Source organism: Paraburkholderia fungorum, from assembly GCF_046026025.1.
Classification (GTDB): domain Bacteria; phylum Pseudomonadota; class Gammaproteobacteria; order Burkholderiales; family Burkholderiaceae; genus Paraburkholderia; species Paraburkholderia fungorum_E.
In genome coordinates this window covers 1-57,281 of sequence record NZ_JAQQFL010000032.1, presented here as the reverse complement: position 1 = coordinate 57,281, position 57,281 = coordinate 1, and the positions used below count along the sequence as shown (strand labels likewise).

Sequence of the window (57,281 nt, the reverse complement as noted above, 5' to 3'; positions counted from 1 at the left end):
TCAAGATCGACCAGAACCTCACTCAGGTACAAACCGTCAATGTTGCAGCCCTCAACAACATCGGCGTGATCGGCGCCGGTTTCGTGCCGTTGAATCTGAACGTCAGCCCGTCGCTGTGGGGCGCTAACTACGCCAACGTTTGACGGCGCGCAGTAGCGAAGAACCGGGGACTTCCCTACTGCCGCCTGTTCGTATCCGACAGGCGGGCTGCAAACAGATTTCCTATACTGATAGTGCGACGAGACCTGCGCACACCTGAAGACAAAGACACACCTGGCCAGCGGCTGGAAGATCGCATCAGCCGCCGGTTCAATCGTTTCACCGGAGCCTCCATGGCAAAGCTCGTTATCAAGGACCTCACCGAGAGCGTCGAACTCGACCGCCAGGCGATGACGGCCATTGTCGGCGGCGCACGGATCGGTGCGCGCGCGAGCATCGGCCTGCAGGTGGTACCAGCGTCCGCGCGCGTCGTCGACTATCCGCCCGGGTTTCCGGCGGCACGTCAGACGATTGCCGATGCTTCCGGCGCCGCCGTGCCGCTCGCCTCGCCGCGCAGGTAGCCGCCGGCCCGGACATTCCCGGCAACGGCACGCGCCTGACGCGCGTGCCGTTTGCGTTTGATGCACCTGAGTCGGTTCCGCTTGCCATCCGCATGCGTGCCGGTCGTACCGGCGCACTGCATGACGCGCTTCGAACCAGATCGATACCGACATCGCCGACAGCCGTATTAGAAGGTCCCTCTTGTAGGACGCACGAGTGGCCTGCAATTGGAAATTAACGCGACCGCATGCAAAAACGTCGCGCAACGCGAGTGGCGATAACGGCGCACCACGAGCCGGCATCGCCAAACCATAGTGGAGACATGCAATGAAATTTATCGTGCAATGGAATGGTTTGCCGACGGCGGAAAACGCCGTCATCGAGCGCTTCATGAAAACCGGCGGCCAGGCGCCTGAAGGCGTCAAAATGCTGGGACGCTGGCATGCGATTGGTGGATTGCATGGCTTTGCGATTGTCGAGGCGGACGATACCCGCGGACTCTCGGCACTGGCGCTCGAATGGAGCGACCTGCTGACGATGAGTATCGTCCCCGCAATGACTGACGAGGACCTCGGCGCGGCACTGAGCGCGCATCAGGCCGCGCGCAAATAAGTATGCAAATAAGCACGCAAATAAGACGGTCATGACGCCCAGCCTCGATACGCCGCTACCCGGCGGACAGCTACTGCCGTTTCGCGAATCGCTGCTGGCGATGCTGGGTATCGCCTTTGTCTCGATGCTGGTGGCGCTCGATCAGACCATTGTCGGCACCGCACTGCCACGTATCGTCGCCGATCTTAAGGGTTTCGATCTGTACGCATGGGTCGCGACGGCTTATATGCTGGCTTCGGTAATCACCATTCCGATCTTCGGGCGGCTCGGTGATCTGTTCGGCCGCAAGCCATTCCTGATCGCCGCGATTCTGTTGTTTACCGGCGCGTCGGTATTGTGCGGGTTCGCTACGAGCATGCTGTTGCTGGTGATTTCTCGCGGTTTGCAGGGGATAGGCGGCGGCATTCTGATCGGCACGGTGTTCGCCACCGTCGCCGATCTGTTTCCCAATCCGAAGCTGCGGCTGCGCTGGCTCGTGTTCGTCACGTCCGCATTCGGGTTCGCCAATATGGTCGGGCCGACACTCGGGGGCGTGCTTACACAATACGGCGGCTGGAGGCTGGTGTTCTTTGTCAACGTTCCGGTTGGCGTCGTGTCCCTGTTGTTTGTGCAGCGCTTTTTGCCACCCCTGCGTCATCTGCGGCGCAAGGGTCCCGTGCGCCTCGATTGGCTTGGCGCGTGCGTGATCGCGGTCACGTTCGGCGCGTTGCAATTGCTGATTGAGTTGTTTCCGAAGTACGGCGTCAACACGATAACGATCGTGCTAGCCATCGTTGCCGCGAGCTTTGCTCTAACGCTATGGCTGTGGGAGCGGAGGATTGCGTATCCCATCATTCCCGTGGATATGCTGTTGGACCGCAAGCTCTCCGCGCTCTTCGCGATGTCGGTGCTTGGCGGTTTCGCGCTATTTTCGCTGGTGTTTTATGTGCCGCTGCTGTTTCAGGGCGGCTATGCGATGTCCGCGCATGACTCCGGCATGCTGATCACACCGCTGCTGCTCGGCACGACGGTGGGCAGCGTGGTGAACAATCGTATCGTCACCCGGATTCGCCGCGCGAACGGCATCATGTACGTCGGTTTCGCGCTGTCCGCGCTCGCGTGTCTGAGCGTGATCGTGCTTAGAGGTACCGAGCCGCATCTGGTGTGGATGTCGTGTATGGGGATCAGTGGACTCGGACTCGGTCTGGTGGCGACGAGCCTGACAGTCTGTTCGCAACAGATCGTCGCGCGTGACCAGCTCGGTGCGGCCACTGCGCTGCTGCAATCGCTGCGTACTTTCGGCGGAATGCTGGGCACCGTGATGACGGGTGCGTTGCTTGGGCATCTCTACACGCAGGGCGTGCATCGCTCGCTCTCGTCGTATCAGGCTACGCAGTGGTTCAAATCGTTTGCGAGCCCCGAGTTGCTGGTGGACCGCGCGGAGCAGGCGGCGTTGATCAATCGCCTGGTAAGCGCCGGGCATGCGGGCGACGCGATGATGAATTCGGCTCGGGATGCGCTTGTGCAGTCGATCCATATCGGCATTCTGGTGGCGGGCGCGGCCGCGTTGGTTGGGTTGTGCCTTGCGTGGTTTGTGCCGCCGGTGCGGATCGGCTATCCGGAGGCGGAATGGGTGGCGGGCGGAGGAACGGCGCAGGCCGAGGCGCCTCCGCAGCGGGGGCATGTGCTTTAGGCCTGGCTCACTTTCGCCACCGCAAGAATGGTGTGCGCAACAAATGACTTAACGCTGTCAAGCCACTTAGTTATATCCATCCTCCGTTTTCCGCCTGCGTTTTCGGGTTGGGAGGCACTCACTTGCGCCGTTTGACACGTCCCACACCGAAGCACTTTCGTGAGTGAAAGCGTCCTCGTTGCCGGGTCGACCAGCTAGCGTCCAAAGCCCTCTGTGATAGAAATAGACCTGAAATCAAAGCGAAATTTGCTGCGCCGCCCAGGTGAAATTCGGTCAGAAACCTTGACCTGGCGATTCTGTTTTCTTACTATGAGCCTCGACGTTTGCGCAGCGACTACGAACTCGTTCTCACAAAAAGCGCGCACATAAAAAAACCAAAGCTAAATACCGAGGTCTTTCGGGGCTCTTGCATGACAATGGATGAAGACATCGCGCACGTTGCGCGTGTGATGGCGCCGTCGTTGCGCGCCTTTCGTGGTGAACCTGTACTGCCGCCAGCCTATTGGCGAAAACGACTACAACGCATACAGGATGAATTTCCTCTGACTCAATTGCAGACCTTCCAGATCAAGCATTTGCTTGGGGAGTTAGATCGGTTTGAGGCGGAAGCGCAAAGCCGCTCATGTTGACGCGACTCTCGATCGCCTCGTCCATCAAGCGCAAACGTTTTCGCTGAAAGGCGATTCGAAAAGAACGGGTAGGGAATCATTCGATACCTCTGCATTGTGATCGCCTTCGCGAAGCTCCCCTGACCGCGCAAGAAAAGAAACCACTTGCCTCTTCCATGCTCTTCGCGGACTCCGTGTTACGTGCAACGGCACGTAACACGGCCCACGTGTTACGAGTTACGCCGCTGAAATACCACTCAAAAAATGCGAAGTCGCTACCCACAGGCTCACGTCGGGCCTGTCGGTAGCAGGCTAATCACATGGCATAAATCTCGCTTGATCGCAGCGCGTCGTCACGCAAGAGCGTGAGTCATAGCCGCGTCGAGAGAAAACAGATGCTGCCAGGTATACCGGCAGCCACACACGCTACGGGACCGTATGAAAATCGGGTTGAATCTCATCCCCAAACTTTGTGTTTTGGGCGTCTTTTTCTATCTATATGTAAGCGTGAACACCGCCGCATGGGCAACACGGCGCCACGAAGGGAAGCTGCTGTTCCTGGAATGGCAACCCACGCGCGCGCGCGGGTCGCAGGAACTGAAGCGGCTGAACCTGCTTAGGCGGTTGCGTTTTCTTGCTTTCCTGACTGCGATCGTTGCAATCGCTGTGCAAGCATTTATCTTTTTCCGCTAACAAAAGAACGGCACATGAAAATCGGATATACGAAAGGTAACTACCCAGAACAGCGCTGCGTGCTGGGAAAAGTGCCTGACAGCACGTATCAAAAGATCGGCAATCCGATTTTCATCCGACTCCTCGCGAAGATCGAGCGAAAGCTCAGCAGGAAGCAATTGTCGTTCTTCGATTTTTTCCACGTCGAGAAGAGAGCGCCTGATATTGACTGCTTCCATTTCTTCAATGACGTCTCGAACACCCGTAAGCCTTGGGTGTCGACTTTCGAATCGATGATCCCCCGCGAGAATTTCTATCTTGACGCCAAACACTCACGCAACAAAGATGGCTCGCTTAGACACAGCCGGCTGGTCCGGTACAAACTTGGCCTGATCGCCCGGGACAATTGCAAGAAAATCATCGCACTGTCCCAATGCAATATGCGGATGCAACTTCGCATGCTGGAGTCCTATCCCGAACTTCGGGAAGCCATCGTGCGAAAGATGGAGGTTATTCCCCCGCCACAATCGTTGATAAGTGGTTGCGCCGAAAAACCGGATGATGGCATCGTCCGTTTCACGTTCGTCGGGCGGCAGTTTTTCCAGAAGGGCGGCTACGAAATCCTCGAAGCGTTTGCGCGCCTTGAATCGGAGGGGATCACGGGTTTTGAGCTAACACTGATAGGCGATCTTTGCGAAACGTGGAACCACGCGCACCGCGGGGTTCAGGACAGAAAGGAAACGGCGCTACGAGCACAGGCGTTGATTTCCAATAGTCATCGCATCACGCACAAGACGAAACTGCCCAACGCCGAAGTCATTGAACTGCTGAGACGCACCCACGTTGGTCTGCTGCCGACATGGGCGGACACTTACGGCTACTCCGTGCTGGAGTTTCAGGCTGCGGGTTGCCCGGTTATCACAACAAATGTCCGCGCGTTACCGGAGATCAACAATGGTTCGGTAGGATGGGTTGTGGATCTACCACTCAACGAATCAAACGAACTCGACGTGAATAGTGAAACCGTCAAAAAGAAGCTTCGCGACGGGATTATCGACGGAATTTACAGAGCGGCCCGTGACGCGATCGAGCACCCGGAAGCACTACGTGAGCGAGGGCAGCGATGTATTGAACGGGTAGCCTCCGAACACAGCCCTGCTGTCTATGCCGATCAACTGAGCCGGCTTTATGCCTCGTGATTTGCGGTGTCGGTGAGAGTGATCACCTCCAACTGAACCGACATCACCGTCTTTGAGCTTGAGCGCGACGATCCATGCGTTCGCGGCATCAAGTGCAGCCGTTACTCCACCTGTAGTCTCTCCCCCGCTTTGCGAATAGGTACGCGGAGATCCGTGTCCTGCGCCCGCCAGTTGAATCCCATCACCCATTGAGATCAGACGGATCACATCTGTATGGTGAATGCCATTTGGCCTTCGCGCCATGTCGATGGCTGGCGGTGCTCGCGAAGGACCGCTTGCCCGGAAACAAGGTCAGTGATCGTCAGCGAACATACGCCCGATTCGTCAGTCTGTACACTCCGGAAACGTCAGTGAAGCCTGTCTGGTGAAACGGCAAGCATTTCAAAATAAATGGAGTTCGCATGCCCGTACGCTGGATTATTAATATCGTGCTAATGCCATTTCTACTGATTGTAGTGGTGTGCGCTGCTTTAACTGCAATATCCATAGCCAGCTATGACGATCTGCTCGAACGCGCGCGCCGTATCAGGCAATCGTAGTATTCTCGACTCGCAAAGACAGGCATCCAGGGGCTGGGCAGAGTGGATCAGTCAAGACTCGATAACGCAAAGTATCGGACAACACTTCGCCAGGTCTACCGCTATCACCAGCCATTTTTGCCTCCGAAGAAATAAAGCTTATCGGCCCAGAACAGAAAGACCCTGACTGCTCGCTACGCCACTCCCCGGTGTACTTCCGCCGAGATCAGATTGTAGTAATTCATCCGAAGCGTCAGTATTGTCCGCGCTATCCATACTGCCAGACATTTTGTTCTGCATAACCCTCTGCGCGCCTCCACTTCCCATTCCCACGCCAGCAACTGCCGCCACACTTGTTCCTCTGACCATACCCAGACCGCCGGTCGCCCCAAGACCAATACGCGCGCCGGCACCCCTGCCCATGCTCGTGCTCATCCCCCCAGTCACGCCCATACCTGCACTCATACCGGCTATTAAACTGGATGAGTTCAATCCGTGCCCCACCCCTTGCTTCTGCCCGACGCCGCCCGCCAACATGCCTAAAACTTGCTGAGTCTTCACGCTCGAAACTGCGGAAGGGTCAAGCGTATTCTCTGCGAATGCGTCTGGCGTACTATAAGATTGCGCCTGATATTCGGACTCTTCCTTTTCGGCTGCAATCCGGTTTTTTCGTCCCGCGTATCTAATTCGATAATGCCCCTTCAAGGCGTCGGCCTCCGCTTTGCGTGCCGAAAAATTCGATACCGTAAAAGTGCCTTCTCTGTAGCTGGATTGATTCGAAGGCACCATGGAAAGCACATCGCCTTCAACCTGAGCGTACGCGCAGTTAGCCAACAATAAGTAAGCTATCAAAGAAGCAATTTTTATTTTCATAAACCAACCCCGGAAATCAAATAGCTTCAGAATCCTACACAGTCTGGCCGCAGCCGTCCCTGGTCGATCACATCTCATCGCCTTCAGGCATAGCTCCTTCTGCTCCACCTGGCTGCACGACGTATTTCGGATAACGCCGGGCGTATTTCTCCAACAACCTCTCATACTCGGTAAGTATCTTGTTCCACTGAAATTCTTCTTCAAACCGCTTTAAACTCGCGGAACTTAAACGATAGACGAGCTCGTCATCGTCCAACAGCTCAGAGATACAAGCATCGCATTCTTCGGTCGTCGAAAAAAACCTGGCACTATCGCCAGCGACCCAGCGGTTGAACCGATTGCTATGCGCTATCACCGCGCACCCGGCACCCAAGGCTTCCACAAGAGAAGGATTCGTGCCGCCTACCTGATGCCCGTGAAGATAGAAGCGCGCATTGGCGCGAAGCGCACCAACCGCCGCCTGGTCATAGATCGCGCCTGGGAAAATTACCTCTTCACTCGCGGCGTCCAGAACTTTCTGGTGATACACATTCTGCTTCCCGTTATAACTTCCCAATACGATCAGTTTGGCCTGCCGCCGGCGTCGCGAGAACGCGGTAACAATCTCAAGGATGGAGTTTTCAGCCTCCGGTCTCGCTATGAGGATGCCGTACGGTGTGCCCGCAAGATCGTATTTGGTCAACACGGAATGCTGGCCGTCGCGTATTGCCCGATCAGCACCGTAGACAATCGTTGTGATTTTTTTTCTGGACACTCGCGTCGCCAGATGGTCAGCAATCGACGGATGGTCGGCTATCAGATGGTTGCCAACGAGACAGCCGATCCGCTCATTCATCCATAGCCAGATCTTCGCCGGCGTACTCCACTTGATCCGCTGCCACTCAAGTCCGTCCATGTTAAAAATATTGTTTATCCCCGCCAGACGAAGCCAGCTCGAAAAGACCGCCGTGTTGTAGCCCAGCGTCAGCACTACGTCAGGTCTCGCCTCGATTACATGACGTACAGCCTTAAAATCGAAGGCCATCGTGCCCCACGCGCCGGGCGCATTGGTGGAAATCGTAACGCGCCGCACTCCTTCCCATTCGTCTATCTCGCAAAGGTTTTCGGCAGTGTCCGCCTGGCAGTAAACGGTCACTCGCCACCCTTGCTTCACCAGATAAAGTGCCAGGCGCTCAGCAAAAGTCTCGAAGCCACCATGTCGCGCAGGAATCCCGCGCGTCCCCAGAATAGCAAGGTCTTTTTTCATTATTTGATTAAACTATTTAATTTTAAATAATCTTAACGGAATTAATTTTCCTGAGACCACCCCAAAGGCCTGCCAAATCAATTCTGCTCAATATCTAGATGTCCCGAAAAATCCTCCTGTATCCATTCAACACACCACACATGGACAAAAATATTGAACGAAACAGGGAAAACCGTTCTATCAAATATTTAAAATTATCTGAGACGGGTTTATTTCGACTCTTAAAATCCTGGTTCATCAGTAAAATTCTTTCGGCTTCAATGCTGCTTCCAGCGTACTGCGCCGGGTGTGAGAGCACATCGCAGAAAAGTACTTCGCCTTTCGAGTATCTCAAGAGGGCGGCCCAATCGTCCGCCTTGTGCAACATCACGGATTGTTTGGCAAGCAAATCCGCAGCCATGCCTCTGGACAATACATAACAGGCAGTTCGCCACATTTGCCGATAGGAATGTCCGTTGACCGTGAAAACCCCAGCCTCACTCGAATTCCGCTGTTTGCCGAAAAGCCATTTGCGTGAGCGCAATCCATCCTGAGCGCCGCAACAAAGCAAAAAGTCGTTATCCAGTTGCCCCGCAACACGCAGGATCCGTCCGATGTCCTCGTCGCACCCCTCGACGTCATCTTCAAGGATTAAAGCCATTTTTTCGCCGGTATTTAAAAACTGCCGATATGCATCAAGATGGCTCAACGCACAACCCACTTCCGCCGGGCTTAGCAACTCCCGCTTCGCACGATAAAGCGGAGCAGCAAACTGAAAATACTCCCGTGCACTCATCGAACGCCCGTCAATCGTGTTCACAATTTCAAATGCTTCCGAAGCCTGCGGGAATCTACTTTTTAGCAGATCCCTCCGGGCTTCATCCTGCGGCAGTGAAATCAAAAAAATTTTCATCGTAAATACCATTTACACTCAATTGGTACAGCGCACAGGACTTTATTTATTTTTTAAGGCATCAATAATTGTGTTCATTCTGACGGTTCCTCCATTCGAGGCCATGCGCAAAGTAGCTTGCTGGGGGTTCCAGACTGGATTCTCTTTAAACGCGTGGAAAGCCCAGCCGAAGGAAAGCTGATCCATGACACCCAGAAGGTCACCAAGATAACGATCCCCATCATCACCCGATATAACGCTTGCACTAAATTCTCCGATGAAAATCGGAACATGATTTGCGTCACCGTACTGCCGCGCCATGGCCATCGTGCTCCAGATTTTATTCGCGTCCCACTGCTCTCCGGCGATTTTCCCCGGATAGTGAACCGCGGTGGAGAACTGCGGCAGCACACCTTCATGCGTTAATTCCATGGGTGTATACATATGAGGACTTACAACAATCCGATCCGTGTGTGGTAACTTGAGACGTCCCAATGCCGAAAAAAAACTGTCGTAGCCACCCTGCGCGTTAGTCTGTCTCGCGGGCTCAATAACTATGTATGCCGTTTTATTATTGGCCCGGATTGCCGAGACTAACGACCCAGCAAACTTGTTCCAATCAAAATAGTTGTTATCCGCTGACGGCGGCGGCGTTACAGGTTCATTCAACAGATCAAATCCCAACACCGCCCGGTCATCGCCTCGATAGCGCTGTGCAATCTGGATCCACAGTGATTTCAAGCGGTTCTGAAGCAGATCAGATGACCAGAAAACATCACGAGGCGACGTAGTGTATCGATTCTTAAACCCCGGTATCGCATGAGGGTCGATAACTACAGCCAGATGATTTTTACTGGCAGTTTCAATTATGTTATCGAGTTTTTTGAAATTTGCCTCATCGCTTTCATATGAGCCGGTCAGACTTAAGAGCGGCGAATCGCCAAATGAAACCCGAATCACACTGCATCCGATGCTCGCGATATATTCGAGATCCATGTCGGACACATTTGGCGTCACATTAAAACCTCGAGCCGTTGCCCAATCGAAGGCGACAGCCGGCATCGAGGCGAATGCCAACAGGCACAAAAGAATACCTGCAATTGATTTTTTATAAATCATTTAACCGACACTCCCTTCACATCGTAAAATGCCGCTTTGCATGAATTTATTATTTTTCGCCCAACAACGACTTTGGCAAAATCAATGGCGAACTTCCTGACTTTTATCGCACGAAGGAAAAGCGCGGCGACCAATATTCCAGCGGCCTTGACGCGCCCAGAAATTGGACCGTTAGCCAGTTCCGGTGCGATTATTATCGCCATGAATCCGAAAACCGCAGCTTTCGATAGGTTATCTCCGTGCTGCCGAATCCATTGTTTCGATCCATCATTATCTACGAGCGAAGAAACACGGCTAATCTTCGAATCCTGATACCAGATTGTCTCCGCATTCTCAATAAATACAAACTCAGCACCAGTCAACTGCAAGCGAATCGCCAGATCCCAATCCTGATGCTTGACTAACCGCGAGTCGAATAGGCAACTTTCGAAAAGCTCTTTCGACATGAACAACGAACTTGTCTGAATGTGTCCCGAATTTTTGAACAAATAGTCGCCAACCGGCTCTCCACTCCCCATTCCACGGGGGGGTTCCATAAACTCTTTTCCGTCTCGCCTTACCAGTAGCCTTGTATAACAGACAACAGTCTTTGGATTCGTACGTCCCGAAACCGCCTCCATTTGCCGGGCCAATTTTCCCGGCAACCACTCGTCATCTGAATCGAGAAATGCTACATATTCTCCGCGCGCCAACGTGCCGCCTTTGTTTCGAGAGGCGCCGCCCCGGAGATTTTTTTCATTTTTCAAGTATCGGATGCGAGGATCGTTTATCGCCTCAACAATTTTCTGTGTGTCGTCCTTAGAGCCGTCATCTACGACTATTATTTCAATATTCGTCCAGGTTTGTTTCAACGCACTTTCCAGCGCGCGAGCGATAGTCGCCTCCCGGTTGTAGGTAGGAATAACGACACTGATAAGAATATTGTGGTTCATCATTTCGCCTAGGCACGTTTCTCGGCAAATGTAAAAACTGTCTTTTTTATCCACCCAAAACCCAGCAGCCCATAAACCGTCGCGCCGACAGCAGAGACCAATATCGCGAGCGGTAAGGAATTCATTCCAATATCGATCAATTTAATTCGAAGCACGCTCATACAAATCATCATTGCGGCACAAATCGCAAGCGGTTTCGAAATTTTCACCAGTAAATATGAAATACCTGAATCAAGATGTTTCATGGTCACAGTCATGGCCACGAAAAAATTGATCAAATTGGCAATCGCGTACATTGCAGCGACATGATTAACGTCCCAGAATGCACCAATAATGAACCCGCCAACCTGCAGAACCGTGGCAATCAAACCGAGCTTCATTAGTGATTTTGTCTTCCCGGTCGCCATAAAAACAGTACCCGTGGTACTAACCATTGACTGTATAAATCCTACTGGCGCAAGCCACGCCAACACTGGAACTACCGCACTCCATTTCGGACCAAATACGATATGCACGAACTCCGTCCTCAGCACCCAGATTCCACACATCAGCGGCCCTGTGATCGTTACGACCATCATGACGGTCTTCAGGTACAGGTTCCGCAGGAGGAGTGGTTCGTTCTGATGCCGACTTAATAAAGGGAAAAGCGCCCGGGTGGCTACGAACGTCATGTTTTGCAAAGGAAACAACATGACACGATATGCCTGGGAATAAACACCCAACTGCACGGCTCCAAGCAGTTTCCCGACTACAATGCTGTCGGCATTTCGCGCGAAATAATTAATCAGATTGAACGCCGTTAAATTTCCGCTGTACGAAAATAATGACTTGAAAGAATCGACGTTGAATTTCCTTCCCGGCCGCCACCGGCTCAATATCCAGAGTTGCGCGGACGATAGCGTAGCCGCGGTCAATATTTGAGCCGGGAGGCAAAACACCCCGAAACCAAAATGGGCCAGGAGAATGGCTACAGACAGGCCCGCGCCGGAAGATAGAATTTCGACCCTTGCAAGCAATTTGAACTGCGACTGACGTTCAAGCAGCGCTTGATGGACCGCTGCGCTGGCAGTGATAGGGAAGCCAAGGGCGAGCAACCACAAGACCTTCGGAAGATTCGGAGATACAAAAACGTATCCGATCAGCGTGGCCAAGCCTGCCACCAATGCTGAAAGCGCGACTCCGACTCCGAAGTTAAGCCAGAACACCGTGGCTTTCGCATTCTCGTCCAGCTCGTCCCGTTGAACGACGGCCGCCGACGTTCCTAAATCTCGCAGAAGATTCGCGAGATTTACGACTATCATCGCCATCGCCATGACGCCATAATCCGCGGGGCCAAGAAGCCTCGCTAGAAATAGCATGCCTAATAGCTGCAATCCCACGCGAGAAAACTGGGAAACGGCAACCCACTTTGTGTTGTTAATAAGTGTCATGGACCGCCCATAAATCCGTATTCTTTAATCATCGCGGCAATTTGCACGTCGTTCTCGTCGCTCCCGAGATTGGACTTCCACAGTGCGACGTCTTGGGAGCCGAGCCAGAATTTCACGGCTCCGCTCGATGGAACTTTTCTGACCAGAATGCCTCTGGCTCTCGCCATCCAATAAAACCAGACGTCGTCAGCCTGCGGGCAAAGACTTCTCATCCTGTCAACGTTGGTTGCTTCGCTATCGAAGACGTTGGGTGGGTAAAGGACGCCGCCCACTCCCGTAGCGAAATTCAACGGATTTTTTTGCAAGGACTCCGAGCACCAATGCCAGCTTCTGTATGAATCAGGCAGCCCGTCTGAGTTGGTTCTCACGACATGCATCCGGTGGCAAAGGATTTCCGGCGAGCTCTCGGTGTATTGGTCAAGCAGGTCAGCCAGCCACGTCCGCCAATAGACAACGTCGTCATCTGCTGTAACGACTGCGACGCATTTATAGGCATCCAGAGCCGGCACCAGTTTCTTGTACGACCTCAGGTTTTCGCAGAGATGAATTTCCAGCCCCCACCTTTTCAACGCCAGTACGTTGGCCGGCAAATGCACCGAATCCTCCTGCGCGATCCAAAGGACTACCGCGGCCGGTCGCACGCTCTGCAGGAGAATTGTTTTGAGCGTCAAATGCAGGGTCCGGAACCTTGGCGGATATGAGGTCAGGCTGACGACAACTCGCGGATCGAGCTTCGTGGTTCGGCGCGCGGCACGACGAAGGATCCACCCTATTTCAGTGGTTAAATGATCCATCAAGGCTTTCACAACTGAGAAAGCCAACCTGGCCTCTTGCTTTGCGGTTCGCAATCTTTCTTTCATGACATTACCGATCGATACAGTGCCGACAACTTTTCATAGTGCGCAGACCTGCTAAATTTCCTCTCAACGTTCTTTCTTCCCGTACGCCCCATTTTTTCCAGATCGAGTTTTCCATACGCCATTTCTTCGACCGCCGTAATAAGTTCGTCGACATTGCCGGCTTCGACAAGCGTGGAATCCTCCCCGGCACTCAATACCTCGGGCAATCCCCCGATATCAGCGGCGATCACCGGCTTTCCGTACGCCAGCGACTCCGCAGCCGACAATCCAAAGGTTTCGTACCAAACGGAGGGGACGATGCTTGCGGTCGCGCCCCGGACCAAATCGCCGATTTGATCCCGAGTTGCAAATCCGAAGAATGTCACGTTCGACATGGCGTTTTTTCGGCAATACTCTTTTGCGTCGTCATATGCGTTGCCGACGCCCACGATCAAGAGCTTTATGTTTCGAATCTTTTCGAACGCCTCCAGGAGCACCCAGATTCCCTTCTCCTTTTCGATTCGTCCAAAATATATGAAATATCGGCCCGCGCTGTACTCAGGAACCATTTCGCCAATATCAACGAAATTATGGATGGTGGAGACTTTATGCTCCGGAACACCCATACTTATGACCTTTTTTCGTTGAAAATCACTAACGGCTATAAATTTATCTATTTTCTCAATCGATCCGAAAATATAGCTGACGTAACTTTCGACCATAGAAGCTGCCGATCGCACTACGGATCCCTTGTTGCATCTATGCGTGAGGACGTTATGAAACTTGAAATTCGCGCATCTTTCGCAAACAGCGCCGTTAGAGCTGAGTTGGTACGTTGGACATACCACTTTGTATTCGTGAAGTGTCTGCAGCAACGGTATGGCTTGGCTTTTCACCTCAGACAAAATTGAAGACGAAAGCTTCCCGTAGTAAATGTGGCAATGAAATACATCAGGACTAAATTCCTCAATGAATTTCCGAACTGCCTTTTTTGCATCGAAGTTGTAAACGTATCTGGCAACATCGCTCCAGCGCGGGGACGAAATTGACACTTCTTTTTTTGGAAAAAATTCCAGCCATTCACTTGCCTGATTATTCTTATCCGCACCGCAAAACGGAGCAACTTCGTGACCATAGGCACGAAGCATTTTTTCCGTTTCTATAAGAACCTTGTCAGATCCACCTCGTACGAAGTAGTTCTGACCAGCCATGGCGATTTTCATGTTGCTCTCAAATAGACGGGTGCGCTTGTTTTCGTTAGCGATTGCCGAACAACTTCCCCGTTCATGGCCGCTGATATTTCAAAAAGATATAAAAAGACGACGAAATGAGAGTTAAAGCTAACCAGCCTCGACTCAAATGTATTTTCAAGAATAAAGATAAATATGTACCCGAAGAAGAGGGTAAATGTTTTGTTATTTTTCAGATTTTTTACAAACACAGCAATCAGAATGAAAACAATCACTTCCCCACACAATCCCAAAGAGTAAAGCGTTTCAATGAATCCGTTATGCGCCGACGCCACGAGAAATCCCACCTGCGACGTGAAATCGGAACCATCGAGACTATTCGTTACGCTTAGTTGATCGAGCCCGTAGCCCCATATCGGCGACGCAGCAACTTTCGCAAAAATATAAAGCCAGATTACATTTCTATTCGAAAAAGTTGCATATTTCTCGTCGGGAGAATCCATCCCTAACGCTATTGCGGCATAGACCGCGAACGCGCTGAGCAGCAGCAAACCCAGAAGGATCAGAAGACGATAGCGATGTATGAATTTTCTTATAAATTTGAATTCACATGCCGAATTGAACAAAAACAACACGATCACGATACCGATTGCGGTTGTCGATTGACTTCCGATGGTCAATATCGCGGCAAGAACTGCACTTAACGCTGCAAATTTGTTCTTCGAAATCAACCAGTACCAGAACGAAATCGAGAATGCGAGCGCCGAGAACGATCCGAGAGAATTTTTGTGGGTAAAAATACCTTGCCACTTCCCAAGATGCTCACCTACCGCCACGCCGTAGTGGGGAATAATGAATATATATATAAAACTCGACAATTCGAATATCAGAAATCCCTTGATGGCGGCGCGGATCGTGCCGTCCCACCCGGCCAATCTAATATGTGTCGCGATCAACAGATACGCTGCAATCAGGAGCAGAGTCGCACCCAAAGATGCCTTGGGCACCTCTGCCCACAATGCCGAGCAGATCGATAAGGCGCCGAGACCAAGCAGGGTCCAATGGGGCCTGATTTTGAACCTGCAGACAATCCACACAAAAAATACAACCGCCAGCGTTACAGCACCCCAAACAATAGGCAACGCATTGAGGGGGCCGTTATAAGGGATAGCATTGTCCAGGCCCTGGTCGCGCGCCCCGCCATCTTTGATCAAACCTATGTATGCGCCGAACGATAGTATCGTCATAGCAAATGCCAAGAATTCAACTGTTTTCTTAAGCATGTTTTATCTCTAGGGCCACGCTACCGTTTCCCGGCAGAATTCGATCTGATTTTGAAAGTCCACGTATTCGTGGTTTTCGCCGCATACACAGGTTCCGCTCGCCGCCGTCATTTCTTGATGCGGCCATATTGGTAGGTGTAGTACCCGCCGTAATACCTGCCGTAGCCAATGACCCTGCGCGGAATGCCGTTGAAGATCGCGCCCTTCAACACAGCGCCGCCTTGCCGCAACCGTCTTACCGCCTCGGCAATTTCAGGCAACGGGTGCTGCCCGTGACGTAGCGCCATTAGCGTCGTCCCCGCCAGCTTCGCCACAATCGCTGCGTCCGTCACCGCAAGCACGGGCGGCGTATCGACGAGGACAATGTCGTACGAAGAAGCCATTTGCTGAAGCACCTTGGCAAATCGATCAGTAAGGAGCAATTCGGCCGGATTTGGGGGAACAGTTCCTGTCGTGATCAAATCAAGGTTTTGCAATACCTGCCGCCGGGTAGCCTGTTCCACCGTATGGGTACCCAGGATCAACTCCGACAAGCCATTCTCCCTAGGCGTGCCGAAGAATTGATGCAAGTGACCCCGTCGCATGTCTGCGTCAACCAACAGAACCCGCTTGCCCGTTGTTGCCAGTACCGCCGCCAGGTTAGACCCAATGAATGATTTCCCCACGCCTGGGCTCGGACCGGTAACAACAACGATATTGTTCGTACTGTTGAGCATGGCAAACTGCAACGACGTCCGAAGACTGCGGATGCTCTCTATGGTTGGATCGTCCGGCCGGGTATTAGCGAGAGCAAATATGCCCTCCTCGCCTTTTCGCATTGAGCTTTCCAAAGCTGATTGCTGTTCGCTTTGCGGAATGGCGGCGAAGATGCTCACGCCTGTTGCACGTTCAATGACATCGCCGTCTTCTACGCCGCGGACAATAGCCCGGTTGATAAAGGCCGCAACGGTACCCAGGATCAAACCCAGCACAACGCCTAGCGCAATCACCAGCGGCCTCTTCGGCTTGACCGGTTTCTCCGGCTGCACGGCACGGTCTACGATCCGAACGTTGCCAACCTTTCCGGCTTTAAGAACTTTGAGTTGTTGCGCGCTATTCAACAGGCCGGTGTACAAGTCCGTATTGACCGTAACGTCCCGCATGAGTCGCAAGGCGGATTGCTCAAGGTCCGGCAGCGCCGTGATGCGGTGGGAGAGAGCGCCGACCTGATCTTGCGCTGCGCTAATCTGGCTATCGATAGTCGCGACGTTGTGACTTGCAGGATTGAATCGTTGCAAGAGTTCCACGCGCTTCTGCTTCAACTCGAGCAGCGTGGCGTTGGCGTCCACGGACTGTTGCAGAACAAGCTTGGCCTCTTCGCTCAAACTGACTGTCCCGCTACGATTTCGAAAATTGTTATATCGCTCCTCGGACGACTCCAGCTCTTTCTTGAGTGCAGGAAGTTGCTGATCCAGAAAGACCAATGTTTTCTCGGTCTCGGCCGTATTTAGCTGAACGTTCTGATATACATACTCGTCAGCAATCGCGTTTAGCGTGTTCGTGGTCTCTTCAGCATCAGTCCCGTCCAGGGTCGTCTCAAGAATCCCCGACTGCTTACCCTGCTCTGCAATAACCAGCTTGTCCTGGAGATCTTCGATACGTTCCGATTCCGAATAGCGCAGGAGATTAAATTTCGTGTTCTGGCGAGCGTTCAGCGAACTCACCAGAAACGTCACCGGCCCGTCGTCCACTCTGCCATGGGCTTCCTGACCAACCGTACCGTGCAGCACAACATCGTTTTCGTTGTCGAGCAGATGGTATTTGTCTCCCCCATCTGAAACCAACGTGAATTTGCTTTCCACATAGGTTTTCGGAACGTCGAACCGCTCCACTTTTATTTCCTCGCCGCCCCATGCGAAGCTATCAAAACCAAGGAACGATTTGGCCAGAGATCCCGCCGGCAAATTGGCCAGCTCGTGATCTTCAGCGCGACGTGCAAGCCAGCGACCAAAGATTGGAAAATATTTCGGCTTCGCCGAGATATACAACTTCAGCTTTGAGACCGTCTGCCCGAGCACAAGCCGCGACCTGAGGATCTCGATCTCCGCCGTTGTTTCGGACTTGGCGCCAAGAAGAGGAGCCAGATCGCCTAACAGCGCAGCGGACGTATCCGAGTCCTCGACCTGAACAATCATGTTTGCACGGTAAACAGGCTTCGCAATGATCGCGTACGCCGCGCTCAACACCGTTACAACAAGTGTCACAATTAATATCAGCTTCCTGTTGTTCTGAAGCACGGCGATATATTCGCCGATGCTCAGATCGTCGTCTGATTTATCCTCGAGGAGCCGAATGTCTTTTAGATTAGTCATTTTTATATTACCGTTGCGTTCATTTCGCGCAGCGCTACATACCAGTCGTCAAGCGCAGTGTCGATAGTAGACAAGACGTGTTCGAAAACTGAACGGTCTTTACGATACGGGTCGATCACATCAATCCCGCGATGGTGCCCTAGCCGAAAAACCCGTCCCGTAGAGAATGGGTAGCGAGACTCGAAAAATCGCTTCTGGACATCGGTCATGACGAATATCACCGTTGCGTCCGTGACCATGCTTAGCGTTACTTGACGAGCGATATGTCCATCTATGTCTATGCCCCGTTCAAGTAGAAGCTCTCTTGCAAGAGGAGCGGCGCGGTGACCCACTACCGCACCAATACCTGCTGATTGAACATCCAGATCAGGCAGGCGGTGCGACAGAATCCCAGCGGCCATGGGGCTACGGCATAAGTTTCCATCGCAAAGGACAAGTACTGATGTGCTCATTTTCGCCTGAGGCATTTCGTTAGGTTTCGCAACTTGGCTTGGGGCGCGACTACTTCGTCGCAATCGCAGCCGTAAGACCCGCGTTGATCGCTGGAATGAGCAGGCTCAAAACGCGGCTAAATCTGACCAATCCATTTCCATCAACGTAGACAACGTCATTGGTTTGCAGATTGAACTGATTAGCGAGAAGCATGGAGACCGGTGATTTTGCGTCCAGGTGGTACACCTTGTAGTTCTTGTCCGCGGAGCCGCGAATGACGTAAACCTGCGACGGGTCGGAACTCGACGTATTCAAGCTACCGGCCTGTGCCAAGGCGTCGCTCAATGTCAGCTTGCCGTCGCGCAAGGGCACGGCAACAGTCGGCTTGTTAACTTCGCCCATTACGAAAACGCCGCTATCCTCACGCGAGAGAACGCGCAGAAGGTCGCCTTGACGAAGGACGAGCTTGGCCGGGTTGTATCCCTGCTGAAGGATTTTCGGCAAGTCAATCCGGAACGACTCCCCGTTTCGAACGAGCATCAATCTGCTTTGGTCCGCGGTCGGGCTAAATCCACCCGCACGGTTAATCGCCTCATACAGGTTCATTGGTACGTCGTTCAGAACCTGAACACCGGGCGCTCTGACCTCGCCATCTATGTACACCTGTTTCGAGCGATACGACGACACGCGCACGGTCACCTGCGGATCGTTGAAGGTCTTGGCGAGTTCTGCAGTCAGTTTTGTCTGAATCTCCTGCGGCGGCAGTCCCTCGACGTGCAGGCGACCCGCAAATGGAAATTGCAGATTGCCCGACTGATCGACCACGAAGCCGGCCCCGGGGTCTGCCGCCTTTTGCGTTGTAGCCGGCGGCTGCGCACCCTGGGCAAGGGCCAACTCAGGGTGATCCCATACGGTGATTTGAAGCACGTCCCCACGGCCAACCGTATAGAGATCAGCTGCGCCAGTTGAGTTTTCCAGTCGCAAGAATGTCGGGTTTTCTTCTGTTTCGCGCGCCGCCTGGATAGTCGAAAGGTCGATGTCGGTGATCGGAATCTTGAGATCGGTCGTCGCTGTTTGAGCATCACTTCCGTCTTTGAGTGCGACCACGGCCGGGGTGGACATCTTCATCCCGGGGGCAACACTGCATGCGGACAACATAGTGAAGGCAGGCAGGACTATCAGGCCAAGACGCACGAATAGTCGTTGAAATCCTCTTTGGCTTTGCGTAAAGCATATGGAACGCATGGACATACGATGTTTCCCCGTGTATCCCGCACTCGCGGGACAATTTATTTTTCGGATGAGACTTAAGCCGTACTACATGGCGCGATCAAGACGGACAGGTCCCGCCAGTCAACCATCCTTCACCTCAATGAACTGTCGTTCCCAAACTGGCCGGCTCATTTCAGGAACGCTGTCTACCAGTTCTATTGCGCCAACAATTACCGCCGATTGCCAATCGCGATATAAACCGTTGACTCATGTCTCGCAGAAGAGAACTTAGGAGAGTCTCTACGGCGCGGAACCTTCGACGTACAGTTCATCACGCACATGCGTCGAGGCATATTTCGCTGCCCCTACGACACTTCGTGGATGACCAACCTTATTGAGCATTAACCGTGCCAAACAATTCACCCGCTTTCCGGGTCGCTTCCGAGAACGTTTTCACAGATAAGTGCCGATCCAAGCGAGTCCTCTTCCTATACCGTGTTCAATTTGAGTCGATAGGAAGAGGGACCCGGACCGGCGTTACGTAACGTCCTACCGTAACGCTTAAAGACAATCGAGTATGTCTACGATACGAGACTGTCTCTTCGAACTGCTACAACACACCGGCGCTAAAGGCGTAACCCTTGCGTCTCAACCACCGATGCGCCGCACTCATTTGGTCGTAGTTCCGCTGCCGCCCGTACCGCCCGTTCCGCCAGTTGATCCATTGCTACCGCTGCCACCAGAAATCGGCGCAGCTGCACCCGCCGCTGTCGCGGCGCTCGAGAGCGACGCAGCCGGTTGACCATTGCTCGTAATCGCCCCAGCCGTCATCAGCGTATCGAGGTCCGCATCCGCGCCTGGAGCGCCAGGCGTGAACGAAACCGTCAAGAATGAGGAGGAAGAAAGCGTGATCCCATACGTGTTCTTGATCAGTGTCGCAACCGCCGCTTGAGCATTCGCTATCACCGTGCTGTTCGATAGCGCACTCTGATACGACGAGTTAGAAGAAATGCCCGATAGCAAGCCGCTAACGGTCGTGCCCAATTGCCCTGCCAGGTAGTCCAACAACAGCTCCGTCAGCGGCGTCACGTTGTAAGTACCCGCGCCGGCGGCAAACGAGTGAATCGTGATCGCACCGCCGGTTGCCGTAATTGCGCAAGGACCATCAAACGCGAACGTCGCCGTGTAAGCGCCGTTCGAATTTGCCGTCGCACTGCCTGAACCGTTCTTGCAGGCCAGCGTGATACTTGCGTTAGCCAGTGCCGCGCCGACAGCGGCTGTCCCGCCTATCGTTCCGGCCGGCGAACCGCCGGCGCTGGTTCCGCCACCGCATGCGACCAGCGCACTGGTGGCAAGCACGATCGATCCGAACTGCAGCGTGCGCAGCGTGGCGCCGTTTAGAAGCTTCATCGCCTATCTCCAAAGAAAGTCATTCACAATTGACTGGCGCCAACGCCCGTCCGTCGCTTACACCATGCAAACCGTTTTCGCAGATACCGGATGAAAGCGAGGCGCCCGTCGACACAGCGGGCACACTCACTTGCGGTTTCTGCTTCGTTGCGTCACTACCTGGCCGCCCGTAACGCAGATACGCATCACGCATCCGGTAAAGCTGCGTCGAGAAGTACTCACCACTAAAGCGCCCCTGATTCAACAGGTATTGCTGGGTGCTATACGGGAAACTCATGTTCTCGGCCGCATTGGCCGACAGGTAATTCGTCGAACCCACCCGCGTGCGGAAATCGAGCCCGAACTGCTCCGAGCCATACACCTGGCCGATCCCCGGCTTCATGCCCTGGCGCAACGTCAGTGGGAAGCTGACCGCAGCACCGACAAACGTGCCTTGTCCGCTATGCTCGCCATGCACGCTCACCGATACGTCGTCGAACCAGCGTGTCAGCGTCGCAACCGGCCCTTTGTCTCCACCAACAAAACGCGCGACACCGGCCTCGATCCACAGCTTCCAGGACGGCTGCACCCAGCGGTAAGTCAGCTCCGCATTCTTCTCACTCGGTAATTCGTCATGACCTGGCTCATGGTGTAAATAGGCGAGCCGCAATCGAATCAGATCGGGGCGTCCCGGCACGAATACCGTGGTTTCGTTTTGCACGCCGACATACGAGTAATCGAACTTCCCAATCGATGCCACGTTGAACACCTGCGGCGCGATCCAGAAGCTTTGCGCCAGTGCGACCGCATTCAGACCACCGCGCAAGCGGTAATCGCTAAACACGCGGCCTTCATCCATATTCTTCGTGTTGTAGAGCGGTGCGATATAGCTCGCGTACAACTCCGCACCCCGCCAAAGCGGAACGAAACCTTCAATGTTCGCGCCCAGCGAAACGTCGAACACACCGTACTCGGTGCCGTACAGATAGCTAACAACAGGCTCGATCTGAATCCGCGTCAACCCATGCGTGTGTTCGTTGCCATGCCACGCGATCGAATCCGCGTCGTAGGTCGGACGAGTGCGCATCGTCAATGAAGCGCTTGCCGCCGTCGGTGCACCGCCAGCAATGAACTGCGCGAATGCATCACGATCTACCATGACTTCGCCTAATGGCTCATTGGCCTTCTTGATGACCACATGAATCCTGGCGGTGCCTTGGGGTGCATTCACACTCGCCACACCAAGCACAATGCCGAGCGCGTCAGCTTCATTCTGGTTGTATCGGTGGTTCTCGTACTCGACCACCAGATCGCGGCCGCTCATCCCGACACGCACGCGCTCGAGGCCGGCAGCAAACAGTTGTGCGGCGATCTCATCGAGCGCGGAGGTATCCAGCGCTTCCGGAATGGTGGGAGACTGCGCATCCGGCGATTTACCTGCTATCACGTCACTCAGCATCACCGACGCGTACGACTGGAGCGGCGGCACGTACGTGATCGGCGCGGCTGCCAGTGCATTGTTGTTGGCGTTGGCCGGACGCGTGTCCACCGGTTGCAGGCTGGCGAGTCGAATCGAACCGTCGTCGTCAGCACCTGCGGTTTGGGTGTCCGGCACCTGCGGGCCTTCGCACAAACCGTCTGCACAACGCACGCTGCTAAAGCGTTTGCCCAGAGGAATCTGAATGCCCACCGAAAACGACGTGCGCGGCGCCACGCCGTCGGTCGAGCGGATCGAACGCATGAACGTGCCAATCACGTTCGCATCGGCAAGCCAGCTAATTCTCGGAGACTGATAGCGCACACCGGCATAAGGCGTCTTCGAATCGTCTTCAGCGAGCAGCGATAAGCCCGTGTTCCAAAGTGAGACTTGCGCGCCACCGAACAAACCGTCAAGCCGATCGCCCCGGCCGTAGCCTGCAGTCAACGTCACCGGGCCAAACCCTTGCGACACCACACCGTACTTCGAACGGAAGAAATGCGTCTGGCCGCCAATATCGGTCACACCGAACGCGATGCTCGGCTGATACTTAAAGAACTTCGGTACTTCGACCTTGACATTGGCCATCAGATGGCGGAATACGAAATGCTCCTCGCCCGTGAACTGGACCGATTTGATCGCCGGGTAGTTGGCTAGCCCGCCTGAAACCTCCAGGTAAGGCAACAACCCGACAGCGCCCCAGTAAACTTCAGAACCGGTCGCCTGCTTTCCGTATCGTGGGTCGATGTAGTTGTTGTATTGAGCCTCTCCGGTACCTTCCGGCAAAGCAAATGCATACGGAATGACAAGGCCACCGGCTTGGCCCAACGCATTCAACGCCGGCTCAGCCGCTTGTACAGGCGCTGAAAATGCCAGAGCAGAAGCAACTGCGGCGGTCGTCGGCGCCAGTACGAAAAGTTGTCCGCGTAATTTCATGGCCATGTGTTTTTTTATTGTGTTCAGGTGTCAGTACGCGTTGCTATCGACTAGCCCTTTCGCTATCGTCGCCGCGACAATCCGCATGTCGAGTCCAAACGACCAATTGCGCAGGTAATACAGATCGTGTTCGACGCGTCCTTGCATCTTCTCGATCTGGTCCGTCTCTCCTCTGAATCCGTTGATCTGCGCCCACCCTGTTATCCCCGGTTTGATCCGGTACCGATGGATATAGCCATTCACCACTTTCTGATAGAGCTCGTCGTGTTCAATCGCATGAGGGCGCGGCCCTACTACCGACATATCGCCCCGCAGTACATTGAAGAACTGCGGTAACTCATCCAGGCTGGTACGTCTGAGAAACGCACCTACTCGGGTAATACGCGGATCCCCTCGCGTCGCCTGTTTCAGCACGCCTGTTTCCACGGCATGAGGACGCATTGAGCGGAACTTATAGATCTTGAAGATGCGCCCATCCGCACCCTTGCGCTTCTGCGTAAAAAACACCGGCCCGCGCGAGGACAGCTTGATTGCGATCGCAATCGCCACCAGTGCCGGCGCCAGCGCAATCAACGCGCAAGCCGCAAACGCGCGATCAAAAATTTCTTTCTTCACCAACGCACGAGCCGGTACCGGCGACGCGACCAGGTTAATGGCAGGCATCCCGATCAGATCGATCATGCCGCTATCGAACAGCGCGACGCTGCGCATATCCGGCACAAAACGCACGTTCACGAGATCGTCGCGAAACTCAGCCACAAAGCGCGAGATCGTGCGCTCCTCGGAGAGCGGCAACGCAAGCCACAGCTCCTGTACATCGTGAGACCTTACGTAGGCAGCGAACTTGGCGATGTCGTCGTACACCGGCACACCCGAGCCTATCGTCCCCATCACCGGCCGCACATCGAAAGCCGCTACCGCGCGAAAGCCGCTCGCGGCCGAACCCTCGATATTTCGCACGACCTGGTGGCAATGCGACCCGCATCCCACCACCGCAACCCGGCGGAGGTTCATCCCCGCATGCCGGACGCGTGCGAGTACAGCGTGCACCACCAGGCGCGACACAATCAGCGCGCCGCCTGTCATCGCCATCCAATAGGCGAACCAGAGACGCGAGATGAAATCCGTGCGATGCAGCGAGAACATCAGTACGAGACCAAAGCCTTGAACCACGAACCACGCCAGCGATACCTGACCGGCCATGCGCAGCATCGCCCGCCCACGCCACGAACCGTAGACGCCGAAGGTGGGGAATAGAACCAGCGTAAAAGCCGCGGCAAACGCAACGAACGCCGTATCGATACGACTCTGGGTGATATCCTCGAATCGCACTTGCGATGCAGCCAGCGCCCCCAGAACGACGAGCATCACATCGAACAAGCGCGCGATCAGGCCTTGCAACCCCGGTATCGTTCTTCTTTGCTGTGCAAAATTCGCCGTATCCATTCTTATCCCCGCGCTGGTCTCTCGCGCCAAACGTTCTTGTGGAGCTGCTCGACTTGTCTTCGCTTCAGCAGCCCATGTCTCTCGCACATCAACCACCACGCTCTTCGCGACAACAAAACCGCCCCGGCACGCGAAGAAGCGCGCAATGCAAACCAATCTGGATTTCATCCTTCCAGTGCGAAACGACACGACTGGACGTTCCTGAACAGCAACCATGGGGATGTAACTGCAAGCCGCTCGCACCCGTCTAACCTGGGTACTCAGGCAAAACGCCGCCACGATGAGATCCGAACCTGAGATCAGATCGCTTGTGCGTTGAGGAGACTGACCTGATAACCCCCGACCAGGTCAGTCGTTGACTCGAACTTCGCCACTACTGCCACTACTTACTCTGCTTGTCTTGTCTGTGTTATGCACCGCGCCACCTTTAAAGCAGCAACCATGCCAATCGTTATATTTTTTTTACAATCGGCTTGGATATATGGGGCAAACCCTTGTCACACATACGTTTTTTCTCTGACACGGTCTCCGGGAAAGCCCGCGAATAAAACGCAAAACCGTGTTCGGTAACGCGTCCGTTACGTAACGTCGCCCGTAACGGCCCTCATCGAAGAAGGACGGAAGTGGAGGGTGCCCGACGCGATGAAAGTTCGAGAAAATCAGTGTGTGGATATGCCTTCTAGCGGCAGAAGCAGGCGGAGTGACAGAGGCCGAAGCGTCTCGCATTCGAAGAAATCGAACAGCGCACCTACTAAAACAAGCGATCATTTCAAACAGACTCGCCCCGGAACTGTCCGCTCCTGGGCACATGCCTTGCTGAACCCACCGCATCGATACTGCCTTTCGCGAGCTCGCTCAACCGCGAGTTGCATGGCTGTCGTGACAGGCAGGTTCTGTCAATCCAAGCGGAGGTGATGACTATGTTGGGAACTATTCTTCTGGTTGTGCTGATCCTTCTCCTCATCGGTGCGCTTCCGACGTGGCCACATAGCCGCGCATGGGGTTATGGGCCAACTGGCGGTCTCGGGCTCGTGGTAATTGTTGTGATTGTGCTAGTCCTCACCGGCGTGATCTAGCTGAGTCGACGTACTCGGGTCAGCCATTCAAACTGGGCCGGCCGCCGGATATCCAGGCAGTTCGCCACCGGGATATCCGGCGGCCTCCTTTTATTTCTACAGTCGATATGAGCTCGCACTGTCAGCCGATAACGGCTAACGGCTAACGGCTAACTCGCAGGGTTTGAAACGAGAGTTTGAACCTTGCCCGCAGGTCCGCGGCGACGGCCTGAATCGCGTCAGGCACACCGGATGCTCAGTCTCCATCGTATTCAAACTTCGATACGAAAGGAGATCACATCATGCCTTACCTTCTCGGCTGGCTTCTTGGCGTCCCGCTGATCGTACTGGTTATCCTATACCTCATTTTCCACTAATCCTTTTCAACATAAGCAGTTCAACTGAAGATATTCCGCGCGCACGCCACGCTTCCCGGCGAGCGCGTCTCACGCGGAATACCCGCACTCTGGTTGCCGTCCTCCCCGCCCGCACAACTGACGCGTAGGCAACCATGCCTTTTCACTTGCACTGGACAAAACGGTGCGTAAAACTAGGTCCCCTAGCCCGCAAAAAATGTCATATCTGCACGCGTATGCACACACACAAGCACAGGCTGCGTACGAGCAAGGAGGGACCGATGGCAAGCAACGAATACACGCTCTCACATCAGGATGTGGTGAAGGCAGTGATCATTCATCAGAACATTCATGAGGGCTTCTGGACGCTGAACATCAATTTCAACGTCGCGGCCACCCATGGTCCGCAAGTGCCGGACCCCTGCCTCGCCGTGACAATCAAGGGCATTGGCATCATGCGGGCTTCGTCTACCGATCCGCTCGCCATCAACGCGGCGCTCGTCAATCCGGCAGTGCCTGAACGTGTCGAAAGCCCGGAGCGTGCCGTGCATATCGCGGCAGCCGTCAACGGCACACATGAAGGCGGCATGCAATTCTGCCGCGACGTCTATCGCAGTGTCGCGGTGCAAAGCGCGGTCAGAGCGCCGGGCAAACCCGGCTGAACGTGATCAGCGAACCGCCGCCATCACCGCGCCCATGCCGACCAGCAAACTGCCCATCAGACGATTGACCGCGCGTAGCCGTTTCGGCCGTTGCAACACTGTGCGCAATCGGTGCGAAAACACCGCGGTGGATGCCACGCCGAGCGCGAACACCAGTGCAAATGTCGCGGCCAGCAAGAGATATTGCTGATTCGCGGACCAGTGCACCTCATCCGCAGGCGTACTGATGAACTGCGGAAAAAACGACGGGAAGAACAACAGCGTCTTCGGGTTGAGCCCGGACGTAGCGAAGCCGCGCCAGAACAGACCGCGCTGCTGATCCGCGTCGGCGGACACCGCCAGGCTGCCACTGCGCCATTGCTTGCAGCCGAGATACACGAGATAGATCGCGCCGGCCCAGCGCAGTGCGATCAGCGCGCGTGCATCGATCAGCAGCAGCGAATTCAGACAGAGCGAAGTGAACGCCAGTTGCAATAACACGGCGCAGGTGCCGCCCCACACGCAGGGCAAAGCGGCGCGCCAGCCGGCGCTGAGCGCCTGACTCATCGTCAGTACGTTGACCGGACCTGGGGAATAAACGAGTACGAGGGAAGCGAGGAGAAATGAAACGTACAGCTGGATCGACATCGGTAGGCCAGGTTGCGGCTTTGCCGGTCGTGCGCGCCGCCGCCGCGCTCGAAGATCGTTCGAACACGGCGCACAGACGCTCGGTGCTGGCAAGCATTCGGTTTAGAAAATGCCCCATGCCCGGCGAGCGCGTCTTCCGGCGCGGGTGACGCCGGAATTCGCCCGCGTGCCGCCTTCCTGTGAAGGCGGCGAGACACCGGATGGCAGCTTGTGGCCGCGCAAGACCGCAGGCTTGAGGCCCGCGGCCCGGACGGTTGTCCCGGGCATGAATGCACCCTGAAAATATACCCGGACGCAGGCTGGATATGCTTCCTAAAGCAATGCAATCATCCACGGACTGCAGGACGATCTTCCTTTAGAATGGCATTCATCCGAATAACCTTCCGTCTATGCAATGACCACCCGAAATCGCCCACTGGACAACCAGGATCGGAAGATCATGCGCGAATTGCAGAAGAACGCGCGTCTGAGCAACGCCGAGCTCGCCGAACTGGTCGGCATGTCGACCACGGCGTGCTGGAATCGCACGCGTCAATTGGAAACGGAAGGGTATATCCGCGGCTACGTCGCGTTGCTCGATCAGCAGAAGCTCGGTTTCGCCGACGTGGTGCTGCTCGAAGTCACCCTCGACCGTCATGAAGACGACGCCCTCGCCCGCTTCGGCGCCGAACTGGCGATGCTGCCGGAAGTGCTGGAAGCGTATCTGGTATCGGGCGACTACGACTATCTGGTAAAGGTAGCGGTCGACGGTACGGCGGGCTACGAGCGCTTTCTGCGCGAGAAACTCTACAAAATCTCGGGCATCCGCCATAGCCGTTCGATGTTTGCCCTCCGCTGCATGAAGAGCATTCCGTCGATTGCGATCTGATCAGGCGATGCCGCCGAGCTTCAATGCATCGATGGTCATGTGCGCTCCGAGTGCAAGCAGAACAACGCCCATCGCCCAGCGCTGAGCCAGCAGGAATCCCGGACGACGGGAGAGGAACGTCGCCATGCTGCCGGAGCAGACCGCCACCAGGCCATTGACCGAGGCAAACGCGACAATCAGCAACGAGCCGAGCACAAGCGATTGCCTGAAAACGCTGCCGTCCTGGTAGTTGATGAATTGCGGCAGGAGTGACAGAAAGATCATCGCGAGTTTGGGATTCAACAGACTGGTCGTTGCGCCCATCGCCAGAAGCCGGCGAGGCCGTTCGCGAGGCAGAGCGCGAACCTCCAGCGGAGAACGGCCACCAGGCTTCACCGCCTGCCACGCCAGATAAAACAGATACGCAGCGCCCACCCCACCCAGAACGCTCGCTGCATAAGGCACGCTCAGGAACAGCGCCGTGATGCCGAACGCCGCGCCGAACATATAGAAGAGGTAGCCGAGCATGACGCCCGCAAGCGATATGAGCCCGGCCCTGCGCCCTTGCGCGATCGAGCGCGACATCACATAGACCATGTTCGGCCCTGGCGTCACAGCGAGCATGCCGCCGACCGCCAGAAATCCGTAAATCGATGCCGTACCGTGCATTTTCGTGGGCTCCCTTCGTCACATGCGCAGCGTTAGTGGCATCAGTATCGGTTCGATGCATACTCCAGTAAAACGAATTAAACTGAACTTATTGCTCAGATTTTCTGACGACCGTGAAAACCGATTAACGTGAAAAAACTCGATCTGGACGTGCTTGAAATGGTGGTGGCGGTCGCCGATACGGGATCGTTTGCTGGAGGTGCGCAGTCCGTGCACCGCTCGCCGTCGGCGGTGAGTATGCAGATCAAGGCGCTTGAAGATGCGCTAGGAAAGCCGCTCTTTGTGCGAAGCACCCGCAACGTCGCGATTACCGCGGAGGGCAGGACACTTCTGGACTATGGCCGTCGAATGCTTGCGATGCGGGAAGAAGCATGGGCCTCGGTGGTTCGTCCGGAGATAAAGGGCCGCGTCACCATTGGGGTGCCTGACGACTACGCCTCATCGTTGCTGCCCCCGGTTCTGGGGAAATTCGCGATTGCTCATCCACGTGTGGAGATTCGGGTAATCGGTCTGCCCAGCAATGCGCTCGTTCCATTGCTGAAAGACAACACGGTCGACCTGGCCTGTTTCACGAAAACAAGGGGCGTGGTGGGCGAATTCATCCGCTTCGAGCCGATGGTGTGGGCCGGGTCGCCCGCAAGAAAAGTGTGGAAGGAGCGTCCACTTCCCCTCGCCGTTTTCGAACACGGCAGTACGGCGCGCGCCTATGCCGTCAGCGCGCTACAGCGTGAAAACATCAAGTACCGGATGTCCTACGAAAGCCCGAGTTTGCTGGGCGTTATCAGTATGGTCGAAGCAGGGCTTGCGATAGCGCCCCTCGCACGATGCAGCGTACCGCCCCACCTCGTTCAGTTGTCGCAGAACGAAGGCTTGCCGCCACTGAACGAACTCGAAGTCATCCTTGCCCGCAGTGCGCGGTCCGCGCGACCACCCTGCGATTTTCTCGCGGAACAGATTCTGGCCGGGTTGAGGATCTGAGCCGGAATACGGCGCCTGCTCGAGCGCAGGACGTTGCCGCTGCGCCGGCTTAACCCATAGCGCAGCGGAATGGAACACCCACGTCTTCAGTGTTTATGGTGCAGCCAGTCCTTGATCGGATGCGCGTGCAGCCAGCGGGCCACCGGCTGATTATTCGGCTGGTCCTTGTGTTCACGCCTGTAGCGTGCCGTTGTAATTACCACGAGGCAGAGCACCACCACGATTCCTACTACAAAACTCATCATCGACTGGGTCATGGCAACCTCCTTTGAGGTCAGAACCATGCTTATATTTTAGGCGATCGGAGAAATAGCAACGCGCTCCAGCGCGGTTATCGGCCCGAGCCCCCTGATGACTTGCATCTGCGCTGCGTCTCGCACGAAGAGCGACCCCGCAAATCCCAGCGCATTCACCGAAATTCCCTCCACGCGCTCCGAGGAACGTGGCACGAGCAGCATCCATCGCGCGGTGATAAGCAGGTTGTATGACGCTGATTGGTGCAGTTCGCCATTCACCTCGATTGCGCGCAGGCCGACCGCTTCGAGCAACGCGTGGTAGCAATCGAGCGCCGCGTGTGCGGCTTGCGTCGAAGCGGCAAGTCCCCGTTCCAGATAGGCGAACGCATGCCGGAACGGCAGACCGGGCAATCTGCCAATCGAGCCTTCCATATCCGCGAACTCGAGAACAGACTCGATGGGAATCGGCGGACCTGATTCCGCGAGCGGCAGCGGCACGATCTGCAGATGTTTGTGATGTTGACTCGCGCCGGCTTGCGCACCGCCATTGTAGAAACCGAGGCCGTCGAATTCCGCCATACACGCGGCCCATGCAGCGAAATCAGCAAGATCGAGCAGTGCGTCCTGCGACTTGAAGCAACGGGTAACGATCAGCAGATGATGATCGATGACGTTGAATTTGTTCAGCAAAGCGAGGTGTGTGTCCGAGAGATCCGCCACAAAGAGGTCGGGATCATAAGGAAGGAACGGATTGAACGCATTGCGCGTTCCCCCCTTGCCGGTTTCGTTGTCTCCGGGCACCTGCCGCGCCTCTTCCTTGCGAGCGAGGCTTGAGACCTGGCGGATAAGAAAGCGTATGCCGCGATCTTCGATTAGCGTCTGGGTTGTCTCGATCGACCGCAGTGCGCCACAACGCAGCGCATGCTCAGTCTGGCGCAGGATGGCTGGCCATAGGGTGCCGGGTTGGAAATGCGGATGTTCCACGGTTCAGGCCAGAAAGATCACAAGACAGCGGCCCGCGGCGGAGGCCAGCGGGTTCCGGTTCGCCAGCTTTCGTCAGCCGGCGACCGCCTTCCACAATCAAGCCTAGTACGAACCCGCCATCAGTGAAAGCGCGGGTCGCGGGTGGCATCGTCATTGCCAGTGGGCACTGTGCAAGATGAGACGCATGACTGCGCATTGGCTGCACTAGAATGAATTTTCACGGTACTGGATCGTGCCGGCGAGTCCCGCCTCGCCAGTGCGAGTGAGATTCGTATTGGAGGAGAAAACAATGCCGACGTACCAATATCGTTGCGAGAAGTGCGGCGAGTTGTTCGAGCACGCTGAACATCTCGCTGAGCATGAGAGCGCTCATCCGCGCTGCCCGAAGTGCGGAAGCGAGACCTGTCAGCACGTACCGACGCCGTTTGTCGCCAAGACGTCCAGAAAGAGCTGAGTTCTCTTACCTCGCATCACTGGCGGCGTTCCATTTCCGCAAACGACGCGCGCGGCTGAAGTGCAAAGCCACGCGCAGGCGTAAGCATGTGCTCACGACATAACGCGCCGCCGGCCGTCCGGCTTCAACGCCTTTCAGCGCCTTTCAACCCCTGTCAGGCAGCAGGATTCGCTCGTCCACCTGACGAATGTCGGTGTGGCCGCAAAAGGCCATGGTGATGTCCAGTTCCTTCTGGATGATCTCCAGGCACCGTGTGACACCCGCTTCCCCCATGGCCCCCAGGCCGTAGAGGAAGCTGCGTCCGATCAGCGTGCCTTTCGCGCCGAGCGCAACGGCTTTCAGCACGTCCTGTCCGCTACGGATTCCGCCGTCCATCCACACTTCGATGCGCGAGCCGACCTCGCGTGCGATCTCGGGGAGTGCCGCGATCGACGAGGGCGCACCGTCGAGTTGACGCCCGCCGTGGTTGGAGACGATCAACGCGTCGGCGCCGCTGTCGGCGGCAAGGCGCGCATCTTCAGCATCCATGATGCCTTTCAGAATGAGCTTGCCGCCCCACTGCTTCTTGACCCATTCCACATCCGCCCAACTCAGCGTCGGATCGAACTGCTCGGCAGTCCACGAACCCAAAGACGAGAGATCGCCCACGCCCTTCGCATGACCGACGATATTGCCGAAGGTGCGCCGCGACGTGCCAAGCATGCCGAGGCACCAGCGCGGTTTGGTCGCGAGGTTGATGAGGTTCGCAGGCGTCAACCTTGGCGGCGCCGAGAGCCCGTTCTTGATGTCCTTGTGGCGCTGGCCGAGGATCTGCAGGTCCAGCGTCAGCATCAAGGCGCTACACCCTGCCGCGCGGGCACGCTCGATCAACCGCACGATGAAATCGCGGTCGCGCATCATGTAAAGCTGGAACCAGAACGGTTTAGTAGTCTGGGCCGCTACGTCCTCGATCGAACAGATGCTCATGGTGGACAAGGTGAACGGAACACCGAACTTCTCCGCCGCACGCGCAGCGAGGATTTCACCGTCGGCATGCTGCATGCCGGTCAACCCCGTCGGTGCGAGCGCCACCGGCATGCTGGCCGCCTGACCCACCATTTCCGTGTGCGTGGTGCGGCCCGCCATGTTGACCGCCACACGCTGGCGCAGCTTCAGGCGCTGGAAATCGCTTTCATTGGCGCGGTAGGTACTTTCGGTCCACGAGCCGCTGTCGGCGTAGTCGTAGAACATGCGCGGCACACGCCGTTGAGCGAGCACGCGTAAATCTTCGATGCAGGTGATGACAGGCACGGTTTCTCTCAGCGCAGGGAATAAGGGAACGAGTGTACGTTGTGAAGACCGTCACCCGGTATTCCGGTAATTCCTAAGGACAATTCAATCAGGCTTCACGCAAAGGCTTCTGGCACGCAGCCAGCACCGCGCCGGCGGCCAGCAGCAACGCGGAATAAACCAGCCCGCGAGCGAGACCGGCGCCATCCGAGACCCAGCCGATCACCATGGGCCCGACGATCTGTCCGAACGCGAACACGATCGTAAATGCGCTGATGCCCTTAGCCCAGTGACTGACCGGCAAATTGTGGCGCACGAACGCCGTGGTCGACGCGACGGCCGAGAGAAACGTCGCGCCGAACAACAGGCCGGAGACGAACGCCACCCACGGTTGCGTGAACAACGCGGGCAGCAGCGTCGCCACCGCGAGCAACGCGTTGAGTATCGCGAGTGCATGCCCGCCACGCATCCGGTCGAGCAGGCCGGACCACAGGCGCGCCGATACCACGGTCGCCACGCCGAGCAACAGGTAGAAGCCCGTCACCACCGCCGCGCTCATGCCCGCGTTGCGCAGCAGCGCGACAATGAACGTCATGTAGCCGATATAACCGACACCGAACAATCCATAACCCGCCAGTGCGGGGCTGAAACGCGGCCAACGCGGCGCGTCAGCGGTATCGGCAGCATGCGCGGCGGAAGACCCGACTGCATGGACGTTTTCGATTTTCCTCGCGGCGCCGACGGCAATCGCGGCAAATGCCGCGCACGCCGCCGCCAGCGCGAACCACGCAAACTGCCAGCCATGTGTGACATTGCGAATCGTCACGGGTACCAGCACCGACGAAGCGACGATGCCCCATCCGGTCCCGCCGTAATACAGGCCGAGCACCAGGCCCGCCTCGTGCGGCCTCGCAGACGCAAGCCGCGCCGCCAGCACGCCACCGCTGATGAAAATCGCCGCGCTGCTCACGCCGGTGATCACGCGCAACGCGAGCAGCGAATGCGTGTCGGCCAGCAAACCGCTAACGGCCATCAGAAGCGCCGTGGCCGCGCAGCCGGCGCCGAACAGCCCACCGGTCGACCAGCGGCGCGCGAGCCGCGGAAAGGCGAGCGCGCCCAGCAGATAGCCCAGCGCATTGGCGGTGTTCATCGCGCCAGCTTGCGCAAAGCTCCAGCCGAGGTCGAGTTTCATCGACGGCAACAGCAACGCGTACGCAAAGCGGGCAAGCCCTAGCGCGATCGCACTGCCTAACGACAGGCCGACGGCCAGCATCAAGGTGGGCAGGCGCTGCGCCGCTTCAGTGGGATAGGGGATCGGTGCGGTGTCTCGAGTTTTTGTTGGCATTGGCTAGCGTGGGTAGACAAGGATGCGGCAGGCCGGCTGCGGCATTTCGCCATCATAGCTGGGGGCGCCTTGCGCGGTTGACCGTTAGTTGCAGATCAGCGCCCGACGCTCGGCTACGAGGCTTTCGCGTCAGCCGCAACCTGTGCCAATCCGCGATGCAGTACTCTGTCCAATTCATTTTCTAAATGCGAATGATTTGCATTTACTAGGAAAATGCCCCATCATGAGGCCCATACCCTCAGCCGAATACCAAAATCATGACCACGCTCGACATCAGCCGTTCAGAAACCGAAAGCGAACGTACCGCCGCAGCACCTCAGTCCGCCGCCGGATCCAGGACGAGGGCCGCGCTTGACATGCTGCTGTCGCGTCAGTCTCACTGGCCGCTCACCGAGCCGGGGCCGGCTAACGCCGAACTCGATCTGATCTTCGACGCCGCCTTGCGCGCGCCCGATCACGGCAATCTGCGGCCATGGCGCTTCGTCACGATCCGCGGCGACGCACGCAACCAGCTCGGCGACGTGCTGGTCGACCTTGCCTGCGCCCGTTCGCCCGACGAGCCGCGCTCGGCGCATGCGCATCGACGCCAGAAGGCATTCGCGGCGCCGCTCGTGATCGCGCTCGGCGCGGCGCTCTCGGCCCATCCGAAAGTACCCGAAATCGAGCAATTGCTGGCGGTCGGCGCGGCCACGATGAACCTGTTGAATGCCGTCCATGCGCTCGGCTATGGCGGCTTCTGGGCCACCGGACCGGACTGCTATGAGCCCCGACTGCACGACGCGTTGGGCTTCGCCCCGAACGAGCGGCTACTGGGATTCCTGTTTGTCGGCACGCCGAAAACACCGGGTCAGGAACCGGCGCGTCCGGCACGCGGCGAACACGTACGCGAATGGCTGCCGGCGCAGCCCGCCACACCTTGAAGCACGCCCTGACGCAAACCCTGCGTCATCGCCTATCCGTCGCAAGCGACATGCGCTGGCCTGCGACGCGGCTCTCATCCGATCCGGCCGGCGCGACTCATTGGACCGTGTCCATTCAGGAGCATCGATGAACTTTCGCTCTCAATACAGCAGCCGTCCCGAACTGGTCGACGATCACGTCGCGGATAGCGCTGACGCGCCCGATCGCACAGTCCTCAGCGCAGTACGCACCTGGCTGCGGCCGGCTTGCGAAACGGCGCGCGGCGGCGTGCACTGGCGCGACATCCTGAGCGGCGTGGGGCTGCGGCAGGATGGCATCGAACATTTCGATCTGCTGATGCGTTCGCTGATGCACGTGTCCTATCGTCCGCTCGACATGCGATGCCGCTGCGCCAGCGATCTCGGCAAGGATGAAGCCGTGATTCTGCAAACCATCGCGCTGCTGCAAAAAACGCATAGCGGCGCTGCGTTGCGCATGCTGAACGAATGGCTGCCGGGGCCGGCCGTCAGTGGCGTGTTGAAGCTGATTCGCTGGTTTGCCATCGACCTGCTCGACGCTGGGATCGAGCTCGACGTGCAAGCGCGCCGTGTCACGTATATGCATTGAGGGACGAAGCGTATGCCGTTGGAACTCGCTTCTCTCGCTCCGTCGCGTGCGCGTGACAGTATCGGCTCGCAGGCGACGAATAGCGCAAACGCCTTGCAAGCTGCTCGACTCGTTCATCCAGAACAACCGGCTCAACCTGTTCGAACCGCACACGCTATTGCCGGTGCAGCCCTGCCGCAATTCGTCTCGCATGCACTAACGCGCCACTATCCGCGCAGCATCGCCGCGCCACGCGCGGGTGAGTTGCATCTGTGGCGGTTCCGTTGCGAATGGCTACCGGTGCCGGTGCAGGAAGGCGATGCGTGGCTGTCGAAGAGCGAGCGCGAACGCGCACGGCTTCATCCGAACTCGGCGCTGCGCAAACGCTTTATCAGCGCCCGCGTGGTGACGCGCTGGATCGTCGCGCATCTGTTCGACTGCGAACCGCACGCCGTCGATTTGCAGGACGACGGCAACGAGAAACTGCGCGCGCGCCATCCGCATGACGGTCGCGGCATCACGATCGATATTGCGTACGGCGGTATCTGGATCGTGATCGGCATTGCATCGGCAACGCTGGGCTTAAGCGTCGTCGTCCCCTCGCCTGGCGCCGCGCTCGACGACACCCCGGAAGGCGCACGCCGACGCGCCCGTTACGGCAGCTTGTGCAATGCGTTGCGCTATGCGCCCGTCGATATCGATCTGGATCTGCTGTCGAGCGAAGCCGCGTTCGGCGCATTCGATCTGGCCGGGCATGGCCGCTGGCATGTGCTCGATTTGCCGATGTCGGGCAAGATTCGCGCGGCGGTCGCGCTTGCGCAAGCCGTCACGCAAGTACATGCGATTGGATGGCCGAAGGCTATGGTGTTTGGCGAATCAGGCAAGTAGACACCTCGCGCGTCACGCACGCCTTCTATTGCACGAACGTTTTCGCCGACCACGCCACGCAGGCGAAATAGCCCGCTGGCGCCGCGATCCAGCGCGCGGCAAGCTCGCGCACGTCATCGGGAATCTGATTGCGCAGTATCACCTGCGCGCCGTCGCGCGGCAGCACCGTCAGATGCTGCAAGCCGCGTGTGATGCCTACGCCCGTTGTTTTGACGAGCGCTTCTTTCGCGACCCATGCGTCGTAAAACGCACTGACCTGCTGCGCGGCGTCCTGTTGCTCGATCCACGTTGTTTCGCTCGCGTCGAGCGTTAGCGATGTAATCGAACGCCAATCGAATTTATCACTGCATTGCTCGATGTCGACGCCGACACGCCGGGACGGCGACATCGCGATCAATCCATGCGCGCCTGAGTGCGAGACGTTGAAGTCGTATGCGTCGGAATCGGCGAGACGGGGACGGCGGTTCTCATCGAGCTTGAATCGGACGGCATGTGCCGCGATCCCGAGATGTCGCGCGAGTTGCTCGCGTAGCACCACGCGCACGGTGGCAAACCGCAGCGCGTCTTCGTGGCGGCGAAAGTTCGCCGCTCTGACGCGTTCTTCGTCGCTGAGCGGAGCGAAGACGGCATCATCCAACGACGTGTCGAAAGCAAAATCGACCCGCCACAACGAAACATCGGACGGACCGTTATGCTGCAATGAAACAGGTTCGATTGAATACATCGCGAAGGTTCGGACGCTAGGCGCGTGGATGCAAGGGACTATGCGCGACTCTACCCGATATGACGTTCAAACCGGTTCTATCTCTTGCCCCGAAGAGGGGATCGCGGAGAAGATGCGTTCACCGGTGGTGGCGGACTCCTCTTCTTTCGCGCCGCGCCAATCGCACCCGACCCGGCGGCCCGCAGGATGCGGCGGAAAGTGGGACATTCCATATGACTCGGTGCGGGGCAGACGGCAGCGTGCCGCAGGCCATCACGCATGGCGCTCAGTTTGCGGATCGTCCTGTCCAGTTCGTCCGCCTTGAGCATGAGCATCTGTCGATCGATGCGCGGCTGCCCGTCCGGCGTGAACATCAGCGCGATCTCGTCCAGCGAGAAACCCGCGGCACGCCCCAAGGCGATCAATGCCAACCGGTCCAGCACGCTGGCATCGAACAGACGGCGCAGCCCTCGCCTGCCGGTGGACGCAATCAACCCCTTCTCCTCGTAGAATCGCAGCGTCGATGCGGGAATACCGGATTGCTGCGCCACCTCGGCAATGTCTAGCGTGATCATTCCTTGACCTCAAGTCGACTTGAACTCGCATAGTGTAGCTTCCGCTCCCCGAGGGCAAACACAGGACAACGACCATGGATGCCAATCACCCGAACGCAAATACGCAGGCGGCGCTTTGGAACGGTAGCTCCGGACGCGCCTGGGTGGCGGCGCAGCAGGTGCTCGACCAGATGTTCAAGCCTTTCGAAGATTTGCTCGTCGACGGCATCGGCGCCGGGTCCGGGCCGCGTGTCCTCGACGTCGGCTGCGGTATGGGCAGCACGACACTGGCCGCGGCGCGACAGCTTGGTGCGAAGGGGCGTTGCGTCGGCGCCGATATTTCAGCACCGATGATCACCGCCGCTCGAACGCGCGCCGAACGGGAGCGCTCGACGGCAAGCTTCATCTGTGCGGACGCGCAGACCCACGCCTTCGAGCCCGCGAGCTTCGACAGGATCATGTCGCGCCTGGGCGTCATGTTCTTCGACGATCCGGTCGCCGCCTTCACGAACCTGCGGCGGGCCGCCAGCGACGGCGCCGAGCTGCGCTGCATCGTCTGGCGAAGTGCCGCGGACAATCCGTTCATGACCACCGCCGAGCGCGCCGCCGCGCCACTGCTGCCGGGTTTGCCGGTGCGCCAGCCGGGCGCGCCGGGACAGTTCGCTTTCGCGGACCCAGACAAGGTGTCGTCCATCCTCGAACAGAGCGCCTGGACCGGGATCGACATCCAGCCACTCGATGTGGACTGCACTTTGCCCAAAAGCGAATTGACCGATTACTTCACGCGGCTTGGTCCCGTCGGCTTGATCCTTCAAAACGCGGACGAACGGACCCGCGCGCAAGTGATCGAAACCGTCCGCGATGCCTTTGATCCCTACGTGCACGGCACCGAGGTTCGCTACACCGCCGCCTGCTGGATGGTCGGCGCTCGGGCGTCGGCCGCGTGAGCCGCGCCTTGGGAGGCAAGCCTCAGGTACGCTTCGCTTCCTTCGGCACGCCAATCAGCAACGCCACACCGCTGACAAACAGCAACGCGGTCAAGAGATACAACGCATTGTCCATGCTGCCGGTGTGCGTCTTGATCAGACCGATCACCCAAGGGCTGACAATCCCGCTCGTAATACCGATGCTGCTGATCAGCGCAATCCCGGCCGCCGCCGCAGTGCCGGACAGATAACCCGACGGTACGGTCCAGAAGATCGGCAACGCGGCAAAAATCAACACGGCGGCTACTGAAAGGATCGCGAGCATCGCCGCAAAGCTGCTCAAATGCAGTGTCAGCAGAGACAGCGCGATGCCCCCGCCGATTGTGCAAACCGCGAAGTGCCGACGCCGTTCACCACGACGATCCGAGTGGCGCGCAATCAGAATCAGGCCCACTGCGCCGATCGCATTCGGAATCACGGTGTACAGGCTGATCGCCAGCACGTCGTGAACACCGAAGTCGCGAATCATCAGTGGCATCCAGAAGTTCAACGTCAGCGAGGCGCAGGTGAGCGAAAAATAGATGAACGCGAACAGATAAACCCGCGGATTGCGCAGCGCCTGCACGACAGAGCGCGACGAATGTGCGTCGGACGAACCACGGCGATCTTCGTCGCGCTGCGCGATCAATTGCGCCTTCTCATCCGCGCTGAGCCACGTTGCGTGCTTCGGACCGTCGACCAGATAAAATGCGGCGAGCAAGCCGAGCACGATGGCCGGCGCACCTTCGATCACGAACATCCACTGCCAGCCGAACAGCCCCATCACGCCGCCCATATCGCGCATGATCCAGCCGGACATCAGGCCACCGAGCACCCCCGCTACGGCGACGCCCGCGAAGAAAATCGACAGCACCGCTGCGCGCCGCCGCGCCGGGTACCAGTAGGTCAGATACAGCACGATGCCGGGGAAGAAACCCGCTTCGAACACGCCCAGCATGAAACGCAGCACGTAGAAGTGCATGGGCTTCGACACCAGCATCATGCCGACCGATGCAATGCCCCACAACAGCATGATCCGCGTGAACGTGCGACGCGCGCCGAAGCGCGCCAGCAGCATGTTGCTCGGCACTTCGCACAGCACGTAGCCGATATAAAAGACCGCTGCGCCCAAACCGTACATGGCATCGCTGAAACCGAGGTCATGTTTCATCTGCAATTGCGCGAAACCGATATTAATCCGGTCGAGAAACGACACCACATAACAGAGGAATAGAAACGGAATGATCCGCTTCGAAACCTTGCGATATAACAGATCGTCGTGCGCAACGGCGGATGCGCCCAGCGCGGGGGCGAGGGATTGGCTCATCAGTTATCTCCAAACGTGAGGGTCCAGCGGACCCAGTGGGTCCGGCGTCTTGATGCGCCGCGTTTCTGTTTTCTACTGGAACGGAATGGCATGTGACGGCATAGGTGCGCCACTCGCCGTGGTGAATTGCGCGCGGCTCGAACGGCCACGCGTGTACAGCGTTCTTATTACTACCGCTTGCCGTAACTCATGTTCAGGCAGCCAGCGAATGCGTCTGTGCGCCTTGCGCCGAACCATCCGTCACGCCTTCACGTGCGTGCCGCATCGCTTCGAGCAGTATCACGTGATCGCCGATATGGTTGGCGAGCAACAGGATCAGTTGCGCATTGGCCGACTGGCTCTGCGCGTCGTCCAGATCGCGATGCATGTCGATCAGCGCCTCGTAGAAATCATCGGGGCGGGTGAGATTGGGTTGCGTGTTCAATGCCATGACTGTCTCCTGCTCTTTTCTTTTGCCGATGTGCTGGGTGTGCCCTACCCTCAGGCCGTGCCGTCCACGCGCAACGCCCGCTTCAACGCAGCTTCCACCAGGCTCACGTCGAGTTGCCGCTGGCGCGCGCAGACATGCTGATCCGGGCGGATCAAATAGAAGGTGCCCGGTTGACCGTCGTAACGTGCGGCTGCAAGACCGTCGACGTCGTACACCACCTTCGCGCCCGAGGCCGCCGCGACCTGCACATCGCCACTCGTCACCACGACGAGGTTCAGCGGAATCGGCCCGCTTCGCAATGCTTCCAGCGCAGCTTGCGTCGCCTGATCGAGGCCTTGCGCGCCGCAGAACAGCACGCCGGTGAATTGCTGGCCGAGTTGCTGCAGCAGCCAGGCCGGTTGCCCGGCCGCATGAACCGGCGCATCGACGCACGATGCCCCCGGCACCATCGGACCTTCGAAGCTGTCGCTGTCCAGTGTATTCAGCGGGGAATCACGCAGCACTGCCGGCACCGACAGGCGGCCGCTGTTCGTCAACTGACGCGCGAACGGATGATGCCGTGCGAGCTTCAGCACCGCGTCGCGGAACACGCGGCTCACCGGACTCTTCGGCGTAATGAAATCGGTCGAACGTGTGGAGTTGCGGATGTTTTCATCCGCGGCGAATTCGCGCTCGCTTGCATACGTGTCGAGCAAGGTGTCGGATGCTTTGCCTTCGAGCACCATCGCCAGTTTCCATGCGAGGTTCTCCGCGTCCTGCACGCCGCTATTCGCACCGCGCGCGCCGAACGGCGACACGCCGTGCGCGGAATCGCCCGCGAACAACACGTTGCCGTGCCGGAAGCGGTCCATGCGCAAACACGAAAACGTATAAACGCTCACCCATTCCAGCTCGAACTTCGCATCCTGCCCGAGCAACGCACGCACCCGCGGAATCACACGCTCCGGCGTTTTTTCCAGCACCGGATCGGCGTCCCAGCCCAACTGGAAATCGATCCGCCACACGTTATCCGGCTGACGATGCAGCAACACCGATTGATTCGGATGGAACGGCGGATCGAACCAGAACCACCGCTCGGTCGGAAACTCCGCTTCCATCTTCACGTCGGCGATCAGGAAGCGGTCTTTGAAGGTGACACCCTTGCTGTCGAGTCCCATCAGATTGCGCATCGGACTGCGCGAGCCGTCGGCGGCCACCACATAGCGGCCGCGTAGCGGGTACTGACCGTTGGGTGTATCGACGGTCAGCGTCACGCTGGCGTCCTGCGTGCCTGGCGTGCCGCTCTGCTGCACGCCAACCACTTTGCTTTTCCAGCGGATCTCGAGATTCGGCATCTCCTGCGCGCGCTCGAGCAGAAAGCCTTCGACGTAGTACTGCTGCAGGTTAATGAACGCGGGCCGATGATGACCCGCCTCAGGCTGCAGATTGAACGTGTACACCAGTTCATCTTTCAGGAACACCTTGCCGACATTCCAGCTAATGCCCTTGTCCACCATGCGCTGCCCGCAGCCGAGCCGGTCGAAGATATCGAGCGACCGCTTCGAAAAGCAGATCGCCCGCGAACCGGTGGACAACGAACAATCGTCGTCCACCAGCACGACCGGCACGCCCTGCTGCGCGATATCGATCGCGGTAGCGAGGCCCACCGGCCCCGCGCCGACCACGATCACGGGATAGGGCGCCTGATCCGCGCCGCTTGGCCCGCTTTGTTCGCGGCACGGCTGATAGTCGAACGACAGCGTCTGGTAGTTGATGCTCATCTTGTGTCTCCGTCCTTCTCTGCTCTGCTTGACGCTTTCCGGCGTTTCTATGCGGTGATCAGGTTTGTGATCGGGCTTCCAATCGGGCTTCCAATCGGGCCTCCAATCAGGCTTGCAGCGCGTCCCACATTTCCTTGTCGCGCTGCGCGGTCCAGATGCGCGGATGCGTGATGCCGCTCGCTTCGTCGAAGGCGCGCGAAACGTCGAACGGCAGGCAGTGTTCGTAGATAAACACCTGGCCGAATTTCGGGTCCATTGCCTTGCGCGTGTGCGCCATCGCGGCCTTCAGATCGAGCTTCTGTTCGACGGCTTCGCGACCTTGCTGCAGCAGCGTGGTGACGAAGTCTTTCGTGTAATCGAGGCCCTTGTCGACGTCTTGCGGTGTGGTCAATGCAGGACCGCGGCCCGGCACCAGTTTTTCGGCCTTCAACGCGCGCAGCGCTTCGAGCGTGGCCGGCCATTGTTCGAGTTGAGCGTCACCGCAATAGCAGGCTGCGTCGTATTCGACCAGATCGCCCGAGAACAGCACCTTTTGCGACGGCAGCCACACCACCGTGTCGCCCTTCGTATGGCCCGCGCCCAGATGCGCGATACGCACTTCGAGCTTGCCGAGGAACAGCGTCATTTCTTTTTCGAACACCAGCGTCGGCCACGTCAGGCCCGGCACCGTTTCGACGCCCGCGAACAGGCGCGGGAAGCGTTCGATTTCCGATTTCATGTCCGCTTCGCCGCGCTCGACGATCATCTCGTACGTGCCGCGGCTCGCGATCACTTCCTGCGCGCCTTCTTCGAAATACGCCGACGCGCCAAGCACGCGCACCGCGTGGTAGTGCGACAGCACGACGTATTTGATTGGCTTGTCGGTAACGCTGCGGATCTTGGCGATGAGGTCCTGCGCCATGGCCGGCGTGGCAGTGGTGTCGACGATCAGCACGCCGTCGTCGCCAATGATCACGCCCGAGTTCGGATCGCCTTCAGCGGTGTACGCGTAGGCGTTCTCGGACAGCTTGGTCCACGTGACTTTCTTGACTTCCAGGTCGGCCTGGGATGCGAATGCCTTTGCCATGCTTAGTCTCCCTCAAAAGTTGAATGTGAGGCGAGACGGCCGGCTGCGCGTGCGGATTTCAGATGCGCGGGCTGGCTGTATTGGGGGTTGTCTCGCCCCGTTTTGACTCTGTGACTGCACCGGTATGTCGGGGTGAATGCATCTTATGGCCGGACCTGTTTATTTGTCAATAACGAAATGTATCGCTATACGCAAATCCTGGAACGTCTAAGATGAAGACAGGACAGCGCGGGCTTTCGCGCAGGCCATCGGCTAACATGGACCCTTTTTACGGACGAGCGCGGGTGTGAGCAAAGCAGCGAAATCGGCCACCGGCAAAGGCGCGGGCGGCAGCGAGACGGCAGACGGCGGCAAAACGCAGCGCGGGATTCAGAGCGTTGAGGTGGGCGGCCGCGTGTTGCTGGCGCTCGCACAGGCCCGCAGTCCGCTCGCTTTGTCCGATCTCGCCAGCGCCGCGCAGATTGCCCCGGGGCAAGCGCACGCCTATCTGGTGAGCTTGAGCCGCCTGGGCCTGATCAAACGCGACGAATTGTCGGGCCGTTATGAGCCCGGTCCGCTGTCGTTGCGGCTTGGCTTGATGCATCTGGAGAACCAGCCGGCGTTTCGCGCCGCCGTGCCGCGTGTAGCGGCATTGGCTGAAGCCATTGGGTTTAGCGTCGCGATCTGTATTGCCGGGCCGCAAGGGCCGACCATCGTCCGCTATGAACATGCCGGCTTTCCGTTACATGTGAATCTGCATGTGGGGACGGTGATGTCGTTGCCGGCCACCTCGACCGGACGCGTGTTTTGCGCTTATCTGCCACGCGAGACGCTGGCGGGGATGTGGGCGAATCAGTCGGGCTCGCTGGATAGCGCCATGACGCCGTCTGACGAAAGCGCCGCGTTCGAGGCTGCTTTGATCGAGATTCGCGCACGCGCACTCGCATTCAGCGTCGATGCGCCGAGCCCGGGCATCAGCAGTTTGAGCGCGCCGGTGCTCGATGCCAACGGCCATTTGTGCCTCGCCTTGACCGTGATCGGCTCGACCGGCGCGATCGACGTCGCCGCCAATGGCCCGACGGCTCGCGCGCTGCTTGCCGCCGCTCATGACATCAGCGCTGAACTTGCGGCAGCGCCTTCCTTGTTTGCTTCCTCCGCATCGTGACTGATTCTCTCGACACCTCTTCTGCTGGAACCGCCGCCCCCGCCGATGCGAAACCGCAGCGCGGCATCCAGTCGCTCGATAGCACCGGTGAATTGCTTGGCGCGCTGGTTGCGGCCGCGCGTCCATTGAGCTTGCGCGACCTTGCGGCGGCGGCCGGCATGCCGCCGGCCAAAGCGTTTCCGCATCTGGTGAGTCTGCTCAAGATCGGCTTGCTCAATCGCGATGCGGCCGGTTGCTTCGAAGCCGGGCCTTTAGCGCTGGAGCTTGGCCTGATCGGCTTGCAGCGTTTGTCGCCGACGCGGGAAGCCGAGCCGGAAGTGGTCGAACTGGCCGCGTCGACGGGCATGAGCGTCGCAATGGCGGTGCTCGGTCCACTCGGGCCGACCGTCGTGCGGCTGGAGGAGTCGGCGCGGCCTCTGCACGTGAGCCTGCGGGTCGGCACGGTGCTGTCGCTGGTGAATACGGCGATTGGGCGAGTGTTCGCCGCTTATGTCGCGGACGATGTGCGCAATGGTCTGCTGGCGCAGGATCATTTGCGGCTGGCGGGGGCTGACGCGGCGGAGATTTTTGCTGGGACGGCGGACGGTCCAAGCGCCCTGGGTCGCAAAGACGTTGCACCAACGCTACCGCAGTTGACGAGCACCTACGCGCAACGGCTCACGCAAATTCGCACGGACGGTATCGACACCGCATTGAGCCGGCCGGTGCCGGGCATCAACACGCTGGCCGCGCCGGTGCTGGACCATACCGGCAGCATCTGTCTGGTGCTCGCGTTGATGGGGCCGACCGGCAGCTTCGACAGCGAGCTTGCGGGCGGCCCGGCGCAGACTCTGCTGGCGGCAACGCTGAGGTTGTCGCGGCGGTTTGGGTGCATGACGGTGGTGGGCGGGGTCTGAAAAGGCCGCTTCAACGAGGAAAAAATAATCGTTTTTTCTGAAAATTGTCACTTTGTAATCGTTTTGCGAGCCGAATAATCGAAACGATGTGCAAACGCCGTATAATCGTTTTTTTGGAAAACAGGCGTTTTGTAATCGTTTTGAGAGTCGAATAATCGAAACTCAGCGAAACAGAGTGTCCTCGCGCGCCCCAGCCACCCCAGCCACCCCAGATCGAAAATCATGCCGCAGATCGGTTATCAATGGCTCTCCAACACGTACGGTGTCGTACCGGTTCACCCTTTCGCTGTTCGTAGCGAAATCGGGCGGATCCGCTCCACGTCCACCGACGGGGACATTCGCCGGGAGGTTTACCCCGAACCTTACCGTCCGGCCGCCAGCCTGACCGATAACCTGACCTTTGCCTTCAGGTACGAGGGCATTCATCTGGAATTCCTCGCACGGCTCTATGCATTGCAAGCCGTGCGCCACGAACTGGAGGCATGGATCGTCCGCGAACCCACGGGCGCGTATGCTCGCCGCGCCTGCTTCTTCTATGAATGGTTAATGCCGGAGCCGTTGGACGCGCCAGGTCCCTCCCGGGGAAACTATGTCGATGCATTGAGTCCCGAAGACTTCATCGTAGGCACGCCGGTCAACAACACACGTTGGCGTGTGCGCGACAACCTGCCGGGAAATCGGGATTTCTGCCCAGTCATTCGACGTGTCGAAGCAATTCAGCGCGCCGAAGCTTACGACCTTGCCGGATCGCTGGCCGAACTGGAAGCGGCCTACGGCATCGATCTGATCTTGCGCAGCGCAGTCTGGCTGACGGTCAAAGAAAGCCGCGCGAGCTTCCTGATTGAACACGAGCAGAATAAAGAGGACCGAATCCGCCGCTTTGCTGCGGTCATGGAAAGCGAATGCGGACGGCATGCGAATCCGTTCGATGCTGAAACGCTCGATGTCTTGCAACGCGGCATCCTCGGGCAGTCAGCGCTGCGTTACGGTATCCGCCGCTCGCCGGTGTACGTTGGACATATCGCACGCTATCAGCCAGTAGTCGACTACATCGCGCCGCCTTGGGAACACATCGAAAGGATGCTCGCAGGGTTGAGCCGCTTCCTGGAACGTACCGCAGGGGGGGCGCCGATCGTACGTGCGGCCGCGGCATCGTTCGGCTTCGTCTATGTGCACCCCATGGCCGACGGCAATGGCCGCATTTCGCGCTTTCTGATCAACGACATTCTGCGTCGCGACGGCGCGGTCCCTGCGCCTATCATCCTGCCGGTGTCCGCAACCATCACTCATAGCACGCGCGATCGCGCCGCTTACGACAAAGTGCTCGAACGCTTTTCGCGTCCGCTGATGAAACACTATGCGGACCAGTACACGTTCGGCAAGACCGAGATCGCGCAAGACGGTGTCGAATACAACCTGCATTTTCAGGCCTATAACGACGCGCTGCCCGCCTGGCGCTACCCTGATCTGACCGCACACGTCATCTATCTTGCTGACGTGATCGACGTGACACTCATGCACGAAATGCGCGCCGAAGCGCGCTTTCTGCACGCCAACGACAAAGCACGACGCGCCATCAAGGAATTTCTCGAAGCGCCGGACAACGATCTGGACAGCATCATTCGCAGCGTCCGGCAAAACGATAACAGTGTGTCGAACAACTTACGCAAGCGCTATACGCTACTCAACGATCGGCCTGCGCTGAGTGCGCAAATCGTGCAAGCTATTACCGAAGCATTTTCAGACGAGAACGATCACTAGTCTCTCGCCGATGCAAAATCACTTGCTATCGCCCTCACCGCGCCGCGCCTTCACCTTCCGATAGCGCCACACGCCCACACCGATCGCCCCTGCGGCAATCAGCAATCCGATCAACGCCACACGTTTCCTATCGCGCCCTGCATCGCGCTTCACGTCGCGCCACGCCTGCGTATAAGTGAACGTCGCCGCGGCCCGGAAATCCGGTTTGGGGCACAGCGTGCCGAACGGGCCGCCGAAGTCCACATAAGCCCCCTCCTTGACATAGCGCTGATAAAAACCAAGCGCGCGCGACGGATCGTCGTTGCGCATCCAGTCCGTCCCGCGGCACAACACGGCGGCGAATGCCTGCGAACGCGGCGGCAGCCCATCCGCCGCTTTGCCGATGTAGTCGGCAGCGATGTCGCGGTAGTGAAACCGCGTCAGCGGTTTGCTCTCGCTGGCCGCATAGCGGTGCTTCTCGTCGGCGGTAACGAACGGTCCAGCCAGATCCACCTGCGCGCGCGCCGCCGGCGTGTCCGGCACCGCAGCCGCGCTGGCCGCGCCCGCATCTGCAGCGCGATTCAGACGCGGGGCAACAACGCCCGAGCGCCCCGATCCGCCTGCGAACGCACCGTCGACGTCGCGATAGTCCGGCCCTTGCTCGTAGCCCATCAGCTCCATGCCGTACTGCTTCGCGAGCGTCGCCGCGTCGAACCAGCCATGCGCGCGGTTGGTCTGCATCCACGCGTGCTGCGCCTCGTCGAGTGCGGCTGCATAGTCGCGCGCGAGCTTGCGAAGCTGCAATTGCTTGCGGGTCGTCTGCCCGCCTTCCCAACTGAAGGCGCTGTAGCGCGGATCGTTGTCGGCGGGGAAATACGGCAGCGCTTCGTCGATCCGGCCATCGCGCACGAGGCGGCGCGCGAGCAGATAACGCAAGGTATCGGCGTTGGTCTGGCGCAACGCGTAGTAGGCATCCGCGCCCGCATCGGACGCCGGCGTCGCAGGCACCGCCGATGCCGGTACGCGCGAGTCGACGAAGTGCTTCAGTTCGTCCGTGGTGAGCACGCGCTCGGCGATATAGGCCATGTCGCTGCCGTAGGCGACCTCGGAGACGGAGTCGTCAGACAGGCCCGTCTTGTCCTGTCGCGACGCCGCGTCGAACAGATAGCCGAGCGCTTCGACATATTGGCCGCGCGACAGCGTCAGCACCGCCTGCTCGCCCTTGATCAACAGCGCGCCGGCCGGTTCGATGCTCGAATCCGCGGTTGGGAACGCTTTGGAGGCCTGCGCATAGGCCTCTACGGCAGCCGCCGTATCGCCACGGCGCAAGGCGAGCTTTGCGCTCACCCAGCTTGCCAGTGCGCTGTGCTCACGCGCCACCAGCACAGTGGCGAAATCGTAGCGGCCGACTCGATAGGCGAGCGCGGCGAGGCGGTCGGCGCCCGCCACATGATCGATGCCCCGTTGCTGAATCGCCTCGACCAGCGACACCAACGCCGGGTTGGCTTTGATGCCCTTGTCGCCGCGGGCGGCATCGGCATAACCGGTCGGGCCGTAACTGTTGTCGTAGCCACCGTAGTAGTCGAACGCACTGTCCCGCTGATCGTTGACGATGTCGCCTTCACGCGCGAGCGCATACGCGACCAGCAGGCGCTGCGCGACCGGGTCGTCGATCAGTGAGGCGACCCGCGCGTTCCCCGCCAGGGCCCACGCAGCGATGAAGCGCATGGATTGCAAGCCGCTGTTGCCACCGCGTGCCGCCTGCTGCGCGTAAAGATTGATGGCCTGTTTGAGATTCGCCGGCGCGATCGACGCCGCGCAAGACGTGCTATTCAGGAAACTGCGGTAGTCGCATTGTTTGCCGGTTTTCTTGTCGTGCAGATAGGTGAGCGCTTCGTCGCCGAAGCTGGCCACGGCGAGCCCTTCGGGATCGGGCGCGCCGTTCGCCGCAAGCGCGCGCGGTTTTGCGTAGGCCGCCGGCAAGGCTGCCGTGAGGGCCGCGCAGGCGTCACCGCTCGTGCAGTCGTCCGCTCGTGCCTGGGCGATCGCCGCCAGTTCGGTCGCCGCGGCTACCGCGCGTGGGGCACCGGTCGACGCGGGCAATGCGAGGACCGCGTCGAGCCGGGTGGCCGCGCGGCCGAGTAGCGGTTCGCGTGCGTCGCAGTTGGTTTGGGCGGCTGGTGTGGTTGCTGCGTTGGTTGCGTTGGTTGCATCGGTTGCAGGCGCGGCGTCGGACGCGGCCGCCTCTGCGGCGGCTCCATTTGCGCCCGATGCAGCCGCATCCGGCGCTGCACTTGCCGTGCTCGTGCAGGCCGCCAGCGCGTGCGCAAAATCGACGTCCGCGGCGGCAAAGAGCCGCTGCGCCTCCGGCACGCCCGTTCCCATTGCGTAGGCGGCGTCGCCATCGGCGGCTTTGGCCATCGCGGTCAACGTTGCGATCTGTTCGGGCGAGAGACCCGCCAACACCGCCTTGGCAGGATCGACCGGCTGCTGTCCCGACGAAACATGTACGGCTTCAGGCGCCAGCAGATGGTCGCCCGGCTTCACGAGATGCAACACCTCGTACGCAAATGAATTATTCGGCGTGCCGGATAGCGTACCGGCGCGATTGTCGAGCAACTGCAGCGGGAAAAACGGTCCGCATGCGTGGACGATCACCGCGCCAGCCAACAACGCGAGCCCGCCACCCAGCGCAAGATATTTACGGTTCAACATGAACGGAGACCTTTTTGTTATCGACTTCGCCGCAGCGAAGCCAACCGATGTCGCGGCGCATGCCGGCGCGCAGCAAACCGGGTTGAACGCGGCGCAGCAGCATGCCGTGCGCGTCATAGTCGAGTGCGTAGCCGTTGATGCCGTCGGCGGCTTCGCATGAGGCATCGGTGCGTACGACAGCGGGTAACGGCGCGTCGGTATTGCCGCCGCTGACGAGCGCGACGTCGAAGAGCCCCGGCTGCTGCGTGCTTGGGCGCACGTCGGCGGCAATCGCGACCGTCAGCGGCGCGCGCGTGAGCACGGCACGCCAGGTGGCGAGGCTCCAGGCGCGTTCGTCGGCATCGGTGGGTAGGCGGAACCAGACGATGCCCTTGAGCCCAGGCAACGCATCACGCTCGATCCGCGTGACGAAAGCACTGATCTGTTCGGGCTGCGCGACGAGTTCATGCGAGACGCCTTGCGCGAGGCCGTTGGCGAGCAACATCGGCCGCTCGCTTTCGATGCCGGCCACGCGGCCGTCGTCGCCCCATGTCACGCGCGAACCGTAAGTCGGCAACGCGACGCGCCACGGACGCTGCGTGCGTTGTGCGAATTCGCGCAGCCAGGCGCGCGCCTGCGTCGGATCGAACAGGCCTTGCACCGGGTTCACGACGGCGTGCACCTGCAGGATGGATTCGTCGGCCTGGGACAGCAGCGTGTCGAGCGCCGGGCTGTCGAGCCAGGTGGGCAGCGCGGTGATCGTGAGTTTGACGGCGGGATCGAGTTGCGCACGTAACGCGGCGAGAAAGCGCGTATAGCCGGCGAGCCTGGACGTCGCGCAGTCGTGATCGATTTCGATGGCCGCGAGCGGGATACCGTGCTGCTTCCAGTCAGCGGCGAGCTTGACGATGCGCGCGACGGGCAGCGTGTTCAGATCGTCGAGTTGGCCGTCGATCCGGACAACCGCTGTTACAGGCGCGTGCGTTGCGGCGAGCGTCGTCCAATCGGGTGAAACGATGATCCAGTCATCCTTGCTGTCTTTTTCCGCGGCGAGCACATGCCAGGTCTGGATGAAGCCACGGCTTTGTTCAACCGCCGACGTGACGGACGGTGTCCATTTGCGTTGCCAGACGTAGGCGTCGTTCGACAGCGGTGCTGGCGGCTTGCTGCAGGCGCCAATGAGCGTCAGCGTCAACACCAGCAGCGACACGGCGCAAGCGGCGAGCGCGCCACGCACGCGCCGCCGCACCGTCGCTGTCCCGCCGTCATTCATAGTGCAAGGCTTTGACCACGCGGCAAGCGGTGGCGTCAGTGCTGCCATGCACGAGCAAGGGCTGGCACAGCAGGGCTGAAGCGATGAGCTTTTCCATTTTCCCTTCGGGTGTCGTTTAACAATGCGTTTTTAAAATACGCATTTGACAATGCGCGGTGCATTGACGGATTCGGCCAGTCCGGCGGATTTTATGGTGCGCGCGGTTCGTTGTAAAACGATGACGCGAAAACGATACCGTACTGTCAATATCGTGTTGACTCGGCCCCAAGGGCCAGCTTCATGATGCGAGTGGTCAGCAAACACAGAGGTGACTCATGCATTGTTCCACCCCCTATCTGAATGCCTCCGAAGCAGCGCGGCGGCTCGGTGTCTCGACCAAGGCCCTGCGGCTCTACGAGCAGCGCGGCCTGGTGACGCCGGCACGCACGGTCGCCGGGTACCGTACCTATGGTCCCAACGAGATGACTCGTGCGACGGAAATTGTGGCTCTGCGAGCGCTTGGCCTCAGCCTCGCCCAGGTCGCACAAGTGCTGGAAGGCGACCCTCACAGTCTGGAGCCCGCCCTCGCTGCCCACGAAGCAAAGCTTGAAGCGGGTATTCGCCAGCTTGTGGATACGATTGCCAAGGTCAGGCGGCTTCGGGCAGGTCTCGCCCAGGGTCGGGCGCCTGCCGACGGAGAACTGACGCGCCTGCTCAATCCTGGCGCTGCATCCGGCACGGCCTTCGACCTTCCGTGGCCATGGGGTGGCGAACGGTTCGAACTTCGCGAGATCCGGCCGCTGAACTACATCATCGGTCCGTTGGGAAGCGGTAAGACGCGGCTGGCGCTGTGCCTCGCGGAGAAGCTGCCGAATGCTGCGTTTCTCGGCCTCGACCGGATACAAGACGGCAATGCGGCGACCGTTGCCCGTATGGAAGCGGACGTGGCTCTCAAATCACGCGTGGATCAGACTCTGGCGTGGCTCATTGGCGAAGGCGCTGTGGAATCGGAAGCGCTCACCGCCTTGCTCGTCGGGCTGGAATCCGAAGGGCCGACCACCTTTGTCGTCGACATGGTGGAGCAGGGGCTGGATCAGGCCACGCAGGAAGCGTTGATCGTCCATTTGCGTCAACGCGCTAAAGCAGGCGGCCGCCCACTGTTTCTGATGACGCGCTCTTCCGCAATCCTGGATCTCGCCGCAATTGGACCCGATGAATCCATTATTCTGTGCCCGGCCAATCACAGTCCGCCCACGCTCGTCGCCGCTTATCCAGGCACGCCGGGATACGAGGCCGTTTCGACCTGTTTAGCTTCGCCGGAAGTTCGGGCGCGCACAGCGGGGATGATCGCCTGGCGGCCTGAAGCGGCCTGACGCCTCATGCACTTTTCACACACGCTTTACGCACTCGCCGCAGGGCTCCAGAAGCGGACCATCCAGGTCACTCCCCCGTCGACTCCGGCTCATGCGACGACAGGCGCGCCTTGGCGTGCCGCACCTTCTCAAGCGTCTTGGGCCCTGCCTTCAACGCGACGCCGATCGCCAGCGCATCCATGATGCACAGATGCACGAGCCGCGACACGCCAGGCGTATTCGGATCGATCGGACTCGGCACGCGCAGCAGCAACGGAATATCGACCAGCCAGGCCAGCCGCGAGCCGACATTGGTCAGCGCAATCGTCGTTGCACCGCGCTCCTTGGCAATCTGAATGCTTTCGTTCACTTCGACGCTGCGGCCCGAGTGCGAGATCGCGAACGCCACATCGCCCGGCTCCATCAGGCCCGCGTAAAGACGTTGCAGATGACCGTCGGTAAACGCGGTAGCCGCGATATCCAGCCGCAAGAACCTCAACGCCGCGTCTTGCGCGACGAGTCCCGACCCCGAGCCCACGCCGAAGAAAAAAACCCGCCCCGCGCTCGACAACGCCGCAATCGCGCTCTCGAACACCGCCGGGTCCAGCGCACCGCACGCGTGGGTAATCCCGTCGACGGCGGCTTCCCCCACTTTGTCCATCAAGGTGCGCGCATCGTCGTCACGCGCAACCGTTGTCGACGCATACGGCACGCCGCCCGCCACGCTCTGCGCCAATTGCATCTTGAAGTCGCGCAGACCATGCGCACCGATCGCGCGGCAAAAGCGCGTGACGGAAGGCTCGGACACGTCCGCGCGCTGCGCCAGTTCGGTGATGCTCGCGCGCATCGCAAAGTCGACGTCGCTCAGCACCATGTCGGCGACTTTGCGCTCGGCGGGCCGCAAATTGGCCAGTGCGCCGCGGATGTGGGGAATCAAGTTCGGTGCGGACACCCGGTGTTCCTTAAGGGTTAAATGAATCCGCGTCGCGTCGCAGCTTCAATCAGCTTGAATCAACCTCAAGCGGCAACACGCGGTTCAGACCAGCCTGCGTCCACTCTCCGTATCGAACAGATGAATATGCTCGGCCGGCAGGCGCAGCGTGACGCGCTGACCGGGCTCGACTTTCGAGCGCTGGCGAGTTGTCACGCACCACGTGCTGCCGCCTATTTTCCCGTACAAGTGGGTCTCGGCGCCAGTCGGCTCGACCACTTCGACTTCCATCGTGACGTCCGGCTTGTCGGCCATGGTTTCGATATGTTCGGGACGGACACCGAGCGTGACCTTCGCGCCGACCGCCGCCGACGCCGGGGTGCCTTCCAGCACGATCTCGCCACCGTCGGTGAGTTTCAACGCGAAACCTTGTCCTTCAGTGCGATTGACCAGCACGCCTTCCGCGAAATTCATCGACGGCGAGCCGAGGAAGCTTGCGACGAACAGATTTGCCGGATGGTCGTACAGCTCCAGCGGACGCCCAATCTGTTCGATCCGCCCCGCGTTCATCACGACGATGCGGTCGGCCATTGTCATTGCTTCGATCTGATCGTGCGTGACGTAGATCACCGTATTCTTCAGACGCTGATGCAGCGCCTTGATTTCCGTACGCATCTGCACGCGCAGTTTGGCGTCGAGATTGGACAGCGGTTCGTCGAACAGGAATAACGACGGCTCGCGCACCACCGCGCGGCCCATCGCCACCCGCTGACGCTGGCCGCCCGACAGCGCACGCGGCAAACGATCCAGATAACCGCCGAGATTCAGCATCTTCGCGGCGGCCTCGATCCGCGGCTTGAAACTCGCCGACGATTCCTTGCGAATCCGCGGCCCGAACGCGATGTTTTCGTAGACTGAAAGATGCGGATAGAGCGCGTAGCTCTGGAACACCATCGAGATATTGCGCTGTTGCGGCGCGAGCGTATTCGCGCGCGTGCCGCCGATCATCAGATCGCCGCCGCTGATTTCCTCGAGCCCCGCCACCATCCGCATCAGCGTGCTCTTGCCGCAACCCGACGGGCCGACCAGCACGACGAACTCGCCGTCATCGATGTCGAGATCGATGCCGTGCACCACTTGCGTGTCGCCATAGCGTTTGAAGATGCCGCTCAGTTGCACTGCTGCCATGCTGTCCTCATCGTGGTACTGCATCGTCTTGTTGCCCTGTTTCGCCGAACAGGGAACAGGCCGCGCTATCGGGTTAAAGCGGGGCAAATCAATTCAAAGCGATTCCAGCGTCAGTTCTTCCGCCATCAAGCGGTTGCCGGCCATCAGCCCACCATCGACCGGCAACGCGACGCCGGTAATCACACGTGCCATTGGCGAGGCGAGGAACGTCACCGCGTCGGCGATGTCGTCGGGCGTCGCGAAGTCGCGCAACGGGTACCACTTCTTCAGATCCTCGAAGACCTGCGGATTCTTGTCGACGCGCGCCTGCCACGCCTGCGTCTTCACTGTGCCCGGACAGACGATGTTCGCGCGGATGCCATAGCGGCCCAACTCGATCGCCAACGCCTTCGTGTAGCTGATGAGCCCCGCCTTCGCCGCGCTATATGCCGGATGCCCGAGCGCGGCCATGCCGTTCACCGAGCCGATCAGCACCAGCACGCCCTTCTGCCGTTCGATCATCGAGGCGCGCACCGCTTCCACCGTGTGATACGTGCCGTTCAGATTCAGATGAATGTCGCGCTGCCAACTGGCCGCATCGGTCGAGGCGAGCGTCATCCCGCTGGCCGCGCCCGCGTTGGCGACCAGCACGTCCACCGGACCGCGCGCCTTGACCGCAACGGCCACCGCCTGCTGCACTGCGGCAGCGTCGCCCAGGTCGACCGCGATCGGCGTGACATGCGCCTCGCCGAGCTGCGCCACCAGGGTGCGAAGCGCGGCCGCGTCGATATCGAGCGCCAGCACGGTGTCGCCCTGCTCCACGAAACGCTTGCACAACACGCTGCCAATCCCGCCGCAAGCGCCCGTCACCAACACCACACGATTCATGTCCGCCCTCGCTCCTCAACCACGTTCCAGCACCGGTTTAGCGTGTAAATTTCCTACAAACCCGGAGTCACGCAGTTGTCTAGTCATCCCGAAGATTGGGTATCCGCGACTTCGCATTACGCAGAATATCCCTGCTTTACAGCATCTTATGCACAAAACCCGCCAAGAAAAAATATGGCAGACCCTACGTGACAAGCTATTTTGCGTCATGTAGGATTTTTTCAAACAATTTCAACCAACGCGGCCGGCGACGGCAGCAGACCACCCCCACCATCTTTGGATGGGACCGGAGCAAGTGCTAAAGCGCTGACTCCGATCGACACAGGAGAGAGAGAAATGTCGTTGCATGCCCGTGCTTCCCTCGCGCTCGGCAAAGTTGCCGTGGCGCTCGCGTTTGCAGGTATCGCCGTCGCGGCTCACGCCGACACGGTCCGCGTGACGGTCGCGCATTACAGCGATGCGACCGCGCCGTACTTCGAAAAGATGGCCCGTAACTTCGAGAAGGCCAATCCCGGCACCACGATCAAGATCGAAGACGTGAACTGGGACACGCTGCAACAGAAACTGCAAACGGACATTTCCGGCGGCGCCAACGCCGATCTGGCGATTGTCGGTACGCGCTGGCTGCTCGACTTCGTCAAGGACGACGTGGCCGAGCCGCTCGACGGCTACATGGACGCCAGCTTCAAGGGCCGCTTTATCGGCCCGTTCCTCGCACCGGGCGAGATCAACGGCAAGGTGTACGGCCTGCCGATCGCCGCGTCCGCACGCGGGCTCTACTACAACAAGGATCTGCTGGCGAAAGTCGGCTACCCCGACGGCCCGAAAACGTGGAATGACGTGATCGATGCGTCGAAGAAACTGAAGGCGCAAGGCATTGCCGGCTTCGGTTTGCAAGGCAAGGAAATCGAAACCGACGTCTACTATTACTACGCGCTGTGGACCAATGGCGGCGACGTGGTCGGCAAGGACGGCAAGGCGGCGTTCAATTCGCCGGCCGGCATCAAGGCGGCTACGCTCTACAAGACGATGATCGACCAGGGCCTGACGCAGCCTGGCGTGACCGGCTACAGCCGTGAAGACGTGCAGAACCTGTTCAAGCAGGGCCGTGTGGCGATGATGATCTCCGCACCGTTCCTCGCCAAGCAGATCAAGAAGGAAGCACCGAACCTGAAGTACGGCATCGATCCGATCCCGATGGGCACGACGCACGCCACGTATGCGGTGACCGACTCAATCGTGATGTTCAAGAACTCGAAGGTGAAGAAGTCGGCCTGGAAGTTCCTCGACTATCTGTTCACGAAGGAACCGCGCGTCGAGTTCACGACGACCGAAGGTTTCCTGCCGACCACCAAGGCTGAGGCGACCGATCCGGCATTCAACGATCCGGACACCAAAGCTTTCGTCGCGCTGCTGCCGACGGCTCACTTCGCGCCGACTGTGACCGGTTGGGAAGACACCGCGAAGGCTGTGACCGATGCAATGCAATCGATCTACCTGGGCAAGGCAACGCCCGCCGACGCGTTGAATGCCGCGGCAACGCAGGCGAACAAGTCGCTCGGTAAGTGAAGCGCGTAGTCTCGTAGCGATTTGCTGAAATTTGCTGAACACCGAACGCGGGCCCCCGGTGCGCCGGCCGCGGGCGGGTCGGTTTTCAATGATGTAATTCACTATCCCTGTCTCTTATAA

General features: G+C 58.5%; 53 protein-coding genes (1 of these 53 running past the window's edge). 21 read left to right on the top strand and 32 right to left on the bottom strand.

The genetic code is table 11. From position 1 onward, the window contains the following. The 7 genes from PQR67_RS28855 to PQR67_RS28825 form a co-directional block, all read left to right on the top strand. Positions 1–143, top strand: partial view of a hypothetical protein gene (locus tag PQR67_RS28855; protein ID WP_408466251.1) — the 3' portion only. The gene continues 142 nt to the left of window position 1, outside the view; 143 of the gene's 285 nt are visible here — the last part of the coding sequence; its start codon lies off the left edge, out of view; it ends in the stop codon at positions 141–143. 189 nt (positions 144–332) lie between these two features. Next, positions 333–560, top strand: a complete 228-nt coding sequence (locus tag PQR67_RS28850; protein ID WP_408466250.1) for a hypothetical protein — start codon at positions 333–335, stop codon at positions 558–560. A 307-nt stretch (positions 561–867) separates the two neighbouring features. Continuing rightward, complete coding sequence (locus PQR67_RS28845; RefSeq protein WP_408466249.1) at positions 868–1,152, top strand: DUF3303 domain-containing protein; 285 nt, start codon at positions 868–870, stop codon at positions 1,150–1,152. Between the two features lie 31 nt (positions 1,153–1,183). Next, positions 1,184–2,824, top strand: a complete 1,641-nt coding sequence (locus tag PQR67_RS28840) for an MFS transporter (RefSeq protein ID WP_408466248.1) — start codon at positions 1,184–1,186, stop codon at positions 2,822–2,824. Positions 2,825–3,234: 410 nt separating this feature from the next. Then, entirely contained in the window at positions 3,235–3,453 is a 219-nt protein-coding gene (locus tag PQR67_RS28835) for a hypothetical protein (RefSeq protein WP_408466247.1), read from the top strand. A gap of 417 nt (positions 3,454–3,870) precedes the next feature. Beyond that, entirely contained in the window at positions 3,871–4,125 is a 255-nt protein-coding gene (locus tag PQR67_RS28830; RefSeq protein WP_408466246.1) for a hypothetical protein, read from the top strand. Between the two features lie 14 nt (positions 4,126–4,139). Next, on the top strand, positions 4,140–5,303 hold the full coding sequence (locus PQR67_RS28825) for a glycosyltransferase family 4 protein (protein ID WP_408466245.1): 1,164 nt from the start codon (positions 4,140–4,142) through the stop codon (positions 5,301–5,303). Between the two features lie 677 nt (positions 5,304–5,980). Here PQR67_RS28825 and PQR67_RS28820 read toward each other — a convergent pair. The 15 genes from PQR67_RS28820 to PQR67_RS28750 all read right to left on the bottom strand — a co-directional run bounded on the left by PQR67_RS28820 (position 5,981) and on the right by PQR67_RS28750 (position 24,811). Beyond that, a complete protein-coding gene (locus tag PQR67_RS28820; protein WP_408466244.1) occupies positions 5,981–6,694 on the bottom strand; it encodes a hypothetical protein in 714 nt (237 codons plus the stop codon). A gap of 67 nt (positions 6,695–6,761) precedes the next feature. Then, complete coding sequence (locus tag PQR67_RS28815; RefSeq protein ID WP_408466243.1) at positions 6,762–7,940, bottom strand: DUF1972 domain-containing protein; 1,179 nt, start codon at positions 7,938–7,940, stop codon at positions 6,762–6,764. A 94-nt stretch (positions 7,941–8,034) separates the two neighbouring features. Then, entirely contained in the window at positions 8,035–8,832 is a 798-nt protein-coding gene (locus PQR67_RS28810; protein WP_408466242.1) for a glycosyltransferase family 25 protein, read from the bottom strand. A 42-nt stretch (positions 8,833–8,874) separates the two neighbouring features. Continuing rightward, on the bottom strand, positions 8,875–9,930 hold the full coding sequence (locus PQR67_RS28805; protein ID WP_408466241.1) for a glycoside hydrolase family 5 protein: 1,056 nt from the start codon (positions 9,928–9,930) through the stop codon (positions 8,875–8,877). Continuing rightward, positions 9,927–10,865 (bottom strand): glycosyltransferase family 2 protein, encoded by a 939-nt coding sequence (locus tag PQR67_RS28800; protein WP_408466240.1) that lies wholly within the window; start codon positions 10,863–10,865, stop codon positions 9,927–9,929. The genes PQR67_RS28805 and PQR67_RS28800 overlap by 4 nt, the downstream gene beginning before the upstream one ends. Before the next feature lie 5 nt (positions 10,866–10,870). After that, positions 10,871–12,292, bottom strand: a complete 1,422-nt coding sequence (locus PQR67_RS28795) for a lipopolysaccharide biosynthesis protein (protein ID WP_408466239.1) — start codon at positions 12,290–12,292, stop codon at positions 10,871–10,873. Then, on the bottom strand, positions 12,289–13,152 hold the full coding sequence (locus PQR67_RS28790) for a hypothetical protein (protein WP_408466238.1): 864 nt from the start codon (positions 13,150–13,152) through the stop codon (positions 12,289–12,291). The genes PQR67_RS28795 and PQR67_RS28790 overlap by 4 nt, the downstream gene beginning before the upstream one ends. Next, the gene (locus tag PQR67_RS28785) at positions 13,149–14,354 is read right to left on the bottom strand and encodes a glycosyltransferase family 4 protein (protein WP_408466237.1); all 1,206 of its coding nucleotides are present in this window, start codon (positions 14,352–14,354) and stop codon (positions 13,149–13,151) included. Before PQR67_RS28785 ends, PQR67_RS28790 begins: the two co-directional genes overlap by 4 nt. Then, positions 14,351–15,604, bottom strand: coding sequence for an O-antigen ligase family protein (locus PQR67_RS28780; protein WP_408466236.1), 1,254 nt, complete (start codon positions 15,602–15,604; stop codon positions 14,351–14,353). The genes PQR67_RS28785 and PQR67_RS28780 overlap by 4 nt, the downstream gene beginning before the upstream one ends. A 107-nt stretch (positions 15,605–15,711) precedes the next feature. Next, positions 15,712–17,955, bottom strand: a complete 2,244-nt coding sequence (locus PQR67_RS28775; RefSeq protein ID WP_408466235.1) for a polysaccharide biosynthesis tyrosine autokinase — start codon at positions 17,953–17,955, stop codon at positions 15,712–15,714. Between the two features lie 2 nt (positions 17,956–17,957). Further along, positions 17,958–18,407, bottom strand: coding sequence for a low molecular weight protein-tyrosine-phosphatase (locus PQR67_RS28770; RefSeq protein ID WP_408466234.1), 450 nt, complete (start codon positions 18,405–18,407; stop codon positions 17,958–17,960). A gap of 49 nt (positions 18,408–18,456) precedes the next feature. Continuing rightward, on the bottom strand, positions 18,457–19,509 hold the full coding sequence (locus PQR67_RS28765) for a polysaccharide biosynthesis/export family protein (RefSeq protein WP_408466233.1): 1,053 nt from the start codon (positions 19,507–19,509) through the stop codon (positions 18,457–18,459). A gap of 759 nt (positions 19,510–20,268) precedes the next feature. Beyond that, positions 20,269–21,009: a carboxypeptidase regulatory-like domain-containing protein gene (locus PQR67_RS28760; protein WP_408466232.1), complete on the bottom strand. Its 741-nt coding sequence runs from the start codon at positions 21,007–21,009 to the stop codon at positions 20,269–20,271. 19 nt (positions 21,010–21,028) lie between these two features. Continuing rightward, complete coding sequence (locus PQR67_RS28755; RefSeq protein WP_408466231.1) at positions 21,029–23,407, bottom strand: YjbH domain-containing protein; 2,379 nt, start codon at positions 23,405–23,407, stop codon at positions 21,029–21,031. A 24-nt stretch (positions 23,408–23,431) separates the two neighbouring features. Beyond that, positions 23,432–24,811, bottom strand: coding sequence for an undecaprenyl-phosphate glucose phosphotransferase (locus PQR67_RS28750; RefSeq protein WP_408466293.1), 1,380 nt, complete (start codon positions 24,809–24,811; stop codon positions 23,432–23,434). A gap of 956 nt (positions 24,812–25,767) precedes the next feature. Between PQR67_RS28750 and PQR67_RS28745 the strand changes: the two genes are divergently transcribed. After that, positions 25,768–25,923 carry a DUF3309 family protein gene (locus PQR67_RS28745; RefSeq protein ID WP_035519431.1) on the top strand — a complete coding sequence of 52 codons (156 nt, stop codon included), beginning with the start codon at positions 25,768–25,770 and terminating at the stop codon, positions 25,921–25,923. Positions 25,924–26,539: 616 nt separating this feature from the next. Next, positions 26,540–26,920: a hypothetical protein gene (locus PQR67_RS28740; protein ID WP_408466230.1), complete on the top strand. Its 381-nt coding sequence runs from the start codon at positions 26,540–26,542 to the stop codon at positions 26,918–26,920. A gap of 6 nt (positions 26,921–26,926) precedes the next feature. On the opposite strand, the gene PQR67_RS28735 is transcribed toward PQR67_RS28740, so the two are convergent. Next, the gene (locus PQR67_RS28735; protein ID WP_408466229.1) at positions 26,927–27,547 is read right to left on the bottom strand and encodes a LysE family translocator; all 621 of its coding nucleotides are present in this window, start codon (positions 27,545–27,547) and stop codon (positions 26,927–26,929) included. 394 nt (positions 27,548–27,941) lie between these two features. Between PQR67_RS28735 and PQR67_RS28730 the strand changes: the two genes are divergently transcribed. Further along, on the top strand, positions 27,942–28,415 hold the full coding sequence (locus tag PQR67_RS28730) for an Lrp/AsnC family transcriptional regulator (RefSeq protein WP_408466228.1): 474 nt from the start codon (positions 27,942–27,944) through the stop codon (positions 28,413–28,415). Here the strand turns inward: PQR67_RS28730 and PQR67_RS28725 are convergent, their stop codons facing one another. Next, positions 28,416–29,063, bottom strand: a complete 648-nt coding sequence (locus PQR67_RS28725; RefSeq protein WP_408466227.1) for a LysE family translocator — start codon at positions 29,061–29,063, stop codon at positions 28,416–28,418. A 129-nt stretch (positions 29,064–29,192) separates the two neighbouring features. Here PQR67_RS28725 and PQR67_RS28720 point away from each other — a divergent pair, with 129 nt between their 5' ends. Next, a complete protein-coding gene (locus PQR67_RS28720; RefSeq protein WP_408466226.1) occupies positions 29,193–30,041 on the top strand; it encodes a LysR substrate-binding domain-containing protein in 849 nt (282 codons plus the stop codon). Positions 30,042–30,127: 86 nt separating this feature from the next. On the opposite strand, the gene PQR67_RS28715 is transcribed toward PQR67_RS28720, so the two are convergent. Both PQR67_RS28715 and PQR67_RS28710 read right to left on the bottom strand, forming a co-directional pair. Next, on the bottom strand, positions 30,128–30,298 hold the full coding sequence (locus PQR67_RS28715) for a hypothetical protein (protein WP_408466225.1): 171 nt from the start codon (positions 30,296–30,298) through the stop codon (positions 30,128–30,130). A gap of 36 nt (positions 30,299–30,334) precedes the next feature. Beyond that, entirely contained in the window at positions 30,335–31,261 is a 927-nt protein-coding gene (locus PQR67_RS28710; protein ID WP_408466224.1) for an ATP adenylyltransferase family protein, read from the bottom strand. A gap of 289 nt (positions 31,262–31,550) precedes the next feature. On the opposite strand from PQR67_RS28710, the gene PQR67_RS28705 reads away from it, so the two are divergent. Next, on the top strand, positions 31,551–31,715 hold the full coding sequence (locus tag PQR67_RS28705) for an FmdB family zinc ribbon protein (RefSeq protein WP_408466223.1): 165 nt from the start codon (positions 31,551–31,553) through the stop codon (positions 31,713–31,715). Positions 31,716–31,859: 144 nt separating this feature from the next. Here PQR67_RS28705 and PQR67_RS28700 read toward each other — a convergent pair whose 3' ends face one another. Continuing rightward, positions 31,860–33,005 (bottom strand): alpha-hydroxy acid oxidase, encoded by a 1,146-nt coding sequence (locus PQR67_RS28700; RefSeq protein WP_408466222.1) that lies wholly within the window; start codon positions 33,003–33,005, stop codon positions 31,860–31,862. Between the two features lie 88 nt (positions 33,006–33,093). Then, positions 33,094–34,329 (bottom strand): YbfB/YjiJ family MFS transporter, encoded by a 1,236-nt coding sequence (locus PQR67_RS28695; RefSeq protein WP_408466221.1) that lies wholly within the window; start codon positions 34,327–34,329, stop codon positions 33,094–33,096. 257 nt (positions 34,330–34,586) lie between these two features. On the opposite strand from PQR67_RS28695, the gene PQR67_RS28690 reads away from it, so the two are divergent. From PQR67_RS28690 to PQR67_RS28680, 3 genes are all read left to right on the top strand, one after another. Then, positions 34,587–35,249, top strand: coding sequence for a nitroreductase family protein (locus PQR67_RS28690; protein WP_408466220.1), 663 nt, complete (start codon positions 34,587–34,589; stop codon positions 35,247–35,249). A 127-nt stretch (positions 35,250–35,376) separates the two neighbouring features. Then, positions 35,377–35,856, top strand: coding sequence for a hypothetical protein (locus PQR67_RS28685; RefSeq protein WP_408466219.1), 480 nt, complete (start codon positions 35,377–35,379; stop codon positions 35,854–35,856). 12 nt (positions 35,857–35,868) lie between these two features. Beyond that, positions 35,869–36,723 (top strand): 4'-phosphopantetheinyl transferase family protein, encoded by an 855-nt coding sequence (locus tag PQR67_RS28680; protein WP_408466218.1) that lies wholly within the window; start codon positions 35,869–35,871, stop codon positions 36,721–36,723. Positions 36,724–36,748: 25 nt separating this feature from the next. Here PQR67_RS28680 and PQR67_RS28675 read toward each other — a convergent pair whose 3' ends face one another. Together PQR67_RS28675 and PQR67_RS28670 are read right to left on the bottom strand one after the other, a co-directional pair. Further along, positions 36,749–37,447 (bottom strand): 4'-phosphopantetheinyl transferase family protein, encoded by a 699-nt coding sequence (locus tag PQR67_RS28675; protein WP_408466217.1) that lies wholly within the window; start codon positions 37,445–37,447, stop codon positions 36,749–36,751. Positions 37,448–37,524: 77 nt separating this feature from the next. After that, complete coding sequence (locus PQR67_RS28670) at positions 37,525–38,001, bottom strand: helix-turn-helix domain-containing protein (RefSeq protein WP_408466216.1); 477 nt, start codon at positions 37,999–38,001, stop codon at positions 37,525–37,527. Positions 38,002–38,075: 74 nt separating this feature from the next. On the opposite strand from PQR67_RS28670, the gene PQR67_RS28665 reads away from it, so the two are divergent. Continuing rightward, the gene (locus PQR67_RS28665) at positions 38,076–38,927 is read left to right on the top strand and encodes a class I SAM-dependent methyltransferase (protein WP_408466215.1); all 852 of its coding nucleotides are present in this window, start codon (positions 38,076–38,078) and stop codon (positions 38,925–38,927) included. A gap of 22 nt (positions 38,928–38,949) precedes the next feature. On the opposite strand, the gene PQR67_RS28660 is transcribed toward PQR67_RS28665, so the two are convergent. From PQR67_RS28660 to PQR67_RS28645, 4 genes are all read right to left on the bottom strand, one after another. Beyond that, on the bottom strand, positions 38,950–40,272 hold the full coding sequence (locus tag PQR67_RS28660; protein ID WP_408466214.1) for an MFS transporter: 1,323 nt from the start codon (positions 40,270–40,272) through the stop codon (positions 38,950–38,952). 193 nt (positions 40,273–40,465) lie between these two features. Then, a complete protein-coding gene (locus PQR67_RS28655) occupies positions 40,466–40,702 on the bottom strand; it encodes a DUF2783 domain-containing protein (protein ID WP_408466213.1) in 237 nt (78 codons plus the stop codon). A 50-nt stretch (positions 40,703–40,752) separates the two neighbouring features. Further along, positions 40,753–42,462 carry an FAD-dependent oxidoreductase gene (locus tag PQR67_RS28650; protein WP_408466212.1) on the bottom strand — a complete coding sequence of 570 codons (1,710 nt, stop codon included), beginning with the start codon at positions 42,460–42,462 and terminating at the stop codon, positions 40,753–40,755. 106 nt (positions 42,463–42,568) lie between these two features. Next, complete coding sequence (locus PQR67_RS28645) at positions 42,569–43,528, bottom strand: MBL fold metallo-hydrolase (protein WP_408466211.1); 960 nt, start codon at positions 43,526–43,528, stop codon at positions 42,569–42,571. 286 nt (positions 43,529–43,814) lie between these two features. Here PQR67_RS28645 and PQR67_RS28640 point away from each other — a divergent pair, with 286 nt between their 5' ends. The 3 genes from PQR67_RS28640 to PQR67_RS28630 all read left to right on the top strand — a co-directional run bounded on the left by PQR67_RS28640 (position 43,815) and on the right by PQR67_RS28630 (position 47,329). Continuing rightward, positions 43,815–44,672 (top strand): IclR family transcriptional regulator, encoded by an 858-nt coding sequence (locus PQR67_RS28640; protein WP_408466210.1) that lies wholly within the window; start codon positions 43,815–43,817, stop codon positions 44,670–44,672. After that, on the top strand, positions 44,669–45,568 hold the full coding sequence (locus tag PQR67_RS28635; protein WP_408466209.1) for an IclR family transcriptional regulator: 900 nt from the start codon (positions 44,669–44,671) through the stop codon (positions 45,566–45,568). Before PQR67_RS28640 ends, PQR67_RS28635 begins: the two co-directional genes overlap by 4 nt. A 222-nt stretch (positions 45,569–45,790) precedes the next feature. Beyond that, on the top strand, positions 45,791–47,329 hold the full coding sequence (locus PQR67_RS28630) for a Fic family protein (RefSeq protein ID WP_408466208.1): 1,539 nt from the start codon (positions 45,791–45,793) through the stop codon (positions 47,327–47,329). A gap of 18 nt (positions 47,330–47,347) precedes the next feature. On the opposite strand, the gene PQR67_RS28625 is transcribed toward PQR67_RS28630, so the two are convergent. Together PQR67_RS28625 and PQR67_RS28620 are read right to left on the bottom strand one after the other, a co-directional pair. Beyond that, positions 47,348–50,023, bottom strand: coding sequence for a hypothetical protein (locus tag PQR67_RS28625; RefSeq protein WP_408466207.1), 2,676 nt, complete (start codon positions 50,021–50,023; stop codon positions 47,348–47,350). Then, complete coding sequence (locus tag PQR67_RS28620; RefSeq protein WP_408466206.1) at positions 50,010–51,275, bottom strand: DUF3142 domain-containing protein; 1,266 nt, start codon at positions 51,273–51,275, stop codon at positions 50,010–50,012. The genes PQR67_RS28625 and PQR67_RS28620 overlap by 14 nt, the downstream gene beginning before the upstream one ends. Positions 51,276–51,589: 314 nt before the next feature. Between PQR67_RS28620 and PQR67_RS28615 the strand changes: the two genes are divergently transcribed. Then, positions 51,590–52,627, top strand: a complete 1,038-nt coding sequence (locus PQR67_RS28615; RefSeq protein ID WP_408466205.1) for a MerR family transcriptional regulator — start codon at positions 51,590–51,592, stop codon at positions 52,625–52,627. Between the two features lie 67 nt (positions 52,628–52,694). Here PQR67_RS28615 and PQR67_RS28610 read toward each other — a convergent pair whose 3' ends face one another. From PQR67_RS28610 to PQR67_RS28600, 3 genes are all read right to left on the bottom strand, one after another. Continuing rightward, the gene (locus PQR67_RS28610) at positions 52,695–53,558 is read right to left on the bottom strand and encodes a MurR/RpiR family transcriptional regulator (protein ID WP_408466204.1); all 864 of its coding nucleotides are present in this window, start codon (positions 53,556–53,558) and stop codon (positions 52,695–52,697) included. 84 nt (positions 53,559–53,642) lie between these two features. Next, the gene (locus PQR67_RS28605) at positions 53,643–54,725 is read right to left on the bottom strand and encodes an ABC transporter ATP-binding protein (RefSeq protein WP_408466203.1); all 1,083 of its coding nucleotides are present in this window, start codon (positions 54,723–54,725) and stop codon (positions 53,643–53,645) included. Between the two features lie 93 nt (positions 54,726–54,818). Beyond that, a complete protein-coding gene (locus PQR67_RS28600) occupies positions 54,819–55,592 on the bottom strand; it encodes an SDR family oxidoreductase (protein ID WP_408466202.1) in 774 nt (257 codons plus the stop codon). A 336-nt stretch (positions 55,593–55,928) separates the two neighbouring features. On the opposite strand from PQR67_RS28600, the gene PQR67_RS28595 reads away from it, so the two are divergent. Continuing rightward, complete coding sequence (locus tag PQR67_RS28595; protein ID WP_408466201.1) at positions 55,929–57,161, top strand: ABC transporter substrate-binding protein; 1,233 nt, start codon at positions 55,929–55,931, stop codon at positions 57,159–57,161. Positions 57,162–57,281 lie beyond the last annotated feature (120 nt).

Bases quoted from the DNA above. Each gene is read 5' to 3' on its own strand.
- PQR67_RS28675 (WP_408466217.1), bottom strand. From the start codon at position 37,447: ATGTATTCAATCGAACCTGTTTCATTGCAGCATAACGGTCCGTCCGAT.
- PQR67_RS28695 (WP_408466221.1), bottom strand. From the start codon at position 34,329: ATGCCAACAAAAACTCGAGACACCGCACCGATCCCCTATCCCACTGAA.
- PQR67_RS28815 (WP_408466243.1), bottom strand. From the start codon at position 7,940: ATGAAAAAAGACCTTGCTATTCTGGGGACGCGCGGGATTCCTGCGCGA.
- PQR67_RS28725 (WP_408466227.1), bottom strand. From the start codon at position 29,063: ATGCACGGTACGGCATCGATTTACGGATTTCTGGCGGTCGGCGGCATG.
- PQR67_RS28790 (WP_408466238.1), bottom strand. From the start codon at position 13,152: ATGAAAGAAAGATTGCGAACCGCAAAGCAAGAGGCCAGGTTGGCTTTC.
- PQR67_RS28595 (WP_408466201.1), top strand. From the start codon at position 55,929: ATGTCGTTGCATGCCCGTGCTTCCCTCGCGCTCGGCAAAGTTGCCGTG.
- PQR67_RS28665 (WP_408466215.1), top strand. From the start codon at position 38,076: ATGGATGCCAATCACCCGAACGCAAATACGCAGGCGGCGCTTTGGAAC.
- PQR67_RS28615 (WP_408466205.1), top strand. From the start codon at position 51,590: ATGCATTGTTCCACCCCCTATCTGAATGCCTCCGAAGCAGCGCGGCGG.
- PQR67_RS28805 (WP_408466241.1), bottom strand. From the start codon at position 9,930: ATGATTTATAAAAAATCAATTGCAGGTATTCTTTTGTGCCTGTTGGCA.
- PQR67_RS28845 (WP_408466249.1), top strand. From the start codon at position 868: ATGAAATTTATCGTGCAATGGAATGGTTTGCCGACGGCGGAAAACGCC.
- PQR67_RS28645 (WP_408466211.1), bottom strand. From the start codon at position 43,528: ATGGCAAAGGCATTCGCATCCCAGGCCGACCTGGAAGTCAAGAAAGTC.
- PQR67_RS28795 (WP_408466239.1), bottom strand. From the start codon at position 12,292: ATGACACTTATTAACAACACAAAGTGGGTTGCCGTTTCCCAGTTTTCT.
- PQR67_RS28650 (WP_408466212.1), bottom strand. From the start codon at position 42,462: ATGAGCATCAACTACCAGACGCTGTCGTTCGACTATCAGCCGTGCCGC.
- PQR67_RS28810 (WP_408466242.1), bottom strand. From the start codon at position 8,832: ATGAAAATTTTTTTGATTTCACTGCCGCAGGATGAAGCCCGGAGGGAT.
- PQR67_RS28765 (WP_408466233.1), bottom strand. From the start codon at position 19,509: ATGTCCACCCCGGCCGTGGTCGCACTCAAAGACGGAAGTGATGCTCAA.
- PQR67_RS28730 (WP_408466228.1), top strand. From the start codon at position 27,942: ATGACCACCCGAAATCGCCCACTGGACAACCAGGATCGGAAGATCATG.
- PQR67_RS28840 (WP_408466248.1), top strand. From the start codon at position 1,184: ATGACGCCCAGCCTCGATACGCCGCTACCCGGCGGACAGCTACTGCCG.
- PQR67_RS28745 (WP_035519431.1), top strand. From the start codon at position 25,768: ATGTTGGGAACTATTCTTCTGGTTGTGCTGATCCTTCTCCTCATCGGT.
- PQR67_RS28830 (WP_408466246.1), top strand. From the start codon at position 3,871: ATGAAAATCGGGTTGAATCTCATCCCCAAACTTTGTGTTTTGGGCGTC.
- PQR67_RS28685 (WP_408466219.1), top strand. From the start codon at position 35,377: ATGAACTTTCGCTCTCAATACAGCAGCCGTCCCGAACTGGTCGACGAT.
- PQR67_RS28835 (WP_408466247.1), top strand. From the start codon at position 3,235: ATGACAATGGATGAAGACATCGCGCACGTTGCGCGTGTGATGGCGCCG.
- PQR67_RS28600 (WP_408466202.1), bottom strand. From the start codon at position 55,592: ATGAATCGTGTGGTGTTGGTGACGGGCGCTTGCGGCGGGATTGGCAGC.
- PQR67_RS28740 (WP_408466230.1), top strand. From the start codon at position 26,540: ATGGCAAGCAACGAATACACGCTCTCACATCAGGATGTGGTGAAGGCA.
- PQR67_RS28735 (WP_408466229.1), bottom strand. From the start codon at position 27,547: ATGTCGATCCAGCTGTACGTTTCATTTCTCCTCGCTTCCCTCGTACTC.
- PQR67_RS28690 (WP_408466220.1), top strand. From the start codon at position 34,587: ATGACCACGCTCGACATCAGCCGTTCAGAAACCGAAAGCGAACGTACC.
- PQR67_RS28755 (WP_408466231.1), bottom strand. From the start codon at position 23,407: ATGGCCATGAAATTACGCGGACAACTTTTCGTACTGGCGCCGACGACC.
- PQR67_RS28785 (WP_408466237.1), bottom strand. From the start codon at position 14,354: ATGAAAATCGCCATGGCTGGTCAGAACTACTTCGTACGAGGTGGATCT.
- PQR67_RS28760 (WP_408466232.1), bottom strand. From the start codon at position 21,009: ATGAAGCTTCTAAACGGCGCCACGCTGCGCACGCTGCAGTTCGGATCG.
- PQR67_RS28660 (WP_408466214.1), bottom strand. From the start codon at position 40,272: ATGAGCCAATCCCTCGCCCCCGCGCTGGGCGCATCCGCCGTTGCGCAC.
- PQR67_RS28680 (WP_408466218.1), top strand. From the start codon at position 35,869: ATGCCGTTGGAACTCGCTTCTCTCGCTCCGTCGCGTGCGCGTGACAGT.
- PQR67_RS28670 (WP_408466216.1), bottom strand. From the start codon at position 38,001: ATGATCACGCTAGACATTGCCGAGGTGGCGCAGCAATCCGGTATTCCC.
- PQR67_RS28820 (WP_408466244.1), bottom strand. From the start codon at position 6,694: ATGAAAATAAAAATTGCTTCTTTGATAGCTTACTTATTGTTGGCTAAC.
- PQR67_RS28850 (WP_408466250.1), top strand. From the start codon at position 333: ATGGCAAAGCTCGTTATCAAGGACCTCACCGAGAGCGTCGAACTCGAC.
- PQR67_RS28770 (WP_408466234.1), bottom strand. From the start codon at position 18,407: ATGAGCACATCAGTACTTGTCCTTTGCGATGGAAACTTATGCCGTAGC.
- PQR67_RS28800 (WP_408466240.1), bottom strand. From the start codon at position 10,865: ATGATGAACCACAATATTCTTATCAGTGTCGTTATTCCTACCTACAAC.
- PQR67_RS28780 (WP_408466236.1), bottom strand. From the start codon at position 15,604: ATGCTTAAGAAAACAGTTGAATTCTTGGCATTTGCTATGACGATACTA.
- PQR67_RS28705 (WP_408466223.1), top strand. From the start codon at position 31,551: ATGCCGACGTACCAATATCGTTGCGAGAAGTGCGGCGAGTTGTTCGAG.
- PQR67_RS28630 (WP_408466208.1), top strand. From the start codon at position 45,791: ATGCCGCAGATCGGTTATCAATGGCTCTCCAACACGTACGGTGTCGTA.
- PQR67_RS28625 (WP_408466207.1), bottom strand. From the start codon at position 50,023: ATGTTGAACCGTAAATATCTTGCGCTGGGTGGCGGGCTCGCGTTGTTG.
- PQR67_RS28655 (WP_408466213.1), bottom strand. From the start codon at position 40,702: ATGGCATTGAACACGCAACCCAATCTCACCCGCCCCGATGATTTCTAC.
- PQR67_RS28775 (WP_408466235.1), bottom strand. From the start codon at position 17,955: ATGACTAATCTAAAAGACATTCGGCTCCTCGAGGATAAATCAGACGAC.
- PQR67_RS28715 (WP_408466225.1), bottom strand. From the start codon at position 30,298: ATGACCCAGTCGATGATGAGTTTTGTAGTAGGAATCGTGGTGGTGCTC.
- PQR67_RS28605 (WP_408466203.1), bottom strand. From the start codon at position 54,725: ATGGCAGCAGTGCAACTGAGCGGCATCTTCAAACGCTATGGCGACACG.
- PQR67_RS28620 (WP_408466206.1), bottom strand. From the start codon at position 51,275: ATGAATGACGGCGGGACAGCGACGGTGCGGCGGCGCGTGCGTGGCGCG.
- PQR67_RS28825 (WP_408466245.1), top strand. From the start codon at position 4,140: ATGAAAATCGGATATACGAAAGGTAACTACCCAGAACAGCGCTGCGTG.